45 protein-coding genes and 7 pseudogenes (1 of these 52 only partly in view) are annotated in these 57,671 nt (G+C 56.4%); 17 read left to right on the top strand and 35 right to left on the bottom strand.

Translation table 11 applies throughout. The annotated features are described in order from the left end of the window. Positions 1-108 precede the first annotated feature (108 nt). The 3 genes from ACZ1HE_RS23600 to ACZ1HE_RS23590 all read right to left on the bottom strand — a co-directional run bounded on the left by ACZ1HE_RS23600 (position 109) and on the right by ACZ1HE_RS23590 (position 4,058). Complete coding sequence (locus tag ACZ1HE_RS23600; RefSeq protein ID WP_472625183.1) at positions 109-2,508, bottom strand: calcium-binding protein; 2,400 nt, start codon at positions 2,506-2,508, stop codon at positions 109-111. Positions 2,509-2,691: 183 nt separating this feature from the next. Continuing rightward, a complete protein-coding gene (locus ACZ1HE_RS23595; protein ID WP_472625181.1) occupies positions 2,692-3,321 on the bottom strand; it encodes a hypothetical protein in 630 nt (209 codons plus the stop codon). Next, positions 3,318-4,058, bottom strand: coding sequence for a helix-turn-helix domain-containing protein (locus ACZ1HE_RS23590; protein ID WP_472625179.1), 741 nt, complete (start codon positions 4,056-4,058; stop codon positions 3,318-3,320). The genes ACZ1HE_RS23595 and ACZ1HE_RS23590 overlap by 4 nt, the downstream gene beginning before the upstream one ends. Positions 4,059-4,931: 873 nt before the next feature. On the opposite strand from ACZ1HE_RS23590, the gene ACZ1HE_RS23585 reads away from it, so the two are divergent. Further along, entirely contained in the window at positions 4,932-5,594 is a 663-nt protein-coding gene (locus ACZ1HE_RS23585) for a response regulator transcription factor (RefSeq protein ID WP_472625177.1), read from the top strand. Positions 5,595-5,731: 137 nt separating this feature from the next. Here ACZ1HE_RS23585 and ACZ1HE_RS23580 read toward each other — a convergent pair whose 3' ends face one another. The 3 genes from ACZ1HE_RS23580 to ACZ1HE_RS23570 form a co-directional block, all read right to left on the bottom strand. Continuing rightward, a complete protein-coding gene (locus ACZ1HE_RS23580; protein WP_472625175.1) occupies positions 5,732-8,353 on the bottom strand; it encodes a glycosyltransferase in 2,622 nt (873 codons plus the stop codon). A gap of 95 nt (positions 8,354-8,448) precedes the next feature. Then, complete coding sequence (locus tag ACZ1HE_RS23575; protein WP_472625173.1) at positions 8,449-9,453, bottom strand: ParB/RepB/Spo0J family partition protein; 1,005 nt, start codon at positions 9,451-9,453, stop codon at positions 8,449-8,451. 91 nt (positions 9,454-9,544) lie between these two features. Beyond that, complete coding sequence (locus tag ACZ1HE_RS23570) at positions 9,545-10,948, bottom strand: AAA family ATPase (protein ID WP_472625171.1); 1,404 nt, start codon at positions 10,946-10,948, stop codon at positions 9,545-9,547. Positions 10,949-11,328: 380 nt separating this feature from the next. Here ACZ1HE_RS23570 and ACZ1HE_RS23565 point away from each other — a divergent pair, with 380 nt between their 5' ends. The 8 genes and pseudogenes from ACZ1HE_RS23565 (at position 11,329) to rfbA (ending at position 16,894) form a co-directional block, all read left to right on the top strand. Beyond that, on the top strand, positions 11,329-12,324 hold the full coding sequence (locus ACZ1HE_RS23565; protein WP_472625169.1) for a replication initiator protein A: 996 nt from the start codon (positions 11,329-11,331) through the stop codon (positions 12,322-12,324). A 208-nt stretch (positions 12,325-12,532) separates the two neighbouring features. Next, positions 12,533-12,619 (top strand): annotated as a pseudogene (locus ACZ1HE_RS23560) (DUF2793 domain-containing protein); the annotation flags it as partial. A gap of 29 nt (positions 12,620-12,648) precedes the next feature. After that, a complete protein-coding gene (locus ACZ1HE_RS23555) occupies positions 12,649-13,194 on the top strand; it encodes a hypothetical protein (protein ID WP_472625203.1) in 546 nt (181 codons plus the stop codon). A gap of 20 nt (positions 13,195-13,214) precedes the next feature. Further along, a complete protein-coding gene (locus ACZ1HE_RS23550) occupies positions 13,215-13,481 on the top strand; it encodes a hypothetical protein (protein ID WP_472625167.1) in 267 nt (88 codons plus the stop codon). A gap of 78 nt (positions 13,482-13,559) precedes the next feature. Next, on the top strand, positions 13,560-14,129 hold the full coding sequence (gene rfbC / locus ACZ1HE_RS23545) for a dTDP-4-dehydrorhamnose 3,5-epimerase (RefSeq protein WP_472625165.1): 570 nt from the start codon (positions 13,560-13,562) through the stop codon (positions 14,127-14,129). Next, positions 14,126-15,166 (top strand): dTDP-glucose 4,6-dehydratase, encoded by a 1,041-nt coding sequence (rfbB, locus tag ACZ1HE_RS23540; protein WP_472625163.1) that lies wholly within the window; start codon positions 14,126-14,128, stop codon positions 15,164-15,166. The genes rfbC and rfbB overlap by 4 nt, the downstream gene beginning before the upstream one ends. Then, a complete protein-coding gene (gene rfbD, locus ACZ1HE_RS23535; protein WP_472625161.1) occupies positions 15,163-16,026 on the top strand; it encodes a dTDP-4-dehydrorhamnose reductase in 864 nt (287 codons plus the stop codon). The genes rfbB and rfbD overlap by 4 nt, the downstream gene beginning before the upstream one ends. Then, positions 16,023-16,894 (top strand): annotated as a pseudogene (gene rfbA, locus ACZ1HE_RS23530) (glucose-1-phosphate thymidylyltransferase RfbA). Before rfbD ends, rfbA begins: the two are co-directional and overlap by 4 nt. Before the next feature lie 6 nt (positions 16,895-16,900). Here rfbA and ACZ1HE_RS23525 read toward each other — a convergent pair. Further along, positions 16,901-17,815 (bottom strand): glycosyltransferase family 2 protein, encoded by a 915-nt coding sequence (locus ACZ1HE_RS23525; RefSeq protein WP_472625197.1) that lies wholly within the window; start codon positions 17,813-17,815, stop codon positions 16,901-16,903. Between the two features lie 158 nt (positions 17,816-17,973). Between ACZ1HE_RS23525 and ACZ1HE_RS23520 the strand changes: the two genes are divergently transcribed. Continuing rightward, on the top strand, positions 17,974-19,410 hold the full coding sequence (locus ACZ1HE_RS23520; RefSeq protein ID WP_472625159.1) for a hypothetical protein: 1,437 nt from the start codon (positions 17,974-17,976) through the stop codon (positions 19,408-19,410). 164 nt (positions 19,411-19,574) lie between these two features. Here the strand turns inward: ACZ1HE_RS23520 and ACZ1HE_RS23515 are convergent, their stop codons facing one another. From ACZ1HE_RS23515 to ACZ1HE_RS23470, 10 genes are all read right to left on the bottom strand, one after another. Continuing rightward, positions 19,575-22,355, bottom strand: coding sequence for a glycosyltransferase (locus ACZ1HE_RS23515; RefSeq protein WP_472625157.1), 2,781 nt, complete (start codon positions 22,353-22,355; stop codon positions 19,575-19,577). Continuing rightward, positions 22,348-22,515, bottom strand: a complete 168-nt coding sequence (locus ACZ1HE_RS23510) for a hypothetical protein (protein WP_472625155.1) — start codon at positions 22,513-22,515, stop codon at positions 22,348-22,350. Before ACZ1HE_RS23510 ends, ACZ1HE_RS23515 begins: the two co-directional genes overlap by 8 nt. A 68-nt stretch (positions 22,516-22,583) precedes the next feature. Next, positions 22,584-22,790: a hypothetical protein gene (locus ACZ1HE_RS23505; protein ID WP_472625153.1), complete on the bottom strand. Its 207-nt coding sequence runs from the start codon at positions 22,788-22,790 to the stop codon at positions 22,584-22,586. Positions 22,791-22,955: 165 nt separating this feature from the next. Further along, complete coding sequence (locus ACZ1HE_RS23500) at positions 22,956-24,449, bottom strand: glycosyltransferase family 2 protein (protein WP_472625151.1); 1,494 nt, start codon at positions 24,447-24,449, stop codon at positions 22,956-22,958. After that, positions 24,410-24,760 (bottom strand): hypothetical protein, encoded by a 351-nt coding sequence (locus ACZ1HE_RS23495; protein WP_472625149.1) that lies wholly within the window; start codon positions 24,758-24,760, stop codon positions 24,410-24,412. Before ACZ1HE_RS23495 ends, ACZ1HE_RS23500 begins: the two co-directional genes overlap by 40 nt. Before the next feature lie 3 nt (positions 24,761-24,763). After that, positions 24,764-26,527 (bottom strand): class I SAM-dependent methyltransferase, encoded by a 1,764-nt coding sequence (locus tag ACZ1HE_RS23490; RefSeq protein ID WP_472625147.1) that lies wholly within the window; start codon positions 26,525-26,527, stop codon positions 24,764-24,766. Between the two features lie 211 nt (positions 26,528-26,738). Continuing rightward, the gene (locus ACZ1HE_RS23485; protein WP_472625145.1) at positions 26,739-27,728 is read right to left on the bottom strand and encodes a hypothetical protein; all 990 of its coding nucleotides are present in this window, start codon (positions 27,726-27,728) and stop codon (positions 26,739-26,741) included. Further along, positions 27,716-28,843: a glycosyltransferase WbsX family protein gene (locus ACZ1HE_RS23480; protein WP_472625143.1), complete on the bottom strand. Its 1,128-nt coding sequence runs from the start codon at positions 28,841-28,843 to the stop codon at positions 27,716-27,718. The genes ACZ1HE_RS23485 and ACZ1HE_RS23480 overlap by 13 nt, the downstream gene beginning before the upstream one ends. A gap of 13 nt (positions 28,844-28,856) precedes the next feature. Next, on the bottom strand, positions 28,857-29,906 hold the full coding sequence (locus ACZ1HE_RS23475; protein WP_472625141.1) for a rhamnan synthesis F family protein: 1,050 nt from the start codon (positions 29,904-29,906) through the stop codon (positions 28,857-28,859). Positions 29,907-30,156: 250 nt separating this feature from the next. Continuing rightward, positions 30,157-30,957 (bottom strand): ABC transporter permease, encoded by an 801-nt coding sequence (locus tag ACZ1HE_RS23470; protein ID WP_472625139.1) that lies wholly within the window; start codon positions 30,955-30,957, stop codon positions 30,157-30,159. Positions 30,958-31,004: 47 nt separating this feature from the next. Here ACZ1HE_RS23470 and ACZ1HE_RS23465 point away from each other — a divergent pair, with 47 nt between their 5' ends. Together ACZ1HE_RS23465 and ACZ1HE_RS23460 are read left to right on the top strand one after the other, a co-directional pair. Continuing rightward, positions 31,005-32,402, top strand: coding sequence for a KpsE/RkpR family capsule polysaccharide export protein (locus tag ACZ1HE_RS23465; protein WP_472625137.1), 1,398 nt, complete (start codon positions 31,005-31,007; stop codon positions 32,400-32,402). Positions 32,403-32,407: 5 nt separating this feature from the next. After that, positions 32,408-33,077, top strand: a pseudogene (locus ACZ1HE_RS23460) (ABC transporter ATP-binding protein). A gap of 15 nt (positions 33,078-33,092) precedes the next feature. On the opposite strand, the gene ACZ1HE_RS23455 reads toward ACZ1HE_RS23460, so the two are convergent. The 3 genes from ACZ1HE_RS23455 to ACZ1HE_RS23445 form a co-directional block, all read right to left on the bottom strand. After that, positions 33,093-34,070 carry a glycosyltransferase family protein gene (locus ACZ1HE_RS23455; RefSeq protein ID WP_472625135.1) on the bottom strand — a complete coding sequence of 326 codons (978 nt, stop codon included), beginning with the start codon at positions 34,068-34,070 and terminating at the stop codon, positions 33,093-33,095. Between the two features lie 123 nt (positions 34,071-34,193). Next, positions 34,194-35,429, bottom strand: coding sequence for a calcium-binding protein (locus ACZ1HE_RS23450; protein ID WP_472625133.1), 1,236 nt, complete (start codon positions 35,427-35,429; stop codon positions 34,194-34,196). Then, the gene (locus ACZ1HE_RS23445; RefSeq protein ID WP_472625131.1) at positions 35,410-36,216 is read right to left on the bottom strand and encodes a hypothetical protein; all 807 of its coding nucleotides are present in this window, start codon (positions 36,214-36,216) and stop codon (positions 35,410-35,412) included. The genes ACZ1HE_RS23450 and ACZ1HE_RS23445 overlap by 20 nt, the downstream gene beginning before the upstream one ends. A 530-nt stretch (positions 36,217-36,746) precedes the next feature. On the opposite strand from ACZ1HE_RS23445, the pseudogene ACZ1HE_RS23440 reads away from it, so the two are divergent. Both ACZ1HE_RS23440 and ACZ1HE_RS23435 read left to right on the top strand, forming a co-directional pair. Next, positions 36,747-38,166 (top strand): annotated as a pseudogene (locus ACZ1HE_RS23440) (mannose-1-phosphate guanylyltransferase/mannose-6-phosphate isomerase). Between the two features lie 46 nt (positions 38,167-38,212). Continuing rightward, positions 38,213-39,387, top strand: a pseudogene (locus ACZ1HE_RS23435) (nucleotide sugar dehydrogenase). Positions 39,388-39,549: 162 nt separating this feature from the next. Here the strand turns inward: ACZ1HE_RS23435 and ACZ1HE_RS23430 are convergent. Next, entirely contained in the window at positions 39,550-39,903 is a 354-nt protein-coding gene (locus tag ACZ1HE_RS23430; protein ID WP_472625129.1) for a hypothetical protein, read from the bottom strand. A gap of 151 nt (positions 39,904-40,054) precedes the next feature. Here ACZ1HE_RS23430 and galE point away from each other — a divergent pair. Then, positions 40,055-41,039: pseudogene (galE, locus tag ACZ1HE_RS23425) on the top strand (UDP-glucose 4-epimerase GalE). Between the two features lie 29 nt (positions 41,040-41,068). Further along, positions 41,069-42,103: an NAD-dependent epimerase/dehydratase family protein gene (locus ACZ1HE_RS23420; RefSeq protein WP_472625127.1), complete on the top strand. Its 1,035-nt coding sequence runs from the start codon at positions 41,069-41,071 to the stop codon at positions 42,101-42,103. Positions 42,104-42,214: 111 nt separating this feature from the next. Here ACZ1HE_RS23420 and fcl read toward each other — a convergent pair whose 3' ends face one another. From fcl to ACZ1HE_RS23370, 10 genes and pseudogenes are all read right to left on the bottom strand, one after another. Then, a complete protein-coding gene (gene fcl, locus ACZ1HE_RS23415) occupies positions 42,215-43,189 on the bottom strand; it encodes a GDP-L-fucose synthase (RefSeq protein WP_472625125.1) in 975 nt (324 codons plus the stop codon). A 4-nt stretch (positions 43,190-43,193) separates the two neighbouring features. Then, positions 43,194-44,315 (bottom strand): GDP-mannose 4,6-dehydratase, encoded by a 1,122-nt coding sequence (gene gmd, locus ACZ1HE_RS23410; RefSeq protein WP_472625123.1) that lies wholly within the window; start codon positions 44,313-44,315, stop codon positions 43,194-43,196. A gap of 396 nt (positions 44,316-44,711) precedes the next feature. Beyond that, complete coding sequence (locus ACZ1HE_RS23405; RefSeq protein ID WP_472625121.1) at positions 44,712-44,948, bottom strand: hypothetical protein; 237 nt, start codon at positions 44,946-44,948, stop codon at positions 44,712-44,714. A gap of 127 nt (positions 44,949-45,075) precedes the next feature. Further along, a complete protein-coding gene (locus ACZ1HE_RS23400) occupies positions 45,076-45,681 on the bottom strand; it encodes a YjbF family lipoprotein (RefSeq protein WP_472625119.1) in 606 nt (201 codons plus the stop codon). A 76-nt stretch (positions 45,682-45,757) separates the two neighbouring features. Next, positions 45,758-47,359, bottom strand: coding sequence for a YjbH domain-containing protein (locus ACZ1HE_RS23395; protein ID WP_472625117.1), 1,602 nt, complete (start codon positions 47,357-47,359; stop codon positions 45,758-45,760). Beyond that, positions 47,262-47,975 (bottom strand): YjbH domain-containing protein, encoded by a 714-nt coding sequence (locus ACZ1HE_RS23390; RefSeq protein WP_472625115.1) that lies wholly within the window; start codon positions 47,973-47,975, stop codon positions 47,262-47,264. The genes ACZ1HE_RS23395 and ACZ1HE_RS23390 overlap by 98 nt, the downstream gene beginning before the upstream one ends. Before the next feature lie 103 nt (positions 47,976-48,078). After that, positions 48,079-49,971: a polysaccharide biosynthesis protein gene (locus ACZ1HE_RS23385; RefSeq protein ID WP_472625113.1), complete on the bottom strand. Its 1,893-nt coding sequence runs from the start codon at positions 49,969-49,971 to the stop codon at positions 48,079-48,081. A 234-nt stretch (positions 49,972-50,205) separates the two neighbouring features. Continuing rightward, positions 50,206-51,103: pseudogene (gene galU / locus ACZ1HE_RS23380) on the bottom strand (UTP--glucose-1-phosphate uridylyltransferase GalU). A gap of 311 nt (positions 51,104-51,414) precedes the next feature. Next, positions 51,415-51,867: a sugar transferase gene (locus ACZ1HE_RS23375; protein WP_472625111.1), complete on the bottom strand. Its 453-nt coding sequence runs from the start codon at positions 51,865-51,867 to the stop codon at positions 51,415-51,417. Continuing rightward, positions 51,864-52,748, bottom strand: coding sequence for an NAD-dependent epimerase/dehydratase family protein (locus ACZ1HE_RS23370; protein ID WP_472625109.1), 885 nt, complete (start codon positions 52,746-52,748; stop codon positions 51,864-51,866). Before ACZ1HE_RS23370 ends, ACZ1HE_RS23375 begins: the two co-directional genes overlap by 4 nt. Before the next feature lie 87 nt (positions 52,749-52,835). On the opposite strand from ACZ1HE_RS23370, the gene ACZ1HE_RS23365 reads away from it, so the two are divergent. After that, a complete protein-coding gene (locus ACZ1HE_RS23365) occupies positions 52,836-53,963 on the top strand; it encodes a polysaccharide biosynthesis/export family protein (RefSeq protein WP_472625107.1) in 1,128 nt (375 codons plus the stop codon). Between the two features lie 52 nt (positions 53,964-54,015). Here the strand turns inward: ACZ1HE_RS23365 and ACZ1HE_RS23360 are convergent, their stop codons facing one another. The 4 genes from ACZ1HE_RS23360 to ACZ1HE_RS23345 all read right to left on the bottom strand — a co-directional run. Next, positions 54,016-55,266 carry a glycosyltransferase family 4 protein gene (locus tag ACZ1HE_RS23360; protein ID WP_472625105.1) on the bottom strand — a complete coding sequence of 417 codons (1,251 nt, stop codon included), beginning with the start codon at positions 55,264-55,266 and terminating at the stop codon, positions 54,016-54,018. A gap of 162 nt (positions 55,267-55,428) precedes the next feature. Further along, positions 55,429-56,040 carry a class I SAM-dependent methyltransferase gene (locus ACZ1HE_RS23355; RefSeq protein WP_472625103.1) on the bottom strand — a complete coding sequence of 204 codons (612 nt, stop codon included), beginning with the start codon at positions 56,038-56,040 and terminating at the stop codon, positions 55,429-55,431. 52 nt (positions 56,041-56,092) lie between these two features. After that, positions 56,093-56,902 (bottom strand): efflux RND transporter periplasmic adaptor subunit, encoded by an 810-nt coding sequence (locus tag ACZ1HE_RS23350; RefSeq protein ID WP_472625101.1) that lies wholly within the window; start codon positions 56,900-56,902, stop codon positions 56,093-56,095. A gap of 2 nt (positions 56,903-56,904) precedes the next feature. Then, positions 56,905-57,671, bottom strand: partial view of a preprotein translocase subunit SecA gene (locus ACZ1HE_RS23345; protein ID WP_472625099.1) — the final stretch only. It continues 1,246 nt past the right edge of the window; the window shows 767 of its 2,013 coding nt (coding positions 1,247-2,013); the start codon falls outside the window, past its right edge; it ends in the stop codon at positions 56,905-56,907.

Raw genomic sequence — 57,671 nt, 5'->3', positions numbered from 1 at the left:
CAAGTTCTATCCTTGGCCGGGGGACCAGTTTCAAGCGTCTCAAACCAGGGCTATAAAGCAGCGGGCCCCACCCGAAAGAAGGGCCCGCTACCTTATACCGTGACGCTCTTAGACCGGCTCATCACTCAGAGGACCCCAGAGTGTGAGATGGCCATAGTCATGGTCGTCATTGTATGGGAAGCCTTCGTCCCCATCACGAGCCACCACATCAATCGGGTTGTAGTTCGGATTACCCGACGCAACCGCGTTGATGCCGACACCGCCGACGGGCAGCGCATCGTTGCCGATCGAGGTGAACTGGCTGTTGACCGATGTCAGACCCTTGATCGTGAGCAGCGAACCGTTCACTTCAATGGTGGTGTCCGTACCATCGTCGGTCACAACTGCCTGACCGTTTGGCACTTCCATATCGGTGTGCGAGCCATGCAGGGCATCAAAGGCCTCTTGCGAGGAGGTACCCAGACCGTCACCAATGTTGGTCACACGATAGAGGATGACATCCAGTTCGTCGTCAGTGTCGAAGTCATGGATGGTGTCACCTGGCGTTTCGCCATCAACGGACGAGAAGTCGGTGCCGTTCCATACCAAATCAATGATAAAGACATCCTTGCCGGTACCACCATAAAGGTCGTCGTTGCCTTCACCACCTTTCAGGTAGTCGTCGCCAGCGCCGCCCTTCAGAACGTCATCGCCTTCACCGCCATCCAGGAAGTCATCGCCGATGCCGCCATCCAGGGTGTCATCACCGATACCACCGTACAGGCAGTCATCGCCATGCTCACCGTACAGCTTGTCGGCGCCGCTGTCGCCTTCCAGAACGTCGTCGTCATCGCCACCCTTCAGGGTGTCTTTGCCGCCGCCGCCTGACAGGAAGTCTTCACCACTGTCACCGTACAGTCTGTCGTTACCGCTTTGACCATACATCCGGTCGTGATCTTCGTCCCCACGCATGAGGTCGCCTTTGTCGCCACCAAACATAAGGTCGTTGCCGGTGCCGCCTCTCATGATGTCAGAGCCGTCTCCGCCATCCATGCAGTCCCAGCCATCGTCACCGTACATCTTGTCGGAGCTGCCGTTGCCTTCCATACGGTCGTTGCCGTCACCGCCATACATGCAGTCACGTCCGGCATTACCGAACATGTCGTCATCGCCGGTGCCGCCTTTCATACGGTCATGGCCTTCGCCACCGTACATCTCGTCGTCACCTTTGTTGCCGTACAGCGTGTCGTTGCCGTCTTCACCGTAGATGGTGTCATTGCCACCGCCGCCTTTGATGCGGTCATGGCCGTTGTCGCCAGCATCGTCCTGCAGATCGCACATCGGGCAGTACAGATCGTCAATATGCTGTGTTGGCAGTTGCTGGTCTTCGGCCGAACCACTGTCTTCGCGGTAGCAGCAGTCGCCAACCCAATCAAAGACAGTATCGCCGTTTTCTGCAACTTCAGCGCTGTCACCACGGTCACCAAACAGAAGGTCACCGCTTGCTCCACCCGCAACTTTGTCGTTGCCGGATCCACCACGCATGGTGTCTTTGCCGCTGTCGCCCTGCATGTCATCGTTGCCCTGGCCACCATCCATGAGGTCAGCACCGCGGTTACCTTGCATCAGGTCGTCGTCCGTACCACCGTGAATGGTGTCGTGGCCTTCGCCGCCATCGATGGTGTCGTCACCCGAACCACCAAACAGGCAGTCATCGCCACCAGGGATTTCGCCCTTGTCGCCTTCGCCCGGATCGGCACCAACACCAGTGCTATCGCCCGGATAGACATCACCGTAGATCTCGTCGTCGCCTTCGTTGCCGACCACAAGGTCATCGCCCAGGCCACCAGCCATACGGTCATGACCCAGACCACCAGACATACGGTCGTTGCCGGTGCCGCCATACATGGTGTCGTGACCATCGTCACCAAACATGCAGTCGTCGCCGCTTTCACCGTTCATGCAGTCGTCGCCGTAGCCGCCCGACATCCAGTCGTTCGAACCATTGTGGTCAGCCGCTGCACTCTGGTCGTTGCTGTCGTCGCCGTCGCCGTCGTCACCAAACATGGTGTCGTCGCCGTAGCCACCGTACATGACATCGGAGTCTGCACCACCTTTGAGCAGGTCATCGCCCAGCTCGCCGTTGATGTAGTCGCAGCCTTCCTGGCCATCTATGCAGTCATCATCAAACAGCTCGACGGTCTGCTTGTCGTTGTCGCCACCATACAGCCAGTCGTTGCCGGTGCCGCCTTCGATGATGTCATTGCCTCCGCGGCCCTCGATGTAGTCCTGGCCTTCTTCGCCGTCCAGAATGTTCCAGTGGTGGTCACCATAGATCGCGTCGTTTCCGCCGCCACCTTCGGCGTTCATTGCATCGCCATCTTGGTCCAGATCGATCTCATCTGGCTGGGTGTCGCCGTATTCGTACGTCCCGTCGTTCCAGTTGATGTCGTTCTTATCGTCGCTGTGCGTGATATCGCAATCTGGGTCGCAAACTTCCCAAGGTGTACCTGAATCAGGATGTCCCATGATACTAAACTCCATTTTTAAGATCGGCTTCGGAACAAAGAACGGCACTGCTAGAATGCATCGCCAAAATTGAACTTCCCCCGGTAATGTTGGGTTCCCCCCAACGCTCAAAACAAAGGCACAATCTTACCTTCACGAATAATTCACCAAACTCGGGGCCTTAAAAATGCCCCCTTTTGGGGATCATTTGAACAAAATTGATGATAGGTATGTTTCCAAATCCGCAACATTCTGCTGGATTTCTTCATGGAAAACAGTGCCAACAGCCAGCCCCGCCACAAGCACAAGGGTCACCCCTAGCACCCGGCCCCACCGAGAGGGATTACGGGTTTCCTGATGTTCTGCCACAACCTGAGAAAGAGCTTCGCGCATAACGGGTTCGAACTCGATTCGAAGCGCGCCTTCCATGCGGTTGACCGCAGTTTCCAAGCCATCGATCCGCTCGCTCAACGCTGTGCGGTCCTGCTCGGCCTTGGCCGCATACATTTCGCCCACGCCCCGATTCAGTGTTTCGAACAGGGAAACGATCCGCTTGTGTAACTCGGCAAGGTCGGCACGGCGCGCCAAGGCGGGCTCTCCTTCAGTCAACAGCTGACGCAGGCGCTGCATGTCCGCTTCGGCTGTGGACGTGGGAACCTGTTCAACCTGCTCTTCGACGCGGCCCGGATCCGTTTCCTTTTCCGGCCCCGGCTGAAGAAGCGAGTGAGATCCCTTTCTCTCGGGAGCATCCGTCGGTTGCTCCTTGGGAGCCTCTGGTTGCGATCTCTGGTCCATCAAATGCGTGTACTCAGCTTTGGATGTAATCTGGTTCATGATACACGTCCCACCGAGGCTTGCCATGTGAGCATATGTGCCATCTCAGCACGGCACCCCACATTCAACTTTGCCAGAACCCGTTTCGAGTATGTACTGAAGGTCTGTTCCTTGAGACCCGCGATCTTGGCCGCCTGTCGATTGGGCAGCCCCAATTGCATCAGGCCAGCGACGCGAGCCTCGGATGGAGTCAGCCCCATCTTCAGGGCCAGCATCTCGATCTTCTTGCGGTCGGGCTGTTGCGGAATGATGGCAACAACCAGCGGCATCGTATCCCTGGACGCCTGATAGCGCGACAAAGACACAGGCACCGATACCTCTCCGTCAGAGGAGTTCAAAAACAGGATGAAGTCGGTGTCCGAAACATTTGGTTCAATCATACAAGCCTTGATCGCTTTGATGAAACCACCCGTCTGTTGCTTCGTCGCACAGCTCAAGCCTGATGCGGTTTCCTGCAGGACCGTCTTGGCCTCGAGCATGTCACGACCTGATTCATTCACATGAAGGACCTGCCCTGCCGCATTCAATACAAAAACGGCAGCATCCGATTTCTTGGACACGGTCCAAAGCAGAGCATCAACAGCCGCCTTGGATTCCGGGCTAGCCACCTCTCTGATGCAATCCTCTCGCAAAACCGGCCACATCGCACCAAGAATGCCCTTGATCAGATCGATCGACCGCTGCCTGCGCAAACGCAGAAAAATGTGATCGACAACGCCGCTTTCGAATTCACACACGAACGCCAGCCAAGACCCACCCCTGCCGTCTTCGGCCAATGGCGGCAAATCTTCCGCATCAGGATCCAGTAATTTGATAGAAGTAATATCCCCGGGCGAACGATCAATGCGGGAGACAATCGACTGCAGCCCGCAGACGTCAGAAAAAGAGATTGACGAGCCCGAAGATTTGAGCCCGAGATTTGCGCCTGTCACGTCCAGTCGAACAAATGTTGCATCTGTAAATGTTGCTGATGATCTTCGTAAAATTGGAGACTGTATAAATTCAGCAGCCGAAATGGCTGCTTTCTTTGAAATACCCATAATTTCCCCCGGTACTTGATGGAAAGAACTTACCATACCGGTGCGGGTCGAGGAAAAGGCGCATAGGAGTTACCACTCTTGGTCAGGAAACTCGGCTTTTGAGAGATCAGTCATCGTTTGAGATAACTCATAGATTGTCACTTATCCGAATCGGATTACCACCCACAATTATCTATGGTTGTTTAGATCTTGATATGAACAACCATAGGTATTCCGGAATGCCGCTGGAAACAAACTGTTTCCAATGTCGAAATATTGCAGCTTGTGGTTTCCAAGCAACGTTAACCATTTGAGCGTAATATGTCTTCCGAGAGCCGAGGCTCCTGCCATCCCCCTCATCACGTGGCAACCGCATCCGAAGTTCTGGAGAAAACAGAATCTTCTTCCACCGTGGGGCAACATACATTACGATATGATTAAGAAAATTCTTCTGCTTAGTTATATACTTGTGGGTTTCTTTGCCAAGCGGCTATTCGTAAAAAACCCATCAATAATAGTAACAAACTTATGAAATCCAAAAGACGCATGTATTTTGGGCATGTTTTGGATATAGAGACAGGGTTGCGATTGATGTCTATTTTTATTGTTAGTCACAGTCATATGATCAGAGAAATCCTGAGCGAAGCATGCCAACAGCGTGGATTGGATGCGACCGAGATTTGCGATACCTGCAACAAGCTTCAGAGTGTACAGCCCGGGGATGTGGTTATGCTACATACGGGGCGCAACGTCAGCGATGTTGCCGACCAGATCTCATATTTACGAAACATGTGGACCGACCTGCGTATCATGCTGGTGGCTCCCGAAGTTGCCGTTGACGATATCCGGCATGCCTTTCTGAATCAGGTCGAGGCGATTTTGCCGGAAAGTAATTCGACAGAGGCCCTGATCGGAACACTCGCCGTCATCAGCGAAGGCTACAAAGTGGTCCAGGACAATTCAGACGAGACGCCAGAACGTCCCAACGAAATTGCAAAATCCTCGAACTCGATACAGATGCCGCCCTATCTTTCCGGCCCCAACCCGAAGTCGGCTGTGTCGTCGCCTCCCACGTTGTCACCGCGTGAAAGCGCCGTTCTGGAAAAGCTGCGTGACGGGGGATCGAACAAAGACATTTCCAATGCTCTTGGGATCTGCGAGGCCACTGTCAAAGTCCACCTGCGCACCTGTTTTCAGAAGATCGGTGTCAAGAACAGAACTCAGGCCGCGGTCTGGGCCACCGAATATCTGTAGTCATCCTTTGTTCGGATCGTGGCTTGCACCCAGGGACCGATTGTCCCTGGAGTGTGCTTGGTTGGTTCAGCCATCTGGAAACACGACGTTTGAATTCAATTGATCTGAACAGGCATCACAACGTTTTCCGAAACGCTTTAGACAAGTCCTTTCATCCACCCTTGCAGACGGCGGCGGACCGCCTCTGGGTCGCAGTAGCGTGACACAAAATCGAAGCCTGCAGCAACCTGGCGATCGTACCGTTCTCTGTCTTCCCAAACAGCGCGCAACAACCCAGCTACCTCCTTTGGCTTGGCATAGAGAGCCGCATCACCAAACAGATCCTTGTCGCGCGTGGGCGCAACCACCACAACCCCATGAGCCATTGCTTCTATCGCCTCGTTCAGAAGCGGTTGAATTGAATCGGTGTGACCAAAAGCAATGCAGAAATCCAGTTTCTTCATGAAAAGCGCCAAATCGGGCAGATCGACAGGATCAATCTCCCAATTTTCCGGGAAATACTTGAGTTTCCGGCAAACCGCACTGGCTCCGTGCCAGAAATTCACGGAAAACCCTGGAACATCGGCACAATAGGCAGCTTCGACATCCGTTTTGATGCGGGGCCAGAAAATCATATTGTCCAAACCATGATGCCCAATCACAAGTGTCCGCCCGCTATCGTGATTGGTCTCATCCATGTTGAGACGCTGTATTTTGGTTAAAGGAAACCAGATATCCTCTGAAATACCTGGCTTGCCCTTTTTCAGCAATTTGCGAATACGAGAGCTTCCCGCATACCAGTGCGGTTCCAAACCAAACAATGTCCGGCATCTGTGGGTCGCCCTACGGACATGCCCGGTAGATGGCACCCCTCCGTTCCATCGGTCATCTGCCAACAGATCTGCCAATAGAACAACCTTGCCTGTCTTGATCTTGGGACACGCATCGATCTGATGATCCAGAACGGGAGAATGAGAGATCAGCGTCATCTTGCACTCGATCTCGTCTTCCGGGACAATAATATCGATGTTGTCCTGATAGCTGTAGTCGAGATACGCGGTCTCAATTTCGACAAGCCTGCGGTCACCACGAGGCCAATTGAAAACGCCAACTCGAAAACCAAGCTCAGTCGCCGCTTCAAGACAGGCGATATTGTTTTTCAACAATACTCCTCCCTGCCCAAGATCCGAGATCAGAACAAGGTCATAGGTAAAATTGCGAGGCCAGTTGCGAGGCGCCAACCCCTGCGGGATCGGGAAAGGAGATTTCAGGCTGCTCCGCGTATGCGACAGATCTGTCCCCGGTTCGGCCATACGCTGGTTCCGCCAGTAATCAGCCTGGCGGTTGTATTCCTTGCGAATCCCAAAGCTCAGACTGTTGAGATTGGTTCCCGCTTGCTGGGTCAGTGAATTTTCATGCACCAGAAAGAAGGACAGCGGGACATTCGATGCGACAGTGGTAATGGCATTTTCCCCCCACAGAGCTTCAATCCGCTTGATCATTTCGGAATCCGCGTTGGCGGACACACTGTCCCATTCCCCCAGAGTATTCAGATCACTGCGGCGCACCATCAGCGACGGGTAGCTGCGGTGAATATACTCTGGGCTGTCCCGTTGCGGGCGCTGAATGCAACCCATATCCGGATGCACACGCATCATGGCCGAACAGGTTCCGTGCAGCCCAGGATTGATCATAAGAGCCTGCACCTGCTTTTCGATCATCTGCGGATGTGACCAGTCATCACTGTCATGCACGGTGACAAAGTCCCCGGTCGCCAGGTGCAAAGCCCGGTTCCGCGTGGGATAGGCCCCCATGTTCTCGTCGTTCCGGTAGACCCGTATCCGGTCGTCTTCCGCCGCGAGTTCCTGTAACCGCCCCCAGCTGTTGTCAGGGCTGCGGTCTTCGATCGCGATGATTTCAAGGTTCGTCCACGTTTGTGTCAGCAGGGATCGAATGGACACATCAATAAAATCTTCGGCCCGATAAACCGGCACAAGCACACTGACCTTGGGTCCATCAACAGGCGCCCGGGGCGGATCGAAACGAATGTTCCCGAACACCAGCCCCTTGTCGGGATCGGTCAGGCTGATCGGGCTGAAACCATGTTTTTCAAAAAACTCATTCAGCACAGCCAGACGGAGCAGATGCGCCTTATCGTTGTTTCGGAACATCAGCAGATTGTTGCGGGCACAAACAAAGTTCCCATGACCGCTTGCGACTTCCCACCGGCTCAGCAACTCTTCAGCCGGCTTGAACCGACCACAGCGGATCAGGCTTTCGATCAGCATGAGAGCCGCCCGTTCGGATGTGGCCATATCGGGATCTATGGCACTTCCTTCCTCAAAATACTTGATCGTCGCTTCCCAGTTTTCCTGCCCGGCTTCCCACCGTGCCAGTTCCAAGGCTGCCTTGCTCCGGGTGCTTTCAGACTGTTCGGGGTCATTCATCATCTGCTCCAGCCCTGCCCGGCCCAGTGCTGAGAACCCTCCCCATAGTTTCTTACGCCAAGCGGATATCGGCAGGCGGTTGACGGACGACTTGGGTCGCGACAACAAAAAATGTAGTAACGGCGGAACCCCATCCTCGATATTTTTGCCATGGCGAGCAACGTAGAGTTCAGAGTTGAACTCTGGTCCTGGATCCCTTTCCAGAATGCCGCCATACCTCAGGAAATGTTCTTCGGCCGACAACCCGGAAAACGCGACATCACCATATGTCCGATTGTACCAGTCAGCGTCAAACAGTGGAGATTGAGAGAGAAGGTCGAGATGCTCAGTCATCTAAATTGCCATAAAATCCAATACACACAATGCTCTGTCAGCATAAAGCAGTGTGTGTAAATATCATCGCAAAAATAGCTGTCTGCTCGAAAATGTTACCCGACTTCTTTCAACCAGCGGCGCAGCCGCTCGAGAAAGGCAGCGTCAATTCCCTCTCCTTGCAGGACAACGGTTCCCTGACGTGTCATCTCTGCAGAGATCTGTGTTTTCTGTGCGGGCGGCTTGCCCGTTTTCTGCCTGCCCTGCCCGCTCGCAGTGATGGGCTTGCCCAACGTCTCCAACGTTTTTTCAAGCACCGCGATTTCTGCCTCTGGCGAGGTCGCAGGATCATCCTGCAGCGCCTTTACCAAACCCGGACCATAAGTCTGGTCCGCTTCAAGCGCCTTTGACAGCCGCAGACCCAGACGTTCCGGGATTGCTCCGGCATATTTCAGGACCGTGTCCAGGCGGTGGTAGATCGGCAGGAACGAGCGGATCTTGCTTCGTTTTGCACGGCTGGCCGTCCCGAACAGTGCCAGCAAAGCGGCCTTTTCGTCCGGATACACAGACTGTTCCACTGCCTTGGCTGCAATCCGGGCCCGTTCATAGTAACTAAGGCCCACCCGAATTTCGTTCTCTTCGACCATCGACAGATAAGCCGCGGCGGCCGTATCCGGTTTGCGCAACATGGCCTGCACATGAGAGAACCGCGCCTTGTCCCCGGTTTCCTCCAACAGCCTTCGCAAAGCCGTCAGTCGCCGCCACCCCGAAATCAACCCAAAGCGGTCCCCCTGCAACTGCACCACTTCTACTGGATTCTGCTGGCCACGCTCGCTGATACTTTGCATCAGGGCTCGCATTTCCTGATCATCAACTGCGACACGATCCCGAACCAGATAATCTTCTTCGATCTGCTCCAGGGGAATGGACTGGATCAGCCTGCCGCTGTCTCGTGCCAGACGCATTTCATCAGCGAGCTCTTCCAGGGCGGCAATGGTGGCGGCGTCCCCGGAGACCTGACTGATGGGAGCCCGTACGGATGACATACCCCGTTCTTGCCCGGTTGTTGCCGGATCGGGATAATCTGTTCTGGCAGGTGTCAGTCGCTTACGTTTGGCCATCGTGATCTCCTTGCGGGGCGCAGATCCGTGACCCATAAGGATCTCGAACCGCGGCAATTTCTGAGTATGTTTCGCACGCGAAACATATGCGTCACACGGGTTCCTCGGTCTGGATGTGCTGGTCCAGTTCATCTCGTCGCCAGACCCCGAGCAAGAGTTGCTTGAAGGATGCATAGGTCGCATCAAAAACTTCTCGACCACGGACATAGGTTTCGCGATTGAAATCCCGATAGTCCGCCTCGTAGATCCCGTTGACCTGCTCGCCTGCCTGCCCGATCAATGCCGTGTAATCCTGTCGATGCGAACTGAGTGAACGGCCCAGATAGGACTGCATCAACCCAGCCAATTCGGCCTGCTGAGCATTGTCATATCGGGTGATCAGGGCGCGCACGGCGTCCCATTCAAACGCAATCTCGGGCAGGCCCAGGGCGCGGGTCGCAATATTCTCGCCCTCTTCGATGGATTGGAATGTTGCATGCAACATGTCAAAAAATCGCCCGGTACTGTCGAACTCCAGAAACGAGGCCCCCAGAGGGACCAGCAGAATGTCGGCAGCGGCCAATCCATTGATGGTCAGATAGCCAAGCGCCGGCGGGGTATCCAGAAAGATGAGATCATACTCGTCAAGAATCCCGTCCTCGGCCAGCATATCCCCAAGCGCATCCCACAGCTTCCAGGATCGGCCTTGAGTTCTCCAGATTGGAATCTGGAACTCGGCCCAATAAAGATTCAACTGGGATCCGATCAGATCGATGTTGGGCCAGTGGGTCGGCTGGATGAGTGACCCCATTGTCGTCTTGAGAGCTTCGGTGAGAGATTCCTCCATGGGGATCGGAGCTTCGCCCCGATCCAGCCGGGATTTGTTCATTTGCCGCAGGTGCTGACCGTAGTGACGGGCCATGACAGGAAAGACGGTGTTCCATTCATCCTCGACGGTGCCGCCAAAAATGGATGTCATTGACCCCTGACTGTCCAGGTCGATCACCAATACCTTGTAGCCGTCAAGCGCAGCTGACATCGCCAGATGCGCGCAGGTTGATGTTTTGCCGACTCCGCCCTTGAAGTTTGCCACTGCGGTTATCTTTGCCGGAAGCCCTTTCGGTCGGTACGGCAGGTATTCTTTGGACTTCGATCCGGTCGACCCGAAGTGAGCCCTCAGACGCAGGACTTCATCCAGGGTGAACCATTTTGCGCCACCTTCGGTTTCAGATCGCCCTTGGGGAAGTTCCGGGTTCTGCTTCAGGACACGACGGAAATGGGGTGTGGCAACGGGGATCAGATACCGTGTGATTTCCCAGGTGGAAAAGAGCCGAAGCTTGCGCTGACCGTCACTTTGCAAACCCCGGCTGATGAGGTCATTGCGCCCGTCTGTGCAGGCGCTGGCCAGTGTGGAAAAGCCGGCTGTTGTCACCGGATCGGTCAGGGTTTCCAAAGCAGCATCAGGAGAGATGTTGAAGTATGGAGGTTGCTCGACAGCCATGATTTTTCCCATCATGTTCGCATTTTTTGGACATATACCATAAAAAGCATCACATGGAAGAATAAAACTAACCTATTTGATTTTTCTCTTTTTTTCTATGCCTTAAGGGGTGCCATCCTAACGGTCTGATCAACGGCTTCAAAAAAATTTCAAGTTAGATAGATGTTAATTATTAGTTACAGGGATTCCTTGGTGTACCTAAGCTATTGATTATATTTATTTATACAGGGTTTTTCGAGGTGAAGGTGACTCTGAACCCCCGATAAAGTGACTCTGAACCCTCGAAGAGATGATTCCGAACCCCCGATTGCTGCGGTGGACGAAGCCTGTGGATAAATCTAGTGTAGCGTCAATAAAACCACGAAACGATTCACCTCTCATGAATGAGGCAGAATATGAGCAGCGCAGATCTTCCCACTCGGTCCCAGACCGAGGGATTTTTCTTATGCGACATCTTTGATGCGCTTCCCAAAAACGACCTGGCTTCGATGGAGCACCCCCTGTTTTCATTGTCGACGCGGCCAGACCGATCTGTCGTCGAATATGTTCACAACAACGTAAGTGTGCGGATCACCCCGTCTGTTCGGGGCCGTGCGACGATCCACGACAAGGACATTTTGATTTACTGCATCAGTCAGATGATGGCGGCGCTGAATGCTGGTCGAGAGGTTGCCCGCACATTGCATCTCAGGGCGCATGATCTTCTGGTTGCAACCAATCGGGAAACATCGGGGGATTCCTATCGCCGCCTGCGAGATGCGTTCGAGCGGCTGGCGGGGACGCGGATCATGACCAATATCGTGACGGGCGGGATCGATACGACAACGGGGTTTGGCTTGATCGAGAATTGGGAAATCGTGCGCCGAGCCCGTGGCGGGCGGATGGCGCATGTCACGGTGACCTTGTCCGAATGGCTGTTTCGTGCGGTGACAGCGGGGGCGGTCCTGACCCTCAGTCGGGACTATTTTCAACTCCGCCGCCCGCTTGAGCGCCGGATCTATGAACTGGCCCGCAAGCATTGTGGGCGTCAGAGAGAATGGCGTATCTCGGTGGATACCTTGCTTAAAAAGTCGGGATCCAACAGCCCGCGGCGGGTGTTTCGCGCCATGTTGCGGCAGATGATTGAACGAAACCATCTGCCTGAATATGTGCTTGAGGAGTTGCCGGGCGATATCTTGCGTGTTTCACCGCGCCAGGTCGTGGTGGAGGCAGCAGACCAGATCAATTTGTCGCCAGAGGCACTCGAGGAAGCACGGGATCTCATGCCGGGTGCCGATGTCTACGCGCTAGAGGCGGACTGGAAGCGATACTGGCGGGCCAGCGGTCGACCACCATTGCGCTCGCCTGACAAGGCTTTCCTGGGGTGGGTGCGAAAAGTATCGTCCGGGTAAAACCACCGTACGCTCGATTAAGGTCAATTCCATACTGTAGCGCGTTACTGGCGCTCGAATTGACCCATATCAGCGGAGCTACCCATGACACAGATCTCGCCCTTGCTTGGCATGCCATACCTGCAACCATCTCAGGCGCAGAAACATGTCACTCACAACGAGGCGCTCCGGCAGCTGGATGCTGTAGTGCAACTGTCGGTGGCAGAGATTGCGACCACAACCCCCGGAATCCCCGTCCATTGGAGAGCGTTATCTGGTCGGAGCCAATGCGCTGAATGCCTGGGCGGGTCACGACCATGAGGTTGCGGTTTTTGCCGAAGGAGGATGGCAGTTCTTCCCCCTGCCCCCGGTTGGATTGCCTATCTGCGCAATGCACAGGAATTTGCGACTTTTGATGGAACGGCCTGGGCTGTTCTGGTGCCCCCGGGGGCGACCACGTTGGGCGTCAACACCTCGGCGGACGACCATAACAGGCTGGCAGTCGCGTCCGAGGGGATCCTGTTCACGCATGATGGTGATGACCAGCGGCTCAAGATCAACAAGGCCAGTTCATCCGATACCGCCAGTGTGTTGTTTCAGGACGGGTTTTCCGGGCGGGCCGAGATGGGGCTTGCCGGGCAGGACGCTTTTTCGATCAAGGTAAGCCCGGACGGGAGTGATTGGGTAACCGCTCTGGACATCGACCCGGCAACAGGGGCTGTTTCGGGACAGGGGGTTCAGCAGAATGCGGGTGACACCACCCCGGGGCGCTTGATGCTGGCAGAACATGGCGTGTTGCGCAGCGAAATTGTCGGGCCGGTCAGCCAGGCCGGGGGCTTCCAACAGGTGCCATTCTGGAGCGCACAACAACGGCAGACGGCCATGTGGTGAAATGGGCGGATGGGTCTATCATGATGAGCAAGACAGTGACGGTGGATATCGGGACCGGCAGCCCGCAGGACTTTGACTATCCGGACACGATTGCCACGGTTTTGGGCGGCGGTTTTGTTGGCGCAAAACCGTCAGAAGCGTCTGGAACCGGAGGGGTGAGCCGTCGTCAGGCCATGGCGGACATGGCGGTTTGGACAAACAGCGACAGTTGGAAAGTGCGCCTTCCCCAGGCGGTGTCTTCGGACACGCTGGAGGTCACTTTGACGGTTTTTGGCCTATGGGTCTAGGCGGCTGACACGCGTGGACTTTCAGGATCGGAATTGATAACCCGTCGAGGTCAATTTGGACCACCGATAGGTTATAAAATGAAGATAGAAGAAACCGCCCTGCCGGGGGTTTTGATCCTGACCCCTGCCCGTTTCGGAGATGCACGCGGTTTCTTCAGCGAAAGCTGGAATGAGCGGACGCTGGCGCAGCACGGAATTCATCAGCGGTTCGTGCAGGACAATCATTCGATGTCCATGCAAGTTGGAACCATTCGGGGGCTGCATTTCCAGTCCCCGCCTCACGCACAGGCAAAACTGGTGCGCTGCGGGCGTGGCGCATTGTTTGATGTGGCCGTCGACTTTCGCCGTGGCAGCCCAACCTGGGGGCGCTGGGTTGGTGTGGATCTCAGCTTTGAGAACGGACGTCAGTTGCTGATCCCAGCGGGCTTCTTGCATGGGTTTGTCACGCGCGCCCCAGAAACCGAGATCGTCTACAAATGCACCGACTACTATGCGCCGGAGTGCGATGGTGCGGTGCGCTTTGATGATCCAGACATCGGGATTGACTGGGGGATTGACCAGGACAGCGCCACGCTGAGTGACAAGGACGCGGCTGCACCGCGTCTGGCCGAGATTGAAACACCATTTACGTATGAGGTAGAGGTATGAAGCTTCTGGTGACCGGGGGAGCCGGGTTCATCGGATCGGCAGTGGTGCGCGAGGCTGTCGCCCGTGGGCATGAAGTCGTCAACCTGGATGCTCTGACCTATGCCGCCTGCCTTGAAAACGTAGCTTCGGTGAAGGACCACTCGAATTACAGGTTCGAGAAGGCCGATATTCGCGACCGCGAAGCTCTGGATCGGATTTTTGATGCGCACCAGCCGGACGCTGTCATGCATCTGGCCGCAGAATCCCATGTCGACCGTTCGATTGACGGTCCGGGTGACTTTATCGAGACCAACATCACCGGCACATACAACATGCTCGAAGCGGCTCGTCGCTTCTGGATCACGCAGGGACGCCCCAAGGGATTCCGGTTCCACCATGTGTCCACGGATGAAGTGTTTGGTTCGTTGGGTGAAACCGGACTTTTTACCGAAGATACGGCCTATGCGCCCAATTCGCCTTACTCGGCCTCCAAGGCTGCAAGCGATCATCTGGTGCGGGCCTGGCAAGAGACCTACGGCTTACCTGTTGTCATGAGCAATTGCTCGAACAATTACGGCCCCTATCATTTCCCCGAAAAGCTTATCCCGGTCGTTATTCTGCGCGCCCTGGCAGGGGAACCGATCCCGGTTTACGGGGACGGGTTGAATGTGCGGGACTGGCTGTATGTCGAAGATCATGCCGATGCTCTTTTGACGGTGTTGGACCGTGGCGAAATTGGCCGCTCATACAACATCGGAGGCGAGAACGAAGTCAGCAACATCGACCTTGTCAGGCGGATCTGCGCCATCCTTGATGCCAGGCAGCCCAGTGTGCGCCCCTATGCAGAGCAGATCACCTTTGTCACGGATCGCCCGGGACACGACCAGCGGTATGCGATCGACCCGGCTCGCATTCGAAACGAGCTGAGCTGGCGTCCGTCAGTGACCCTGGACGAAGGGTTGGCCAAAACCGTGGATTGGTATCTGAGCAATCGGGACTGGTGGCAAGCCTTGCAAGCGCGAGATGGGGTTGGAGAACGCCTGGGGCGTTTGCCATGAGGGTCTTGGTTTTCGGAACAAGCGGGCAGGTCGCGCGCGAGCTGCGCAGACGGTGCCCCGCAGGGGTACAGATGACCGCGCTGTCAAGGGATGAGGCAGATCTTGCCGATCCAGAAAGCTGTGCTCAGGCCGTCGCCAAGCATGCCTGTGACGCGGTGATCAATGCCGCAGCTTATACGGCCGTCGATCAGGCAGAGACCGAAGAAGAGTTGGCGACAGTTGTCAATGGAGCAGCACCTGCAGCGATGGCGCGTGCGGCCGCTGCGCAGGGTGTTCCATTCCTGCATGTGTCGACGGATTACGTCTTTGATGGTGGCGGGGAGCGGCCCTGGTCACCAAAGGATGAGACAGCGCCTGTGAATGCCTATGGGCGCAGCAAGCTGGTCGGAGAAGCCGGGGTAAGTGCCGCCGGCGGGGTGCACGCGATCTTGCGTACCTCCTGGGTGTTTTCTGCGCACGGTAGCAATTTCGTCAAAACCATGCTGCGTTTGGCGCAGACGCATGAGAGCCTGCGTGTTGTGGATGATCAGATTGGGGGGCCGACGGCCGCAGCAGATATTGCCGACGCACTCTGGGTCATGGCCAGAATGCTGTGGGATGGCAAGGGCAGGTCGGGTATCTATCACTTTTCCGGCGGTCCGGACGTCAGTTGGAAATGTTTCGCGCGCGAAACATTTGCAATGTCAGGGGCCAAAGTCGACGTGTCGGGAATTCCGTCGTCGCAATACCCGACGCCAGCAGCCCGACCACTGAATTCGAGGCTCTATTGTGATGATTTAGGGTCTGTTTTTGGTGTTTCCCGCCCGGATTGGCGGTTAAGCCTTAGGGATGTGGTTTCAGAAATTCAGGGGATAGAATGAAAAAACGTAAGGGCATCGTTCTGGCAGGCGGCTCCGGAACCCGACTATATCCCATTACGATGGGGGTCTCGAAACAGTTGTTGCCGGTCTACGACAAGCCGATGATCTATTACCCCTTGTCTGTGTTGATGCTGTCGGACATTCGCGAGATTGCACTGATCACGACACCCGAGGATCAGAGCCAATTCCAGCGTCTGTTGGGGGATGGGTCGCAATGGGGGTTGTCCTTTACCTACATCGTTCAACCGTCTCCGGATGGTCTGGCGCAGGCCTATGTCCTGGCGGAAGAGTTCTTGGACGGGTGTCCGTCGGCAATGGTTCTGGGCGACAACATTTTTTTGGGCATGGGCTGCCGGAGCAACTTCTGAAAGCCAACATGCAGGTCGAGGGTGGTACCGTTTTTGGATATCAGGTGGCGGATCCGGAACGCTATGGCGTTGTGGACTTCGATGCCCAGGGCAATGCGACCTCGATCGTTGAAAAGCCGCCCGTACCTCCGTCCAACTATGCAGTGACCGGGTTGTACTTTCTTGATGCCTCTGCGCCGGATCGTGCGCGGAACGTGGCCCCATCAGAGCGCGGAGAGCTTGAGATTACGACATTGCTGGAAAGCTACCTGACTGAGGGGAGCCTGACTGTCGAACGCATGGGGCGTGGATACGCATGGCTGGACACAGGGACACATGGCAGCATGCTGGATGCCAGCAATTTTGTCCGCACGCTGGAAAAACGGCAAGGTTTGCAGACCGGGTGCCCTGAAGAGATCGCCTTTGCCAAGGGATGGATCGATCGGTCAGAGCTCGAGGCTCTGGCGCGAAAATACGCCAAGAACGATTACGGCCGGTACCTGCTGCAGTTGCTGCAATGAGCAAGCTCAGACACGGTTCAGTATCGCACTGACCCAGAGTGCGGCATCGCCCAACAGACTCTGTCTATAGACGCCAGAGGCGCGCAAGGCCGTCAGGCGACGCAGGAGCGGGGACTGGCGGCCGCTGGCAAAGGTCGACAACGCTTGCTGGTTGTCGGGAGTGAATTGATCCGCGACGGCGGACAGGGCGGTCATGTTCATGTCATTCCACCGCCGAAAACGCCCCTTTAGCACCTGGGTAACCCGAGACATCCCTGCCTGCAGGCCGTGATGCGCCCCGATTTCGTTGCCGTCATGTTGACGATAAAGCAGCCCGGGTGTGTCATCGCGAACAATGCGGCCGCCGAGGCCGGTGATCATCTGGTAGATCCACCAGTCATGCATGGTGACAGAACGCACGTCTAAGGTGGCATTACGCAAGAACCTGGCGGCGGCGGCGTTCACCACAATGGTATTCCCCGCCACGACATTCTGAACCAGCGCATTGCGGAACGTCAGGGCACGCTGCGGGGTTCGAGACAGCTGTTGATTGCTCAGGGATGCGTCACACACCAGGGTGGGACTGCAGTACAATGCCGGGTCATCTGCTGGATGATCGGCCAGATGTGAAACGGCCCGTTCCAGTTTATGCGGAAGCCAGACGTCATCCTGGTCGCAAAACGCCAGGTAATCGGCTTGCGGATCAGAGTGCTGTAGCAGGTGCATGAAATTGGCGGCAGCACCCGCCTGAGGGCCGGATATCATTTTGATCCGATCAGGATCATGTTGCGCAGCGAAACCTTGCAAGACCTCGTAGCTTCCATCGGTTGATGCATCATCGCTGGCCAGCAGGCTCCAGTCAGAGTGGTCTTGCGTGGCGATACTGGCAAGCTGCTCGCCAAGGTAGTCGGCACCGTTGTAGACGGCCATCAGGATCTGGATATGGGGCAGGGTGCACTCCGTGTCGAATTTCAGGCTGTACTATCAAGCGTTTCCTGCCTTTGTAAACGGTTTCTGGGCGCGTCGGTGTGTATTGCTTTTGCCTATTGGGTAAACTATCAAAATCAGTGTTAGAGACGGGCCGTCCGAAAGGTGTCACGATGAAAACGATTTTTCATGTAGGTCATTCAAAGACAGGCAGTACAAGTCTCCAATCCACATTTTTTGGATCACGGGATCAATTGATCCAGAAAGGTGTCCTGTACCCAGTTGATGTTAATGGGTACTACAATAATCATAAGCTGTTGTCGGCGGATTTGATGGCGCAGCAGAAGGTTCCGCGTCATATTCTGAAAAATTTTTCTCATGATGAATTGCAGGCTGCGCGCAAGAGGCTGCAGGGTGGTATTCGGACCCAGATTGAAGCGACGCAGCCCCAATGTCTGCTATTGTCTTCAGAATCTCGCTTTGGGACTCTTCCAAGTGCAGGGCGAAAAAGGTTTCGCAAAATACTGGAGAAGTTCGGCTCTGAAGAAATCGAAATCGTTGCCTATATCCGGCAGCCATCCAAATGGTACCTGTCTGCTCTAAACCAGTGGGTTCGGCGGTCGTCCAGCGTCAGACCTCTCCAGGCCCTGAACCTTAAGAATCAGACGACGCAATTTGCTGAAGACTACGGGGTCGATCACGTGCATTTGCGACCATTCGCTCGTGAGGCATTGGTTGATGGAGATGTTACGGCAGATTTTTGTGCTCACTTCCTGACGGATTACGGCGTCACGCCTGAGAGCCTCAACATTGATCAAAACGCGAATGAGTCTATCTCCAATGAAGCGATGGATGTTGTTCGCCGTTTCAGAGAGCGTTTTTTTCCGACCAAGGATCACAAGTTTGTTTCTGACGGTGAGAAGCTTGTTCAGATACTCATGAAGCTGGAGAGTGATCTGAAGATGCCCAAACCGCAATTGCGTGCGGGTTTGGCCGATTATCTGGATTATAAGAACCGTGATCTTGTGGATCTGAGAAACCAGTACGGTCTTGTCTTGCCGGGATACGATTATGATCGGGCTGAGAAGGGCGAAATCGGGAATCTGAGTAAAAATGGTCATGCTTTGGAAGATCTTGTCGAGATAGATCGAGACGCTCAGGCCGAATTGATTTCCAGGGTGTCAAAGCATGACTGGATCCGATCACATTCCAAACGTGCAGAGTGGTTTGATGGTCTGCTTGAGCAGATCAATCCGAGTTTAGTTAAGGTCAGCGCTAATCGGGTTGCTTCCGAAGAAGGCGGAGCCTCCAATGATATTCAACCAGTGGGAGAAAATTCAATGAATGAACAGACTGAAAATGCGCGCACCCCTGAAGAGCAGGCCGAGCGGGATCTGGCTGTAGCTTTGGCGCGCGCCATTTTTCGCGAGGCAAACGGAGGCGAACTTGGTGACAAGGAAGCGCGCCAGCAAGCATGGGCTGAAAACCGCCGTGACTATCTCAAACAGGGGCGAGCTGTTCTGAAACAGTTGCGCAGGAGGGGTTTGAACTCGTCAAATCCGAGGAGGAAGCAGTCTAGAGCTTTCGGTCTTCAAGAGCAGGATCCATGATCCTGCTCCAGTAGTTTGAGCAGCCTTTTTCATTTGACTAACTGTGCCTGAGTTCCTCCTGGCCGCTTTGACTGTGTCGGGAAGAAATCGTGACTTTAGCGCAGTTCGGTGATTTGGTCCCGTGTCGCTTGATCGCGACCGGGTGCACTTGACTGCGCAGTCCCTTACTCTTGTTGCAGTAGTGCCTTTGCCCGATTGCGTGCGTTCTGGCTCATACGGGACATCATCTCAGAATCTGACACCAATTGCGCCACGGCATTGGCGGCGGCCTTTGGCGTATCGGGGGGCACCAGAAACCCACTCTGGCCGTCTTCGACAAGAATCTGTGGATGCCCGCGCGCATAGCTGACAACAGGTCTGCTGACGGCCATGGCCTCCAATACGGTTCGGCCAAAGGATTCCGCAAACCGCGACAGCGAGACAACGATATCGCTCATGGCGATGGCCGTTTGTGGCTGATCCACATAGCCTGGGGTTTCAATAAAGTCGGGCAGGGGTCGCAGAGCTTCTAGGTCGGTGCTCTCGGGGCCAATCAGCAGGCAGCGCACGAAAACTCCCATGTCATGCAGATGCGTGGCCATCTCGACAAAGTCTTCGACACCCTTCTTGGCGATGTTGCTGCTGATCATTGCCACACAGGGTGGCCTGCGTCCTGAATGGGACAGATTGAACAGGGCGGGGTCAATCTGATTGGATATGACGGTCGTACGGTCAGGAGCTGCCAGCCAGTTCTCGACTGCCGGGCTGTTGACGACAAATGTGTCAGCTTCGTCCAGAAGCCAGCCGCGAATGGTGCTGGCATCGGCTCCAAGATAAGTCCGCAAGGCGGTATCCTGCTCTGGCAGCTCATGCACATGTACAGTCAGATGAAGGCCCGCCTTCTGGGCTGCCAGGACCGGTGCATCCAGAACCAGCGTGTTGATATGCACCTCCTGGGGATGATGCATGGTCAGAAGATCTTCGAGCGCTGCAAGGGTGTCTGGATGGGGGCTGCGGCCCACTTGCCGCCACTGGTACGGGATGATCTGTACACCCACGGAACGGGTACACAGAGCCTGGAGATAGTCCTGCGACCCGATATGTGGCAGGACGACCAGCGCATGGCGTCCTTCGGCGTTAAACCTGTCCAACATATCCAGAAGACAGCGCTCGGCTCCGAACAATTGCTCGCCGGCCTGGTGGCCAAAAAATACAATGTCCGCAGGGGTTCCTGCAAATGTCCCTTCAAAATGGGGCAGGGGGCTATACCCCGCCGCGCGACCGCCTTCAGCCAGGAAATGCAGGACCGGGTTTACGTCGCTCTGATCCGGCAAATAAGACAGCCTGTACCCGGTTGTGCTGAACCGGGGGGACGGGTCACGGCCCTGTGCGGCACCGCTTTTTAGGTAATGTACGGCCGGATCCACTCCGGCATGGCGCACGTCTTCGTTGGCGGCCAGATACCACGCCGCATCAAACACAGGCGCTTGTCGGATCAGATCATCCGGGTACAGATCTGCTTCGGGATCGCCCACAGCAAGGGCATCGGGAATGGCAAACGGACGTCTGTCGGGCTTTTCTGGCAGGTATAGAGCCGAAACGGGGTCTGTCGGCCCGTCATGCTCTTGATCGTCCCGGGCCCGGGTCTGCCATCGTGTGGCGGCATTGTGGTAATCCGCGCGCAGCCCTCCGACTTCGGTTGAGTGGTGGGTTGCACTCTGTCCGGTCAGGCTGTGGGCCCCGCTTCGTCCCAGGGACAGGGGAACACCGGGCAGAACCTCGGTCAGGGCCGAGCTGCCAAAGGCCGCCATCAGGCGATAATAATATTCCGTATCGGCCCCCACGCGCACGCGGTCCCAATATCCAAGGCGGTCCAGAACCGACCGGCGGATCATCAGGGAGGAGACATTACGATGAACCAGCCCTTCGGGCTCCATGCGCCATCGCTCGAAAACAAGATCGGTCGAGCAGCGCACCCAATGTGACAGGCTGCCCATTGTATCAGGGTCTGCCATGAGCGCTTCGACCTGAAGCCGGATCTTGTCCGGATGGGCCCAGTCATCTGCATCATGAACAGTCAGGAAATCGCCCCGAGCAGCGGCCATGCCACGGTTGCGGGCAATATATGCCCCTTCGTTCCGGTCTGCGTCCAGCACGCGAATGCGAGCATCAGAGTCTGCAAATCGCTGTGCAACGGCCAGGGTGTCATCGGTTGACCCATCATCGACCACCAGGATCTCGAGGCTTTTCCAATGCTGCGCCAGCAACGAGTTCAGGGCCGTGGGGAGCGTCGGGGCGGCATTGTAAGCGGGAATGATGATGCTGACCAATGGCCCGCTTTTGTCGGACAGGAAAGAGAACAGGGCGCGCCGGGGTCGGATGCTGTCCAACGGTGCCCCTGGTTCCGGGGCCTGTCTGATGCGGCCGACCTTGGCTCGGGCCCAGATTCGATTGAGCTCACTGTATGCCTGCCCGCTGAGGTTGGCTGCCATGAGACCAAGCTCTGGTGAGTTCTCCCAGATTTGTTGGGCACGGTGCAGCAGATCCAGAGCCCGGGTGTGGTCACCGGTTGCCCAGGCGCATTGTATTGCCAACAGGGTGGCACCAATACCCGGGAGCTTGGGCAGAGGTCCGCTGGCGGGGACAATGCGTTGACACTGGATATCCGCATCATGCCAGCGCGCATGCGCGCCGTGCCAGCGTGCAAGCCACCAACAGGCCATATCCCGATCGGCGCTGGCGGGGCCTGCGGCCTGTGCCTCAAGAACAGGTTGCCCTTGTTCTTCATATCCAGACCACAGGTCGCGTTCACTGTCTTCTCCGGACAGGGCATGCGGCAGACGGCCCTCGCCCCGACCAAACTGGTCATAATGGTGCCAGGGATCTATCCCCGAGGCCGCCACGTCGGGATAGGCCGCAAGATACCATTGGGGGTCAAATTCGTGTTGATCGTCCTGTTCAGGCATAACTGGCCTGGGCAAAGAACGGCAGTAGACGCGTGAATTCTTCCGGGCTGAAACTGCGTGGTTCCAACTGAAACTCGGCCATGCGATCGATGCGTTTGGTTGGTTTAGCCAAGGCTTCGACGTCATGATATTGCGGGCGGTCAAAATAATTATCAAACAACAGGCGAACTGGCTGGGTTATCCGCAGGCACACAGTTGCAAAGCAGGCCGACCTGAACCGCCCGTTGATCAGGACGAGATCGGGATGCTGAAAAAAGGACTGGTCCCAGATCTCGACAGGATAGTGATGGAATTTCGTCCACTGCGCCGGGGCAAGAGGGCGCCCCAGGGGCCAACCGGACCGATGTCGGCCGCATGGATGATCACTGGTGATCTGGTTTTCATCTGGTCCAGATCGCTGCGCAGTTCCATCGCCCAGTCCGGGTCGGATTCCACGCATTGGATGAACTTGCCCGGTTGCTGTGCTGCAAGCAGGGTTGTCTCGCTGGGGCCGTATTCCAGAATGACCTCTGCCTGAGCGTATCGCTTGGACAGGTGGTTTCGAACTTTTTGGGAAAATTCTTGAGCGATTTGTCCCCGGATGAAATGCTGTCCTGACCCTCACTCATTGCAATCAATTTCTTTTTCGGCGTGGATGACGGTTCCGGGTACGATCAGCCGGACATCAGGGTGTTGAAGCATTTCAAAGAACTCGGCTGTAAAGCGTCCCGGGACGCGTTTGGTGTCAGGATGGTGATCGATCCCTGCACAATGACCTGCCTGTGTATGATCCCGCAACAGGCCGTGCATTTTCGAGACTGTTTCGGGGTTGGTGCAATCGCCGCGCAAGACCAAATCCAGCGCCACCGGGCCATCCGGTTTCTGAAACATCTCAACAGGGATCATATTGCGCCGCAGGGTCTGGTTTTCAGGGCTCAGAGGATCGGGTTTCTGATGGCAGTATTGTGCAATCTCCCGATAGAAGCGGCGCATACCATAGTAAATGCTGCTGACATGGGTTTGCTTGGCGCGGGTCAACGAATTGTCGTCATTCAGGGCCAGCGCCAATGGCGCCTTGGGGCAGATTTTTATCAGAGAATTACGGCCGTGAACCGCCTGCATTCGCCAGATAAGCTCGGTATCGGCCGAGATGCGAACGTTGTCCCACGGACCCAACTCGTCGAACAGGGAGCGACGGGCCATGAAGGTTGAATGGCTCCAATCGATCAGGTTTGGTGAAATCCGCCAGTCCGGAGTGACGTGCAGATCAGGGCGCACACGCACCCAATGGGCTGCAACGCCCAGTGCAGAGCCTGAAACCAGGGCCTTGATCTGGGTTTCGATCTTCTGGGGGTGGGACCAGTCATCGGCATCATGGGTCGTAACAAAATCCCCTTTTGCCACCTCCATTCCACGGTTTCGCGCCGGATATGCTCCGGTGTTTCTGGTCTGGCGAATGGGTTTGATCCGAGGGTCTTCTGCAGCCATCTTCTGCAGGATCGCAAATGTGTTGTCAGGGCTGCAGTCATCGACGGCAACAATTTCGATGTTGCGATAGCTCTGCTGACATAGAGACCGAATGGCGGCTTCGACCGTTTGTTCGGCCCTGTAGATCGGCATGATGATTGAAACAAGCCCGTGGTCAGCGGGGCAGACATGCACACTGCTGCCTTCAATGTTGCCCAGTGATAATGGTTTTGCGGGATCTCGCAACTGAAGGGTGCTCAACTCGGCACGGGTGTAGACCTTGTTGAACCAGGCCAACCTTTCAGCGTCCGTTTCACATGTGTTGGCAAAGGCAAGCGTGACATGAGGATCAGTTTCGTAGCCGGGCAGCTCCAGACAGCGTTGCAGAAGGTCCCGGGCTTTCTCCGGGGATTGCATCTGCTTCAGTATGAAGGCGTGGATCATGTAGCGGGTTTTTGTGTCGGCAAAATCCGGGGCAATCGTGTCGATCCGCTCCATGATGTCCCGCGCGGTTTCAAGTTCGCCATCAAACGCTTTTCGAACCGCAACCTCGTAGGCGATTTCAAACCGTGTCGCCTGCGTTTCAGCAGAGCTGTTCATCAACTCCATCAACTCGGGAACAACGGTTTCGGGGTTGGGCTTGACCACAAATAGTCGGTCAGACGTCTTGCTCGCGCGGTCTTCTTCGTTGTTTTTATCCGGCGGCCTTCCTTTTGGCCGAAACGCGCATAATGCAGCAGAGGATTCAATCCGGTATCAGCGACATCCGGGTAGCATTCAAGGTAGAACCGGGTGCTGAAGTTCTTGCCCGGATCCCGCCCCATGGCGGCGCCGTATTTCAGGTAATGCTCGGCAGGCTCCATGCCCAGTTCAGCAACATCAGGGTAGGTTTCCAGATACCAGTTCCGATGCACATGACCGGTTTTGCGAATGGTCGTGATCTGCTGCTGGAGATCCATTACTCACTGATCCTTGTGCAGCTTGCGGTTCTCCGATTTGCCGAACATTTCATGATGAACCAGGGCGTTGAAACCATGCTGTGCCACGTCCCGATTGGCCAGATAATATGCCATGGTCTTGAAGTTCGGCCCGGGATCCCGTCCGTCCAGGTTGCCGTGCAGAACATAGTGCTGAGCCGGGTCCATTTTGCTTTCGGCGACATCGGGATAGGTTTCGAGATACCAATTTGCGTCGAACAGCTCGCTTTGCCGGACCGCTTCGATCTGAGCCTTCGTGCTGGGCAAGCTGGCCCGAGATGGCGCATCCCGACGCGTCAAACGTGATTTCCCCACCCTTTGCATCGAAATTTCAGCGTTGCGAAGTTCGATCAGAACCATTTGCCGTTCGTTCTGGCCCTCCAGGTCCTGTTGCCACCGTTTCTTCTCCGCCTCAAAGAGGCGAGTCAGCGCAACCAGTTCGTCGGTTTGTCGTGCGACTTGCGCTTCGAATGCCGCGACCTCGGCATCCACCTCTGTTCTGTCGCGTGCGCTTTCAAGCTGCGTGCGTGCGGCATTCAACTCTGTCTTGAGATTTTCGATTTCAACATCCTGCACGTTAGCGCGGGTTTGCATTTTGGACGCCGCCGCCTTCAGGGTCTCGATGTCAGTCTCTTTCTCAGTCAACTCAGCTTTGGCCGAAGCAAGGGCTTCCTGCGCCGTTTCAGCCTCCGCTGTCTTCTCCTCTGTCGCAAGCGAACGCTTTTTGACCTCTCCTCGCAACCAGTTGATCTTGCTCTCGTGCTTCGCGTTCTGCTCGTCTCTTTGCTCGAGCAGGTTCACGAGCTTCCCCATTTCCCTATCCTGACGCTCGACCGTGTCTTGCAGGGTTTCGGTGCGATTCTGGTTTTGCTGCATCTGCTCTTGCAGCTGCGCCAGTTGCTGCTTTAGCAAATCGGAATCCGAGGCCTTCGGTGTCATCTCGGCCAGGGTTTCGAGGGTCCGCGTTCTTTCGTTTTGTGCCTCTGTCAGAAGCTGTTTGAGGGATGTGATTTCATCGAAGTGACGACTGTCCGACAATGCGATCTGCTGGCTACGGTTTTCATAAGCACTGCGGAGCTTGCTCAGCTTCTTTTGTGTGCTCTGGTTGGTTTTCTGTTCTGTTTCCAGATCTTCCTTCAACTGAGAAATCAGTTTCTTCTGCTGGATTTTCTGGCTGCGCTCGGTTTTGGCCAAATAGGCGTTGCTATGCGCCTTGCCCAATCGAAAAAACACTTTCTGAGTTTCCGAATATCCCGGGTCACCCAATTTCAGGCGGGCAAGGGATGCCAAGCGATTTGGGGCTTCCACGCCAAGGTGCAGGCCAACCCCCTTACCGTGTTCCAGGGTGAAATCGATTGCTTCCAGACCCAATTGGTTTTGGCACGATTCACGAGCCTCCATGAGTGTGGGGTCACTCATTCCATGAAGCAGGACGGTGCACCGCGGCGACAGCCTGTCCCGCCAAATGCTCAAATCAGCGGGCAACCTGGCGAGGTCGAGGTAAAGAAGATCGATGCTTTGTGCGCCGAACCGCAGTGCCGCCTGTGATCCGGGTTCGCTCAACAGGGCTGAAAAATCTTCGTAGTTGTTGACGTTGTGGTGCTTTGCGGCATAGCTCGGCTCGTTGGGGCCGATATTGAAACAACGGCTTTCCAATCCAAGCCGTTCGACGGCTTGGCACATGGCAAAATATGGCTCGGCCGCGGCTTCGGTGTCTTCAGTTAGGACCGTCAGCACACGGGGTGACACGCTTTCGACAATCCAGAACAGGAATGGGAGGCTGCCGATGGCGTCGGTGCCGGTTAGATATGCGGCCTGCCAGAACAGGCTTTTCGAGGCCAGCGGTTGAATGATGTTGATGCTCGACGGTCAGCTTGTCAGTCTGCACTTCTGTTATTTTGGATACCATTCCAGAAATCCCAATAAAAAATTTTACGCATTGAGCCCTCTTAGCGTGACGCTAGGCTGTACGGTTGTAAATGGCCTTGGTCAGCTTGAGCCAGAAGGAGCTTTTCAGGGCATTGCGATATGCGGTGTCTTGCGGCAGCGTTCCCGGGTTCAGAGCAAAATCCGGTTGTCGGGTTGCCAGACGTTCGTGGAGGGCGGCGTTCCAAGGCGCAACGTGCTTGCGCAATTGGTTCTCTTCGGACCCGACATAGATCATGGTTTTTGTATCGTCGCCCAATTCTGACTGCATATGACTGCGCACCAGTTCCAGCAAATCCGTGTTTGCGGCCTTGGGGCGTGCAATCATTGAGGCAACCCACGAGGCAAGCGGATCAGGAGAGACATTGGCCATGCCGCTGTCGTATCTGTCCTTGAGGTTGTCTGCTGTCAGGGTGCAGCCGATCAGATCCAGCATGTAGCTTCGGATACCGTCACCTGCACAGGCGGTCAGGTAGTCGACATAGTGTATCTCGTCTTCGGCAAAGCTGTTGCGCAGATGGTTGTCCAGTTCCAGATAATTCATGAACAGGCCGCTGGCATATCCGGTTTTCATGGCATTCTGAAAGAAGTGTCCCCAATAGGGTGGTGCCTGCTTTTTTGAGATTTCCAGATAGATGGATTGCAGGAACGACACCTGGTCACGCAACACGCAGATCACTTTGACTTCGTCGAACTGGTCGATGAACGGGCGGATGGCCTGCAGGTCCACACGGGTCTTGGGGTGGCCCCGGGAGAACTCCTCGCTGCTCAGGAACACGGTATGATCCCCGTCGGACAAGGTCTGGGCCAACTTCTGCCAGGCGGCCATCGACCCTTCGGGCAGGTGAAAATTTGGGGTAAGTTTGATCCAGTCGGTGACCAACCCGTGGTGGCCTTCGAAACGGCCGATGTTGGGGTATATCACCCCGTGACTGGCCAGCAGCTTGCGATTGTTGAAAAAGCTTTTCTGAATGGTTGTCGTCGCGGTTTTATGCGTGCCGATATGCAGGATCAGTCGTGCCATTGGCGACCTTCTCGTTTCTGTGTCTCGCGGCGCCAGTTCCCCAGGACATCGAGCCAAGCCGTATCATATTGTTGCGATGGTTCCAGCATGGCTTTTTCAGCCCACTCGTTCCAGGCGTTTACGAACAGTTCCTGGCCATAGGAATCGGCAATCCGATGTTGGCTGAGCCCACGCAGCCAGCGTGTAAAGCTGGCTGGATTGGCGCCATAGGCGACATGCGCCATCCGTCCGCGCCGGGCCGTGTTGTCCCACGACGGCATTACCCCGGCAATCGTGTTTCCAGCCCTGGGGCGGGCCGTGGACAGGCTGTTGTCGATGACGGCGTTGTAGTCGTAGATCAAGCCAGAAAACCCGTCGTTCACCTGTATGTCCAGCTGGTTTCCCTGAGGGCCGCCAAAAAGATAGTTGTCCTCATCCACCATGCCGTGTGGTGGCATATCAATATAAAAATCAAATAGTCCTTCGGGGATTTCCTGCGTGCCGGGAACGTGAAAATGAACAGCTCCCAACTCGACCTGCCCCAGCCCGAGCGCCATCCACTCAGCCCGCAGGGCAATAACCGTCTCTTCAGGGTTGGGCAGGTCTTCGGGGCGATAGATTACAAAGCGGGGGCGTGTGCCGTCAGGCCGCTGGTAACGTGGATCGCTCATATAGGGAAAAAGATCATGCGCCAGCTTTTCCGCAAAACCTTCGGAATAGCTCTGTTCGACCAGGGTTTCACCGCTCAGCCCGTCCCAATTGCGGCGCCAGCTTTCATTCGCCCAACACAGGTAGAACGGAAAGTCGATGTCGGGCCGTGACAACATCTGGCGCAATGGCCCTTCGAGTTGCGTCCGACCATCAAACCAATAGTAGTAACAGCAAAAGGCGTCGATCCCGGCCTTGCGCGCCAGGGCACTTTGTTCATGCATGTTCTCGGGCCGCATCAGGTCATAAAATCCCAATGCGCCGGGCAAGGCGGGTTGCGTATGGCCTGAGAACTGAGGTTTTGCTGCGGCTGTAGCCTGCCATTCGGTGTAGCCTTGCCCCCACCACCGGTCGTTGTCCGGTGTCCGGTGAAACTGGGGCAGATAGAATGCGCTGACAAAGGCCGGAGGGGTGATCCCGGGAACCATGCCCTGATCCGTTTCAGGGTCTGATGCCTAGCTCGGCAGAGGACGGGCTGGGTGGCTGCTTCAGCTCGCTGGTCTGCCGGATCCCAAGATCGCCACAGGCCGCGATATATCCCAGGGCCCGTTCAAAGGCATGGGCTGTTGTGCCGTCCACCTGCGAATACTCCAATGCAAAATCATCCTGGTTCAGCTGCATGCCGCGGATCATCGCAACCATCAGGGGGCTGAGCCAGTACATTGAACCGGCAGGGAACGACAGGGTGTCCGGGTCCATTGCAATTTCAAGTCGGGCCAGCATCTCGGCGGTCGACTTCTTGTTCGACCCCCACCAGCGCTCACCCTGATAGTGTTGCCCGTCCGCGACCCAGATCCCGGCGACAGGGTCACTCAGGAACCGCTCCAGAAGGGTGGCGGTTTCAGCGCCGGGCAGGATGCCCCGGATCAGATGCTGCCGCCATTCGTTCCCATCCTGCCGGTGAGGGGACTTCTTGGTGTGGATCTTGCACACGCCCCGATACCCCGACAGCAGGCCGGAATTAACAAGATGCACAAACGGAAAAATGTCACGCCCGTGGTTGGGCATGGCTACGACCCGGGCGTTCGGGAAATCAGCCTGGATATCATCTGCCAGCCCGCGGGTCAGATCACCTTGCTCTGTGTAGGTCACGAAAAGATCCGCATTCAACGCGGCAGCCGTGATTGTTTCCGCCATCTCGGGCCACAGATCCGGGTAATAGACATGAACGACGATCGCCAGATCGAGAGGGTCCGGGTCGGCTTCTCTGCGTCGCAAAACCGGTGGCAGCAATGGCCCGCTCAGCGCGCCCAGTGACGGATCCTGCCGGATCAGTCGGTTTTCAGCCCGTCCATAGCGGACGTAATGCAGAAAGGGGTGCTTCAGGTCTACCAGGTCTTCATTCAACAGCCGGTATGTGGTGGGTGAGAATTCCGGGTTCGGCTGAAGGTTGGCAGCCTCTCCGAACATGACGTAATGGCGCTCGGGGAACCGGAGGTACAGCGCGTTCAGGGTTGGATGGCAATTTCGATAGAACGTGCGGTCAAACAAGCCCGAGCGGCAAATTTTCCATGTCGCATAAAGCGAAACAGGGTTGGGTGAAAAAATCTGAGGACACGGCTCAACCGGCTTAGAAGGCGTCTTATCATTTGCGTGGCTGTAACCGAGAAGGTGAGTAAGTTGCTATTGGGGGCGATGTAGCAACTACACTTGGGGGTTGCAAATGGTTAGGGGTAGGCCCCGGCATGGGGCCAATCGCGCGATTTGCAACGTGGTACAGGGCTGACATCCAAGCCCGACTTCAGGTTTTTTCGTTCAGGATGTGACGGTGATATCGGCCCAACAGGATCAATCCAACAGTTGAAACAACCAAAGCGACGCCGAACACAAAGGGCAAAGAGACATAAGTCGCGTCATAAGTTGGATAAAATCCGGTTCGCATCACACCTGTCACATGGACCAGTGGATTGTACCATAAGATACTCTGAGCAAAATTTGGCATGTCTTCATAGATGAACATGACAGCCGACAGAATGAACAATGGCCGATTCACGATCATCCAGACATGTTCCCATATTGGTATGACCGACATCAGGAAACAGTTCATGACCCCCACCGCAAATCCCAGTGCGGCGGCCATGGCAATGCTGAGCATGATGGCTGTGGGTTCAAGAATTGTATGCACGTCGTAGGCGATGTGTAACCCAGTCATCACGATGTAGAAAACAAGCAATTGGGTCAGCAGGTTCAGAATGAAGCGCGCCAACAGCGCATCGACATAGGTGACACTCGGATAGGCCAGCAAAGGACGCGAAAAGCGGATGGACTGGGCGACTTTGGTTGCCAGGGCTGCATAGAGCCCAAAAGGAAGGTAGCCGGTCGCATAAAACAGCGGAAAGTTCGTACCCAGGGATGGGGATCGAAACAGTAGGCTGAAAGCAAAGGTCAAAATGGCAATGGCGCCGACAGGTTCAAGAATGGCCCACAGGTAACCACCGGGGGACCGACCATAGGTCGTCGCCATTTCCCGAAGCATCAGCGCACTGATCGTGCGCCAGGTCCCAAAGGACCTCGGACGACGCGGAACGGAGGTTGATTCCATGGTGAGCCTCAAAGCGAGTGGGATTGCTGTCTTTTCGAAGACTGGTTATGAAGCAACTCGAATTGCAGCGCAAATGGCGTCAGCCAGCGGAGTGTCTTTTGTCAGAAAAACAATCTCAGGCCAAGCCCGCCGTGGAAACGGCGGAGGACAAGTCGCAAGACCCCAAAAAGGCAAAGCCTGCTGCGAAAGATCAGGCCAAGGATCCCGCTAAAGAGGCGCCCAAGACGACCGAGGTCGCGACCAAAAAGTCTGCCCCTGCAAAACCGACCAACATACCGGTCAAGGTACCGACGAAACCCGCGCAGCCTGCGGCGGCAAGGAAGCCGGTCAAGCCTCCGGCGCAGCCCGCACACAGGCGCCGTCGGCATATGATGCTGATTCTCAGCTTCATTTTTTTAGTGATTTTGCCGGTAGGGCTGGTCTGGGCCTATCTGGTGGACCGGGCCGAGGATCAATATGCCTCTACATTGGGTTTTGTGGTCCGCAAGGAAGAATCCAGCTCCGCGGTCGAACTTTTGGGCGGAATAACACAGCTGTCGAGTTCCAGTTCCTCTGACACCGACATTCTCTACGAGTTCATCCAAAGCCAGCAACTGGTGCAGCAGGTTGATGCGCGCTTGGATATTCGGGCGATGTTCTCTCGGTACCACGAGACGGATCCGTTCTTCTCTCTTGCGCCGGACGGTACGATCGAAGATCTGGTCGATTTCTGGACCCGCATGGTGAAGATTTCTTATGACCCGGGTACGGGGATGATCGAATTGCAGGTCAAGGCTTTTGCCGCGGATGAGGCGCAGGCCATCGCGCAGGCCATCTTCGATGATAGCGCGGCCATGATCAACGAGTTGAGCGCGATCGCGCGCGAGGATACCACCCGGTACGCGCGGGAAGAGCTGGAGCTTGCGATCGAGCGCCTCAAGGTTACCCGCGAAGCGGTTGCAGAGTTCCGCAATCGCACCCGTATCGTGGATCCGCTGGCAGATGTTCAGGGGCAGATGGGATTGCTCGGAACCTTGCAACAACAATTGGCCTCAGCCCTGATCGAAGGTGATCTGCTGGCGCAGACCACGCAACCGGGAGACCCGCGGGTGGCCCAAGCGGCACGGCGCGTCGAAGTGATTCAGGCGCGCATTGCTGCAGAACGCAACAAGTTCTCGTTTAGCGAGGGCGACAAGTTCGTCAGTGTCCTGAGCGAATTCGAACGGCTGAATGTCGATCGTCAGTTTGCCGAGCAAGCCTATCTTGCAGCTCTGACGGCTTTTGACACGGCCAAGGCCGAAGCACAGCGTACCAGCCGGTATCTGGCGGCCTACATCATGCCAACCTTGCCGGAGAAAGCGGAATTCCCCCAACGTCTGACAATCGGGGCGTTGGTGGCTGCCTTTGTGTTGATGAGTTGGGCGATTGCGGTGCTGATCTATTACAGCATCAAGGACCGTCGCTGATTGCCATGATCTGGCTACGTGATCTCAGCAAGACGTACTACCTGAATGGCCGCAGCAAGATTGTGGCCGATAACATCAATACGATTTTTCCGACCGGCGTATCCGTAGGTTTGCTGGGCCGCAACGGCGCTCGGCAAGTCGAGCCTGCTGAAGATGGTCGCCGGCACCATGGACCCCGATAGTGGGGATATCCTGTCATCGGGTACGATTTCATGGCCTGTCGGATTTGCCGGGAGTTTTCACCCTGAGCTGACCGGTGCCCAGAACGTGCGCTTTGTTGCGCGAGTCTATGGCGTTGACACCAACACCCTGATCGATTTTGTCGAGGACTTTGCCGAACTGGGGCAGCATTTTCATCTGCCGTTTCGCAGTTACTCGTCCGGCATGCGCTCAAGACTGGCCTTCGGAACATCCATGGGCATCAAATTCGACACCTATCTGGTGGATGAGGTGACCAGCGTCGGGGATGCGGCGTTCCGGGCCAAGAGTGAAAAGGTGTTCAAGGAGCGCATGGCCGACAGCGGGGCGATCGTGGTGTCGCACGGCCTGCCGATGCTCAAGCGCATGTGCCAGGCGGGCGCTGTCCTTGAAAATGGCGATCTGGTTTATTTTGACGAAATCGACGATGCGATCGCCTATTACGAAGACATCATTGCCAGGGACGGCAAGAATTAAACCGGGTGGCTTTCGTCAGGATTGCGCCTTGATTGCCGCCATCAGCCGTTCCGCCCCGTCAATCTGAAGCTGGTCAAAGATCTCTCCCTGCGCCACGTTGGGGAACTCCAGCGTTCCGTTCGGGTTCAGGTGGATCGTGGGCGCAGAGGGAGTGGGTTGGTCCGACAGCAGGCGGGCGGTTTGCTGCACGCATCGCTGCACCACGCTGCAGGCATTGGGGATGTTGCGCAGATTGATCTTGGCAATCTCGGCATAGGGTGTATCGGGCGCGCAGATGCCACGCGCGACCAGCTTCTCGCGGTTGGTGCGCAGCCGCTGATCCCGATTCAGATTGTTCAGATGCAGTTGAACCAGATGTGGTGGCAGTCCAGCGGAAAAGACATCGGCGGGAAACTGAATGTTGTGGCATTGCGCGCCGCCCGGAGGGCGATAGCCCGCTGCAATGGCCAGCTTGCCCCAATGCAGAACAGGGGCCAACCGATCAAGGTTTTGGGGAAACAGATAGCGGTCGCGGTGTGTGCCGTGATTGTCGACGAGAAGGCCGGGCAGGGCGGTGATGCCCGCAGGCAGGGCTTTCAGGCGCTCCAGCAGGCGCCCGTCTGCGATCCAGTTTCTGCCTTCGACCCAGATCAGACGTTCGTCGGTGTCCAGAAGCAGGGTCCAGTCGCATGTGCTTTCGACAGCCTCGTAAAAGGGGCCAAAGACATCTCGTTTGTGCAAGGCATTGTGAAACCCGTGAAACCGGAAAACCATGCTCTGTTGCGCCAGTTTTTCCAATTCCTCGATCACGTCTGGATCGTCCGACATGTTGTCGGCAATGATGAGGTTTTCCGCCCCGACGATTGCGGCGTGATGGCTGTGCCATTCGCGTAGAAAGATCGGATCGTTGCGGGTCTTGAGGATGATCCGCAACGGGCAATGGGGCATGCGGCGCAGCGCTCTGCGGATGCGCCACCGGTTGCGCGGCCATTCGGGTATCGTCTTGCGGAACATGGATCTTTCTGCACGAGGGCGTCTCGTGTCTGGATACCACCGCCCCGAAGCACTGGCCAGAGCGTGCTGTGTTGATTGGGATTTATCCGACCCGATGAAACGCAATACGCTGTAGAACCCTCTTCAGGCCAACAGATCATAAGTCTCGCTCTGCCCGGCAATTTCCAGATACAGCGCAGGCTGCGCCCCGCCATCGATCAGCGCCCACATGATTTGTCCGGTCGGGGTGTAGACCACAAAGGCCTCTTTTACTCCGGCTTGCCCGGCGTTGGCTGTTTCAGTCAGGTTGACGCGAAAGTCGCTTGCTGTTGCGTTGGGGTTGCCAAAGAACAGAACATCGCCCTCTTCAGCGGTGTAATCCTGCACCCAATCCGAACCGTGATCATAAATTCCAAGGTGAAAGAAGCGATCAGCCCCGGTGCCGCCATTGATCCGGTCATAGCCCCAGCCACCGTTGACAAAATCATCTCCGGGCCCGCCAAAGACCAGGTCGGACAGACCCGAGCCGGTCAATACGTCATCGCCGATATTGCCCACCAGAAAGTCGGTTCCGGCCCCGCCTGACAGAGCATCATCCCCGGCCTCGCCACGCAATTCGTCGTTCCCGTCACCACCCACAAGTGTGTCGTTGCCGTTGCCTCCCAGCAAAAGGTCCGCGTTGGATCCGCCATCCAGCTTGTCGTTCCCGCGCCCGCCTTCCAGGCGGTCATTGTTGTAATGACCAAAAAGAAAATCATCGCGATCCGACCCGATCAGCGTGTCCGGCCCAGAGGTGCCGTGCAGAACAATGCCCGGCTCTGGCTCTGGCTCAGGTTCTGGTCGGGGCTCAGGCTCGGGTTCAGGTTCGGGTTTTGGGTCTGGCCCGGGTAAGAGCACTGGTTCGGGAGGGGGATTGAGAAAGTTTGGATGATTCAAGGGGTCCAGGATTGGTCTGTCGGACTGAATCAAAAGGTCTGATGTGAAATGTTCTGGCCTCAGGGTGATGCCCGGCGCTGCATCGATGTCCAGTTCGTAAGGGCCGATCGAAATCGTGGCCTGTCGCCCGCCGTTGGTGATCCGCACCTCGTCAATGCCATAAAGCGACAGGACCACGGACAGGTCGATCTGATCTTCGGACGGATCGAAATCCCCGATCGACCCCAGCACGCCATCTTCGCCTGCGGCATCGGGATCAAAGATGAAGATATCGGCGCCATCTCCGCCGATCAGGTTGGCAGGGCTGTCCCCGGCAATCAGGATGTCGTCAGCTGCACCACCCCGCAGAACGGTTTGACCGGCTGTGCTGCGCTTGGCCCCGCCATAATCGCCAAGGTTGATCGAAAACTGACTGATCCCTGTCTCACCCGAGGCGCCGAGCAAGAACGGTCAAACCCTGGTCCGTAGCCCGTCCAGTCAGGGTCGCGACGTTGTTCAGGGCGCTCAAAGATGTGTCTGCAACGGAGGCAAGGTGGAACAGCTGTCCGCCAGGCAAGAGCGAGAACAGGCTGACACCGTCGTCCGCTCCTCCGGCCAAAACAAAGACATCGTCGCCCCGGTGGATGACATTCATCGCCACGACGCCCTGAAACCGGGTGTCGCGGTCGTCAATGATGTGATCGCGTGGAGTCAGTTGCCCGCCACTGTCCAGTTCCATGACACTCAGCGACGAGCTGCCTGCTGCCGCCAGAATGACATAGGTGGCATTGCCGACCTGGGCAGCGGCCAGGGCGGTTGGGTTGCTAAAGCCCGGGCCGTTGATGGCGTCTACACTGTCACGGGCATCCGAGATATTCCCGTTTGAATACAGGCGATGACTGCTGACCGTCTGGGCCTGATCGTTGGCCGCCAGCAGGAAGCGGGTCTCTCCGACACGGGCCGTCGTCAGGGCCGTGACCGGGTCTGAAAACTGCAGCGTGTCCCTTTGGGACAAGGTACCATCTGCGCCCAACTCATGGGCTGTCACCTGTGTGGACTGGCGCTCGACTGTGTAAAGGTATTGCGCGGCACTGAAACCGGTGCTGGCAGTGAGATATCCACCAGTGGCGGGGGACAGAGGTGTCGGATCTGTTTCCAAAGCGCCTGACTGGGTGTTGATGTCGAAGAGGGTCATGGCATGGCCAAAGACCCCGCCAGTGATCAGGGCTAAGCCCGGCAGAGGTTTCCACAAGATCAAGATTGAGCAGGTTTTGCCGGTCGGTGTCATCGTCAGCAGGGCGTTCGGACACCTGTGTGATGGCCCCGCTATCGGGGATGTTCCAGGTCCCGATCCAGCCATCCCGGGTCGCCCCATAGAGCCAGTATCCGCCATCTGTTTCGATGGTCGCCAGATCGACGAAATGACCTTCGGACAGAGGCTCCGATGACCTGTCAAAGACTGCAATGAATTCGAAATCCGGCACCACATGCGCCCTCCCAGTTCCCGCGCCCAAAATGAGAGAGCAAGAGGAAGGGCCCCGGCGCGAAACTGTGGCGATTTCGGGGACTGTGATTAAGAAATTTCCGAAATTTTCGGCGGTTTTGAGGCGAAATTGTTCCAGCCGGAACAGGCGTCATGTGGGTCACACCAAGTGGCGGAATGAAGCCCTGCGCAGGGGGAACGACTTGAGACTGTCGTGAAGGGTGGTTATGCCTTGCGCGTGCGTTTCAACCGGTGATCCGCGCATAAGGGCCCGAATTTGCGAGAGGTATCATACTCAGATGATCTATCCTGTTTTGCTGTGTGGTGGCTCGGGGACACGTCTTTGGCCGGTTTCTCGAAAGTCGTATCCCAAGCAATTTGCAAAACTGATGGGGGACGAGAGCTTCTTTCAGACCTCTGCGCGCAGGTTGTCCGGTCCCGATTTTGCTGCGCCGCTTGTGGTGACGGCGGATCAGTTCCGCTTTGTCGTGACAGAGCAGCTGGCGGCAGTCGAACAGGCGCCTTTGGGCATTCTCATCGAACCCGAGGGGCGCAATACGGCGCCTGCGGTTCTGGCCGCTGCCCTGTGGCTGGCCGACAAGGATCCCGAGGCCCTGATGCTGGTGGCCCCGTCTGATCATGTCATTCCGGATGAAGCGGACTTCCGGCGGGCCGCTCTTGCTGCGGTGCCTCGTGCGCGGCAGGGAGATCTGGTGACGTTTGGAATTGCCCCGACCCGTCCGGAAACCGGTTATGGTTACCTGGAGCTGGCTCCGGGGGAAAAGCCGAGGCCGACAGCCCGCAGCCGTTGGAACGGTTTGTCGAAAAACCTGATGCTGACCGGGCGTCTGACATGGTGGCGGCGGGGAATTACCTATGGAATGCGGGCATCTTCCTGTTTACGGCGCAGGCCATACTGGAGGCGTATCGCAAACATGCCCCCCAGATGGTCCAGGCGGTGACGGCGGCCATGGCACAGGCCGGTACCGACCTTGGTTTTACCCGGATTGCACCCGCGCCATGGGCCGAGGCTGACAATATCTCGATCGACTATGCACTCATGGAAAAGGTCCACAATCTGGCGGTGATGCCTTTTGGTTCGGGGTGGTCGGATCTGGGGGCTGGGACGCGGTCTGGCTTGAGAGCGGTCCCGACGCGCAGGGCAATGTCTGTTCCGAAGGCGCGACAGCGATCGATTGCAACGACACCCTGCTTCGTTCGGAAACACCGGGGTTGGAATTGGTGGGGATCGGTCTGGAAGATATCGTGGCGATTGCCATGAATGATGCGGTTCTCGTGGCTCGTAAATCTCAGGCGCAGCGCGTCAAGGAGGCGGTCGAGGCGCTCAGGCAAAAGAACGCCTCGCAGGCGGTGCAGTTGCCGCGCGATTACCGTCCCTGGGGTTGGTACGAGAGCCTGGTGGTGGGCAACCGGTTCCAGGTCAAGCGTATCGTGGTCAACCCAGGTGGCACGCTGAGCCTGCAGAGTCACCACCATCGATCTGAGCATTGGATCGTGGTTGAAGGCACGGCGCGGGTCACGATAGATGACGAGGTCAAACTGGTGACCGAAAACGAATCCGTCTACATCCCGCTGGGGTCGGTTCACCGGATGGAAAACCCTGGCAAGATGCCGATGGTTTTGATTGAGGTGCAGACCGGCGGATACCTAGGCGAGGACGATATTATCCGCTATGCGGATGTCTATGCACGAGATTGAACAGCAATCGAATTAAGAACTTAGATACAGAAACATAGGAATAGTTATGTCTGGAAAGAACATCGTCGTTTCCGGGATCGGATATGTCGGGCTCTCCAATGCGGTTTTGTTGGCACAGCACAACAAGGTCACGGCAGTGGACATCAACGCTGAACGCGTCAAGCAGCTGAATGCAGGTCACAGCCCCATCGTCGATCATGACATTGAACGGTACCTGCGCGATCATGATCTTGACCTGACAGCGACCACCGATGCAGCGGCTGCTTATGCACAGGCCGATTTCGTGATCGTCGCCACCCCGACAAACTACGATCCCGATGCCAATTTCTTTGACACCTCGACTGTCGAAGCGGTTGCTGAGGCTGTGCTTGCCGTAAACGATCACGCCACCATCGTGATCAAATCCACGGTGCCCGTGGGGTTTACGGCCCAGCTGTCGGACAGGTTGGGTGGAGACCGGGTCATTTTCAGCCCCGAATTCCTGCGCGAAGGCAAAGCCTTGCATGACAACCTGCATCCGTCGCGGATCATCGTAGGAGAGCATTCGGCCCGGGCTCGGGAGTTTGCAGGGCTGCTGGCTCAGGGGGCATTGCGTGAAAACGTGCCAACCCTTTACACCCATGCCGCCGAATCCGAGGCCATCAAACTGTTCGCAAATACTTATCTCGCCATGCGGGTCGCGTATTTCAACGAATTGGACAGCTATGCGCTGACCCATGGGCTGGACAGCCGCCAGATCATCGAAGGGGTCGGCCTGGATCCGCGGATCGGGACACATTACAACAATCCGTCCTTTGGCTATGGCGGCTATTGCCTGCCCAAAGACAGCAAACAGCTGTTGGCCAACTACTCGGACATTCCGCAAAACATGATCCGGGCCATCGTCGAGGCCAACCGCACCCGCAAGGATTTCATCGCCGGTCAGATTCTTGAGCGGGAGCCGAAGCGTGTCGGTGTTTATCGGCTGGTGATGAAGGCCGGCTCGGACAACTTCCGCCAAAGTTCGATTCAGGGCGTGATGAAACGGATCAAGGCCGAAGGGGTCGAGGTCATCATCTACGAGCCGGAAATGCAGGACGAATCCTTTTTGGATCCCGGGTGGTGCATGATCTCGCGGCATTCAAGGAAGAATGTGACGTTATCATTGCCAACCGCAGCACCAACGATCTTGCGGATGTTCCGGAAAAGATATTCACCCGGGATTTGTTCGGGGCGGATTGAACCACAGCGGCTTTTACCGTGAAACGGATGTTTCGCCAGTTTTTTCAGAGCAGTGAAAGCGCGGTTCGTTTTTGATGTTTTGTACTCCGGTTCAGGGTTCTGAACCGGAGAGGTTTTTTGTCATGTCGCGATTTGTCTGTTGCCAATTTTAGGCAGCGGGCATTAGTGCGTCTGAGGTTTTTCTTCGGACTCTTGTGTCTGCTCCAGGACCACGGGAGGGTTGTTCTCCAGCCAGTCATTGGTGTTCTGGCGGGCGTTCACATACCAGTATGTCTGGGGCTCAACACGCATTGCAAAAAGGCGATCTGGAGCTTCGACAAGGGGCTGCAGGGCTTCGACAAGCCTGCGAGGATCGTCAATATTGAGATTGATCAGGCAACTGTTCGACAATATCTGATGGGCTCGTAACCGGGTCAGTTCTTCGCGCAGTTTCTGGTAATGCTGAATGCCGTCCTCATGCAACAGGTCGTACGTCAGATGGAAAATTGCCAAAGGATCATCTCCGTTCTTAAACATTGGGTTCTCTATAGGATGACCCTACAAGCATTGATCATTCTCCCGCAATGGTTCAGACAGCACATACTTCTTTTCGGTTTGTGAGTGTGCTCAGGAACCGAACCCGGCAGTGTCGCAGTGACCTTGCACTACTTTGTCCATGGAGAAGGGCATGACGTCTATTCTGGTTACCGGCGGCGCGGGCTACATCGGGTCTCACGCCTGTAAAATGCTCAAGGCGGCTAGGCTATGTGCCGGTGACCTATGACAACCTGATCACGGGTTGGCAGGATGCGGTGAAGTTTGGCCCTTTCGAGCAGGGGGATTTGCGCGACCGCGACCGGCTGGACGAGGTTTTTGCCAAATATAAACCCGCAGCCGTGATGCATTTCGCAGCCCTGAGCCAGGTCGGTGAGGCCATGAGCAAGCCGGGTGAATATTGGTCCAACAATGTCTGCGGCTCGCTGAACCTGATCGAGGCCAGCTTGGCTGCAGGCGTTCACAATTTCGTCTATTCCTCGACCTGTGCGACTTACGGTGATCACGACAATGTCGTTCTGGACGAGAACACGGCCCAGATGCCGCTGAACGCCTATGGTGCATCCAAGCGCGCGGTCGAGGATATGTTGCGTGATTTCGGTGCTTCACACGGGCTGCAATCGGTGGTGTTTCGCTATTTCAACGTTGCCGGTGCCGATCCCTCTGCCGAGATCGGCGAGTTTCACCGCCCCGAGACACATCTGGTGCCGCTGATGCTGGAGGCGATTGACGGCAAGCGGGACGCCTTGACCGTGTTCGGCACGGATTATGACACGCCCGATGGCACCTGCATTCGGGATTACGTCCATGTCTGCGATCTGGTCGAGGCGCATGTGCAGGGACTAAAATGGCTCGAGGCAGGCAAGGGAAGCCGGGATTTCAACCTGGGCACTGGCAGCGGGTTTTCTGTGATGGATGTCATCGAACATTCCCGCCTGGTGACCAATCGCAAGGTGCCCTATGAGATCGGCCCGCGCAGGGCAGGGGACTGCACCAAACTGGTGTCAGGCTCGAGCAGGGCACAATCCGAGTTGGGCTGGCTCCCGTCACGCTCGGACATGCAAACGATGATTTCCGATGCCTGGCGTTGGCATCGCAAGGGGCGCTACGAGAAATAGGGCCATCGCCTCTACTTTGGACGACAGATATGAAAACAGCACTTGTTACCGGATCCGCCGGATTCATCGGGTTCCACGTATGCCAGCAGTTGCTGGCCATGGGTTGGCGCGTGGTCGGTCTTGATGCGTTGAATGACTATTACGACCCTGATCTCAAGGCACGACGGCATGCGCTTTTGCAGCCGGATGAGAATTTTGTGCCAGTGATCGCCCGACAGGAAACGCCCGGCGTGCTGCGGGAGATCTTTGCAACTCACACCCCGTCCGTGGTGATCCATCTGGCGGCGCAGGCTGGTGTTCGTCATTCGATCGACGCACCGCGGGATTATGTCGAGGCCAACCTGCTGGGCGCGTTCGAACTGCTTGAAGCCGCCCGCGCGTATCCGCCTGAACATATGCTGCTGGCATCAACCAGTTCCGTGTATGGCGCAAACACGCAAATGCCTTACGCCGAGACCGACAAAACCGACACCCAGATGTCATTTTATGCGGCAACCAAGAAGGCGGGCGAAGCCATGGCGCATTCCTATGCGCATCTTTATGGCTTGCCGATCACCATGTTCCGGTTCTTTACGGTCTATGGACCATGGGGACGCCCGGACATGGCGTATTTCAAGTTCACGCGCTCCATTCTGCAGGGCGAACCCATCGACGTTTACAACCATGGCAAGATGCGCCGGGATTTCACCTACATTGATGATCTGGTCGAGGGTATCCTTGCTCTGAAAGACGCCGTCCCCGGCGATGTTGCAGTTGGTGCACATGACAGTCTCAGCCCTGTGGCCCCGTTTCGGACCGTCAATATTGGCAACAACCAACCCACGGCGCTGATGGATTTCATCGCGGCGTTGGAAGGGGCCTGTAATCGCAAGGCTGAAATGCGGATGCTTCCGATGCAGCCTGGCGATGTACATGCGACCTGGGCGGATACCCGGTTGCTGCATGATCTGACCGGAATTGAAATGGGAACACCGCTGCAACATGGAATGCGGAAATTCGTAGACTGGTATCGGGAGTACTATGACGTGGAAGACACGTGTTCCCTTGGGTCGGTTGCATCTTAAGGTATTGTTTTAAAAGTGAAAGGTATAAATTTTTGAGGGCGTATTCAGAGTCATTTCCGAGCGCCCAATAATGTGAATTATGTTAAAAAATATGTTACACTAAAGGCGACCTTACACTTGTCTCAGTGTTTCGGAACTTTGCGCAAGAAACCAATCATAGGTGCTCTGCACACCGTCTTTCAGCGGGATCGTGGCAACCCAACCGAGGCGCTCCAGGCGTGAGACATCCATCAGTTTGCGGGGCGTGCCATCGGGCTTTGACGTGTCGAATTTCAAAGCGCCGGTAAACCCGGTGACCCGTGCCACGGTTTCCGCCAGTTCACGAATAGAGACATCCACTCCTGACCCGACATTGACATGGCTGAGCATCGGCTGCGTTTCACGCTGATAGACGTCCTTGGGCAGATCCATCACAAACAGGGATGCTGCCGCCATGTCATCCACATGCAGGAACTCTCGCATCGGGGTGCCGGTCCCCCAGATCACGACATGCTCCGCCTCGCTGTGCACGGCCTCGTGGAAGCGGCGGATCATGGCGGGCAGAACATGGCTGTTCTCGGGGTGGAAGTTGTCGCCGGGCCCATACAGGTTGGTGGGCATGACGGATCGATAATCCACACCGTACTGGCGGTTGTAACTTTCACACAGCTTGATGCCGGCGATCTTGGCGATGGCATAGGGCTCGTTGGTGGGTTCCAGCACACCAGTCAGCAAGGCATCTTCGCGCATCGGTTGTTGGGCAAGTTTGGGGTAGATGCAGGAACTGCCAAGTTGCAACAGTCGCGTGACCCCGGTGGCATAGGCCTGATGAATCACGTTGGCTTCGATCATCAGGTTTTCATAGATGAACTGAGCCGGATAGCTGTTGTTGGCAAGGATGCCCCCCACCTTGGCTGCCGCCAGGATCACCTGATCGGGGCGCTCATCCTCAAAAAATTGGCGCACGGCGGCTTGATCCGTCAAATCTAGCTCCGAGGAGGTGCGGGTGATCAGTTCCAGCTCGGCGCCTGCCTGCTTGCGGGCCTGCAACTGGCGCAGGATCGCCCCGCCCACCATGCCGCGGTGACCGGCCACATAAATACGCATCGGTTCAGTCCTCCTGCGCGATCGGCGTATCCATGCCATGGGCTTGCAACAAAGCGTGGCGCCGCGCAGTCTTGAGGTCTTCGCGAACCATTTCGGCGCACATCTCCTGAACGGTGATCTCCGGCTCCCAGCCCAATGTCTCACGTGCCTTGGTTGGATCCCCCAACAGGGTTTCCACTTCAGCAGGGCGGAAATAGCGCGGGTCAATGCGCATCACCACGTCACCAACCTTCAAGGCGGGTGCGTTTTCGCCCTCAATGGCGGTGACAGTCGCAGTTTCTTCCAGCCCTTCCCCTGCAAACTCAAGGGTGATCCCCAGCTCTGCGGCGGACCAGGAAATGAATTGCCGGACCGAATATTGCTTGCCGGTGGCAATGACAAAGTCTTCGGGGTTGTCCTGCTGCAGCATCATCCACTGCATGCGCACATAGTCCTTGGCGTGACCCCAGTCACGCAGCGCATCGATGTTGCCCATGTAAAGACATGGCTCAAGGCCTTGTGCGATATTGGCCAGCCCTCGCGTGATCTTGCGCGTCACAAAGGTTTCGCCGCGTCTGGGGCTCTCGTGATTGAACAGGATACCGTTGCAGGCATACATGCCATAGCTCTCGCGGTAGTTGACCGTGATCCAGTAGGAGTAGAGCTTGGCCACTGCATAAGGAGACCGCGGATAAAATGGCGTCGTTTCCTTTTGAGGCGTTTCCTGCACCAGACCAAAAAGCTCGGACGTCGAGGCCTGATAGAATCGGGTCTTTTTCTCAAGTTTGAGAAAGCGAATGGCTTCCAGCAGGCGCAACGTTCCCATCGCATCGACATCCGCCGTGTATTCCGGGGCTTCAAAGCTGACCGCCACGTGTGACTGAGCTCCCAGATTATAGACCTCGTCCGGTTGGATCTCCTGGATGAGTCGCGTCAGATTCGATGTGTCGCTCAGGTCCCCGTAATGCAGCTTGAAATTGGCCTGCGTGGTATGCGGATCCTGATAGATGTGATCCACGCGGGCCGTATTGAACGATGACGCACGACGTTTGATGCCGTGCACCTCATAGCCTTTTTCCAGCAGAAACTCTGCCAGATAGGAGCCGTCCTGCCCTGTTACGCCTGTGATGAGTGCCGTTTTTGCCATGGAACCGATCTGCTCCTGTCCTCATGTTTTCCGAAGAAAGATATGGGCCTTGACCTACTGTAGGCGAGGGGCCGGAAACAACCCAGAACGAATTTATACCGGAAAGTGCAGTCGATTACCGGTATCGAAAACATGGCGTTCGGGCTGTGCGTTGCGGGTGTTTTTGGCTGTCTCTTGAAACCTGACAAGGCAGATTCCCGCAAAGAGGAATCCCTTTAAGATATTGATTATAAATACTTTTATATGTCGCCCGCCACAGAGAGGGCCAAGTCCCGGAGATCAGGACAACCCCTTGTAGCAAGCTTTCTTGGTGCCAAATACAAAAAAGGCCGCATCCAAAAGGATCGGCCTTTTCGCAATTCATGATGTCAGGATGCCGACGTCTTATTCGACGACTTAGCTTCCCGAACCAGTTGTTGTGGTTGTCGAGCTGTCATCATCGTCGCTGATGAGGATACCCAAGCCGATGAGGCCCACGGCGATACCGCCTACCGCAGCTGCGGTCAGACCAGTGCCTACCAGGAAGCCAGGTGTGTTACCGACGACGACCGGTGTGGCTTCAACAACCTGAGCCGAAGTGACGTTGGCCGATACCAGAAGGCCGACGGTCATAATTGCAATCATCTTTTTCATAATCGTGGACCCTTATCCAAGTGTGTTTAAACGGCAATCTACCTCAAAGAGAATTGTAATTCAACGCGTTCTGCGCATGAAATCTGTCAAAGTTTCCGATCATTCTGCTGTCTGGCTTCGAGTGTGGTTATTTTGTCAGTCGCCGCAGCTTCAGATAGCCGACATTTGGGCCAGCCCATTGTTTGGATTGCCAAATCAAGCCGTTGCTTCTGTCCACCCAGTAATCATTGACGATCTGCCCGCCGCCACCTTCGCATCGCTGCTGCAAGTGCTGTGTTGGGTGTTTGCGCTCAACAATCACGATGGTCTCTGCCCCCAGATTCTCAAGAGTGCAGGCAAATGAAACCTGCAATTCACGGTTGTCCAATGCACGTACCCATTGCACGTGTTCGCCACCTGTTGCGGGTCCGGGTTGAGTCTGATGGGTCTGAACTGAGCTTGAAATCAGGTCTCCTCCCAGCCCTCGGGTTGCGATCACGATGCCATTGCGTGTGGTTATGGTGACGTTGTCTTCGGTGCGCCAGACCATGATGCGTCCCAAAGTGGCATCATCACGTTGCATGGAGAGAAAAAGATAGGCCAACTGGTCCCGGCGTTCGACAGTGACCTCGAGGAATGATCCCTCCACTGTGTCCAGATCTGCCCGGCGCACCGGCGGGCGCTCACCGCCCTGTCTTGCTGCACGTCTTTCTACGATGCTGGTCTGGACAGATTGAATGACTTCAAGTTGCAAGGGGGTACCATCGTCCCCCCCGCGCAAGCTGCCACAAGGGTCAGGACGATCATCAGCCGGATCAGGGTGCGTATTGTCATTCCCATACCGTCACCCACTTGTCGCCGAGCGCCTGGCGATGCGCAGGGCGGACCTGCTGATAGAGCCGTCCGGGGATAGATACCTTGGCCCCGCCATCCCGCTGGATCGGGCGAACGGTTGTTCCAAGTGATCTCTTCGATGGTTTGCCCAGGAACCAGTTCAGGGGCATGCTGAAGCGGATACCCTTGTCGAACGATCCCTCACCAAATTCCTCTGCCGATGCGCTGGTCAAAGTGAAGAAGCCCCCGACAGACCAGCCATTGTTGAACACCCGGTCCATTGAAAACGTGGCTCCGTAATCTCCGGCCAGATAGCGGCCGGCATCAATCTGCCCGTGGAACCCGTTGTTGAAATCCATGTAGGCCGACAGGTGACCGGTCACGATCCGGTAGTCCTGAAACCCAAGCCGCTGATCAAAATCACGCTTGATCGCATAGTTGGTTTCAAGACCAATCGCCAAGGGGCTGCTGACCGGTTTCCACAGAACTTCTCCGGAGAGACCGCCGTATCCGTATTCGAAATACCCCGCAGTCACCCGGGCATAGAGATCGCGACCCGGACGCCAGTATTTTGCAACATAGAGTTGGTTCAGCGTGGTGTCGTACTGAGCATATTCAACCTGATCCGTACGGACGGGCGGCAAATTTGAACCTGAGCGACGCCCATCGGCCGTGTTTCCGGCAAGACGTTGGCGCAGCTTGCCGGAAATCACCCAACCTGGCGCCGGGCGGTAGGTTGCTCCGAAATCTACACCAACGTCCAGACGGAAGGGGCGTGCCGGGTCGAAATAGGCCGGAGCAAAATAGGGTGTAACCGCCCAGCTGAATGCAGGATAGAGCTCTGGCCCTGTCAGGGCGCTGTCCGAGACGGGAGGAGCGCTTGAGAATCCGGTGACCGCCAGCAGGGCCTCGGTCGCCTGGGGAGCGAACTCCAGAGCTTCAAGATCAGACCGCCGTATCGTCGTCGTCGACAGGCCCATGCCGTTTGACACGGGAACCAGATGGAAGGTTTCGACTGATGCAGGCAGAACATGCGCCATTGCCCGGGCTGCACGCCCCACGGCCTGCGCCTCGGCCATATAGGTATGATTGCGGAATCTCAATTCAGCGGTGGAAGCCGTGATATCGATGGTTTCCAGGGTCAGATTGTACTGTGCCAGTTGCTTGGACAACACGTCCCGCACGGTCAAACGGGCGCTCTGGCTTTCGGCCCAGTTGGTTTGCCATAACTCGGGACTGGTTGCCCGATCCGGGCGAGGTGCGATCGGGTACGGCGCGGGCGCATAGGGTTGCGTCACCGGATACTTGGGGTTGAGCTGGATCTGTGCACTGATCCCGAAGCTGGAGCCATAAAGGTAATAGGCCCCGATCCGGGTGCGTTCGGACGCTTGGTATTCAACGCCGAAATTCAACGACGATCGCCGCTCGAACACATTCGATGTCTGGGTCTCCAGCACATAGGCATCTGACGAATATTCGGCCTTCAGCCCCAGCCTGTCGTTAACCTGCCACTCGACCCCGCCAAAGGGGGCAAAGGGGCCGCGAAACCACTGGTCCACGGACAACTCGCCACCAACGCTGCTTGAGCCGTCGAACACGGGGCGCGTGCCAAAGGATCCGATCGAGCCATGGGTTCCCAGCTAGGCCCCACCCCAGCCCTGCAGTTACCTTCAGGCGTCCGGGTGTTTTGGACCGTCCCAGAGCCTTGGTTTCGAAGGTCTTGGTCGCGACGATATACTCGCCCGAGTAAATCCCGGTTCCTGCAAAATCCTGTAGCCCCAAGGCAATTGCCGGGCGATAGGGGCTCTCCTTGAGCAACCGGAAACGAACGTCAAAGCTGCGGTCGTAATAAGTTGAAAACCCGAATTGATTCAGATTTTCGATACCGTTGTACCGAAAACTGGCTGACATCCAGGGCGTTGCCTGAAACGTCAGGGTGAACCGGCTTTGACCTGCAAAATTCGACACCGTCGTGGTGAAATGACCATCCGGCAGGGATTCGCCCGTAGGCATGTCGATCAGGCCCGGGTTGCCATAGAAGTTCAAACTTGGCGGAGGCAAAGGGGTGAAGCTGGGTTCCGGTGACTGCTGTGCGTATACCGGGTTTGCCAATACAATGCAGGCAGCCCATGCTGCGCCGACCGCACGCATCAGCGATTTGGATGTTCGATCGAAGGGCACGAGGTTGCTCTGATTGGTTTTTGAAGTCGTCACTGACGGCGTCAACATATGAGCAAGAAGAGAGGGGATCAACGCAGCAGGCGCAGGGTCGGAAATTCTCACCACAGCTGTGGCAGAAACACGGCAAGGCACAGGTTCAGGATGACTTCCGCTTGGTATCGTCGAACTTGAACCCTTCGACCCAACGCTGGACAACCGCACAGGCGGCTTCTGTGTCCTGTGTATCAATCGACTGATGTAGGGCCTTCAGAAAGGATGCGACTTCAATTTCGGAAAGAAGCTTTTCACGTGCCTGGAAAATTTTCTGATGACGTGTACCGAACAACTGCCCGCTGACGGCCAGCTCTTCGACAATTTTCTCGCCAGGACGCAAGCCGGTGAACTTGATCTCAATATCGCCATCGGGGGTCTCGTCGTCACGCACGGTATACCCGGCGCTCTGGATTACCTGTCGGGCCAGTTGCAGGATTGGGACCAGAGGTCCCATGTCCAGGACGAAGACTTCTCCTCCATTGGCATTGGCCCCCGCCTTGAGAACCAGTTGCACGGCTTCGCTGATGGTCATGAAGTAGCGTTTGACATCAGGGTCCGTGACAGTGACAGGGCCACCGCGACTGATTTGTTCCTGAAACAGCGGGATCACCGAACCGCTGGAGCCCAGAACGTTTCCGAACCGAACCATGGAAAAGATGGTTGTATGGGATCGTGACGCGAGGTCCTGCACGACAAGTTCTGCCAACCGCTTGGATCCGCCCATCACGTTGGTCGGGCGCACCGCCTTGTCCGAGGAAATCAGAATGAACCGCTCTACTCCGGCCTGCGCAGATTCCTGTGCCAGAACCTGCGTGCCCAGAACGTTGTTGGCCAATCCCGGCAGTGGATTGGCCTCGACCAGTGGCACGTGTTTATAGGCCGCTGCATGTAGCACCACCTGAACCTCGAACTCTCGCAGGACCTGCCGCACCTGCCGGTCATCGGCAACCGATCCGAGCACCGGAACCAGTTCGATATCCGTGCCTTCGGTCAATAGTTCGAGTTCTTGCAAAACGGTGTAGAGCGCCAGCTCGCTGAGTTCGAACAGGACCAGACGCGAGGGGGCACATGTCAGAACCTGGCGGCAAAGTTCGGACCCGATCGAGCCGCCTGCCCCGGAAATGAGAATGGAACGTCCGCTATAGCTGCTCTGGCTTTCTTCCAGGGGCATGTCATGGGTCGCCCGCCCGAGGAAATTCTGGGGTGCCACGGGGGTCAGTTTCTCGACCAGAGCCTCTTCGCCAATGAGCTGAGCGAAGGACGGCAGGGTTTGAACTTCCAGTCCCAGCTTTTGCAGCCGCCTGGCAACCTGAGCCTGCTTGGGTCTGCTTTGCGAAGGCATCGCCAGAAGCACCCGGCTGATATCGCGGGATTCCACGATTTCCGCAGTGCGTGATGGCGGGAAAACCGGCAGTCCCATCAACATCATGCCCTGGAGCGATGTGTTGTCGTCGACAAAAGCAACGGGATCGATGCTTTCATGCGCCTTCAGGGCCTGGGCAAGCTGCGTGCCGGTGGTCCCGGCCCCATAGATCAGAACCCTGCGCCTTGGCCGCACGCTGCGATATACCGTGAGGACAAACTGATGCAGGATCACCCGGGCTGAAACGGACAGCAGAAAGAAACAGATACCAAAGACAACGTGGGTGCCCATAGGCAACATACCCTGAGGAATACCCAACACGCTCCCCATGTTCATCAGCAAAGCCGAAGAGCCAGCCAAAATAATCGCAAGAACGGCAGTCAAACCAATGGCATGACGTTCGTAGGCATTGAGACGCACAAAAGGCAAACCCAGCCAGAACAGCATGCCAACTGCAATTGCCATAAGATAAGGCAGCACCGGCAATATCGAGATCAGTGTCTGAAGCGGTGGCTGGGGCAGAACCTGAACGGTGAACGTAAAAAGAAAAGCCACTGGAATCAGAAGCAGGTCGATACCCAAGAAAATGTAAGCTTTCTGCCGCCGAGGCAGAGCGCCAATCAACCCAATCATCCAGTCGTTAGCCTTTTAAATTATTTTCCCCGGAGAGAGCCCCAGAGAAACTCAGAATGCCATTGAATGGTAAACGATTTTCCAGTCTTAAAAAAACATGGCCTCGCTGCAATGGCAATTGCCGTTTCCAAGAGCGATAGAACAAGCAGGAATCTGCTGCAATGCACACTCAAAGGTTGATTATTGCGCTTTTTTGGAGTTGATCAAGTCCAAAAATGTAGCTTCCTTCAAGAGCTATTCGGCAGCCTTTGAAGCCAGGGTCAGGCCATTCAAGTAATGCTGCAGGTCGTCCCGCAGGTCATCGCGCGCCAAGGCAAAGGCAACGGTTGCCTGCAAGAAGCCAGCCTTGGAACCGCAATCGAAGCGCTGACCATGAAAGCGATAGCCATAGACGGGAATATCGTTTCGAATGTCTTCCGCGATGGCATCTGTCAGCTGAATTTCACCTCCGGCGCCCTTCTTCATCTGATGAAGGTTCCGCATGATGGATGGGTTCAGGATGTAACGCCCGATGACCGCCAGATTGGACGGCGCTTCATCGGCCTTGGGCTTTTCGACCATGCCCTTGACTGACACAACCGACCCCGTGTCCCCTGTGGCATCCAAAATACCATAAGAGCTGGTTTGTGCGGCAGGCACTTCCATGGCGGCGACCATGTTGCCCCCGGTTTCTTCATAGGCCTCTATCATCTGCTGGAGGCATGGTTTTTCGGCAGCGATCACGTCGTCAGGCAAAATGACGGCAAAGGGTTCGTTCGACGCCAGAAGTCTGCGCGCGCACCAAACCGCATGCCCCAGCCCCAATGCACGGTGCTGGCGAATATAGGCAATCGCCCCGCTTTCCATGTTGGTGGATTTCAGGGTTTCGAACAGTTCGGTTTTACCCTTTTTCTTCAGTTCGTGTTCGAGAATGGGATTGTGGTCAAAGTAATCTTCCAGAGCGCCTTTGCCGCGGGAGGTAACAAAAATGAATTCCTTGATTCCGGCGGCGCGGGCTTCGTCGATGGCGTATTGCACCAGCGGACGGTCCACGAGGGTCATTATTTCCTTGGGCACAGATTTTGTTGCTTAGCAGGAATCGTGTTCCCAATCCTGCAACCGGAAAAATAGCCTTTGTTACCTTCTTACGCATTCTAGCCTCAAAATCAGATACACCGGGCTTTGCCTGCAGCCCTAGATTGTTCTAACGAACGACAACATGCGCCCCGTTTACGCGAAATCAAAAGGGTATGGAACATCTGTTGTGGGGGAATTTGACCGTGGGCGCACCAGTACCCCGGATCCAGGTCACCTGCGGAACAGTTTGCCTATTGTTTCAAATACCAATGCAAAATCATAGCAAGTGCTCTGATGGCGTTGATAGATCAGGTCCAGGCGGGCCTTGGCCGGAACGCACACGCGGGAATAGACGGCATCGGTCTCTTCCGGGGTCAGAACAGCGCTTCAAAAGGGCCGCTTCATGCTTGTGATATGTGATTGATGCCAATCCTGTGACGCCGGGGCGGCTTTTGAGAACCTGTTCATACAGGGCCGCGTGGCGTTCGACATACTCTCGCAAAGGGGGCGTGGCCCGACAAAGCTCAGATCTCCCCGCAGGATGTTCCACAGTTGCGGGAATTCATCCAGCCGCCGCGACCGCAACCAGGCTCCGGTCTGGGTGATGCGGGCTGTCTTATCCCCGCCAGAGACCCCGAGATCATCGTCAACGATCGTCATCGTGCGCAGCTTCCACAGCCGAAACGGTTGCGACGGCGTTTTCATCCGCTCGGCGACATAAAACACAGGCCGCCCTTCACGGATCAGCAGCCATATCAGCAAGCCCAGCAGAACCGGCCCCAGAACCACGATGAGCAGGGTTGCAAAAAACAGGTCGAATATGCGCTTGCGCCATGTCATTGCGCGGTGTCCTTTCGTTGCAGGTGTCGGCGCACCCTCTGCCACTGCGCGACCATTCGGGCGGGATCGGATGTTGGCTTTCCGGACGCCACCAGCCCCTGCAGCAGTCCGGTGTCCAGTTGCACTTCGCGGATGGCTGTGTCAGGTGCCGGTCTGCTTGTCCATGGCAAGTTGGCAGCATCCAGCAAATGCCCCATCTCCAACATCTCCGGAGCTGCCACATTGAGGGCCTGCGGCAGATCGGGGCACGTCATCAGATCCGCCAGCACCAACGCCAGATCTTCGATTCCAACATAAGATCTGCACGGGCTTGTGCCGTCGGCAAATACATCAAGGCTGAAGCCAGGGGCCCATCCACCCAGAATGGCATCCAGTCCGGCAATGTTCCCGATCCGCAGGGAACAGACTGGCACGCCCAGTTCAATTCCCAGGTGGGTTGCTTCACGCTCCATATCGGCCTTGCTGCGCCCGTAATCCGCCACCGGGGCCAGGGCCGTGGTTTCCACAAGGCGCCCTGCTCCGTTGCCATAGACCGCTGCCGAAGACGTCAGCAATACCCGGGCGCCGCTTTTTGCACCGGCCCGTACGGCGGCGCAGGCCAGAGCCTGGTTATCGGCCAACACTCCAGGTCGCCCGGGAATGACACCGGCCAGACACAGGATGACCGCCCGCCCCCGGGCCGCCTCGTACAAAGCCTCGGGCTCTTTCAGCGGATCGAAGACAGCCCAGGCCAGGTCCGCATCAGCCGCTGAATATAGGGAGCGATCATGTCTTCCCTGCCACAGTACCGAACCGGTCAGGCCGTGCGATTCCCAACAGATCTGGAGGATTTGTCCGATCCGGCCCGTGGCACCCAGAACCAGTATTTCAGGGAAAGGCATCAGTTTTCCTGTTCCGGTTGACGACATGCCCTTTGGCAGTATCCTGCGCACGCAAAACTCACTATCCTTTTCACTTCGGATCAACACATGCGTTTTATTCTCCCCTTTCTTGCAATGGCAAGCTTATGCCTGTTGCCTGCCGCATGTGCGCGTGGACGCCTGCCGGGAGGGGCGCCGATCAGCGAAGAGATTCTCAAGGAAAGTCAGGAAGGGAACGCGGCTTTCGCTCTCTATCCGGTCACGCGGGCATTTTTGCCGACGGTTGCGCAATGGCCGTCAACAGGAACGCAGGAAAACCTGCCATGGATCGGGGCCAGCCAAGGGGCCAAGACCCAGATCATCCAACCTGGCGACCGTCTGCTGCTCAGCGTGTGGGATAGCAGTGAAAATTCCCTGCTCACCGCGCAGGAACAGAAAGTTATTCAGCTGGAAAACGTTGTTGTTGCCGCCAACGGAAGCGTTTTCATGCCCTATGTCGGCAATATCAGCGTCATCGGGCTGACCCCGGATCTGGCGCGCGAAGAATTGCAATCGGCGCTCGAAAAGATTGTCCCTTCGGCACAGTTGCAGCTTGTCATGAGCGAAGGGCGCAACAACTCGGTTGATCTGGTCAGCGGTGTGCTGACGCCCGGGACCTATCCGATGCCGGATCGCAATTATACGGTGATGGGGTTGATCTCTGCCGGTGGTGGGATCAGTGCAAATCTGAACAATCCGCAAATCCGGCTTGTCCGCGGGGGGCAAATTTTCGGTACTTCGGTGGATGCCTTGCTCAACAATCCGCGGCTCGACACGCTTTTGCGGGGCGGTGATCGGGTTTTTGTCGAAGAAGACGAACGGCATTTCCTGTCGTTTGGCGCCACGGGCACCGAAGCGCTGCATACGTTCACCAAGGACAAAGTGTCTGCGATGGACGCCATTTCGATCATGGGCGGCCTCAAGGACAACAAGGCGGATCCCCAGGGACTTTTGATCCTGCGGCAGTATCCTGGCTCTGCCATTCAAAGCGGTGTCCGTGGCCCCCGCAAGGCGCAGGTGGTTTTTTCCATCAACCTCAATACGGCGGATGGCCTGTTTTCGGCGCGTCAGTTCCAGATCAACTCAGATGATCTGGTCATCGCCACGGAATCGCCGATCAACGACGTCCTGACGATCTCGAATATCGTTGGTAACTTCGTGGGTGTCTTCAACGCGACAAGCTCGATCGGAAACTGATCTGATCACGCAGGGGTTCGGAAGCCGTGAAGCAACGCGGCTCTGAACCGCTCTATGGGATTGCGATGTGCAGGTTTTCGGGCAGAAGACTGTTCATGCGGGCCAGGTGTTCGGGCAGGCAGCGCGTGAGGAAATCATAAGTTTCGACAGCATGATTGCGCGCAGCCGGGCCGATATGGGCATAATCCTGCGGCTTGGCCAGCACATCCACGACCTGATCCGCAAGGGCGTTGCTGTCGAAGAAATCCACCAGCAGGCCGGTCTGGCCATGGGTGATGGCTTCGCGAACAGGGGCGACATCCGAGGTGACAATCGTCGCCTGCATCGACATGGCCTCGAGCAAGGACCATGACATCACGAACGGCATGGTCAGGTAGATGTGACAACGGCTCAGCTGGATAATCTGGCAATACGTCGAATAGGGCACCCGACCGACAAAATGCACCCGGGACCAATCCACGCTGTCACCCAGTTCCTCGATCAACTGCGCACGGTACCCGTCGGGGTGGGTGCTTTCGCGCCCATAAGATACCTCGTTTCCGCCGATGACGACCACGCGCGCGTTGGGTCGTTCCGACAATATGCGGGGCAAGGCGCGCATGAAGATGTGGAACCCCCGGGCATGTTCGAGATTGCGCGCCATATAGGTAAAGACCTCGTCCTGGCGCGTCAGGGGACGCTCAAGGCTGCCCAACTTGACGGAGACCTGTGGATCAGGGCGCAGCATGTCTGTTCGAATGCCATCGTGGCATACATAGAATTTGTCGCGAAAGACCTGCGGAAAGGTTTCCGCCTGCCAATTGGTCGGGCAATGGCCCAGATCCACACCATGCAGGCTGGCATAGGGGATTGCGTTGCGGGCCTCCAGGGTGAACGGTTTGTGCGCTTGAACCGGCTCACTGGGATCAAACCCCACAATGCCGCCCTTCAATCGATAGAACAGCTCAAAAAATCCCAACACAGGGATATCCGGCCAGACCTGCTTTAGAAACAGCAGCTCGCCCCAACCGGTATGGCCCATGATCAGGTCCGGGCGAAACCCGTGTTTTTGCTCCAGAGCTTGCGCCGCCAGGGCAACACCGTAGTCAGCCCCAGTGGCTTCTTCCCAGACCTTGGATAATCCATAGGCGGTTTTCTTGGGGCGGTGATGGGGTTCGTAGATCAACCTTCGCACCCCGGGCACCTGCGGTGCGTCCCGGCGCTGTGTCAGAAACACGATGTCATGTTTGCCTGTTGCAGCCAGCCATTGCAGCAATTCACGGTATTGCCCCGGCATGTTTTGGTGAACGAACAACAATTTCATGCCGGACTATCCTCGGGTGGGTTAAATCATGTGGCGACTCACGACCTTTTTCCTTGTGAAACGGGGCCTTTCGCAATGGTCTGATGCTGAAACGTCGGAAAAACTCGGCCGGACATGCGGACGGGACACACCCGAACCCGTGCGATGCTCGATGCTCGATGCTCAGGAGCTGAGCTTCTGTGGGATGCGCTGCTTTACATCCTCAAAGTTATATCGCTTGGTCGGATCCCCTGCATAAACAGCAATCAGACGTTGATGTTTGGTGGCCCTGAACGGTTCTGTCGCAATGATGCTGTAGTTTGCCTCTCGCCCCATCCAGTCTCTTAGCATGTCGTCGGTGACCGGATCATGGATATGACCTGTGGTTTTATTGGCAGGCCAATTGTAGGGAACCGAAACGATGACCATGTCAGCCAGCTCCTGCAACCTCCGGGCAAACAGCTTGGCGTCGGGCACATGTTCCAACACTTGGAAGCACGTGCAGATATCGAATTTCTTGTCGAATGCCAGCGTGTGGATGTCGCCCTGAATGCCACGCACCGTATCGGATTGATAGGGTACGCGAATATCCACCGAGCATCTGTCGTCGATCCAGTCAAACCATTCCAAATAGGGGCAGTTTCCGGAGCCCACATCAATCAGGCTGTCGGCATCCCGCCCAACCACGCGCAGGATGTAGTCCAGGTAGCGATAGTAGATCAAATCGGATCGCGACCGCCAGTAAGCGCCCGTTGCATACCCTGAATTCCCGTTGGACTTTGGTTGCCTTCCCATTGGTAACGCTCCTGAAGGTTGGGTCCTGTTTCTTGTCGGACCTATTGCGAGTTCAGCGCATCCAAACGGATACTGCACCTGTTGCCTGCGGGAATGACCAGATCAGGGTTCGAAATTGCCCCCGGATCGCAAATGTATTCGATGCCGCGTCAAACACCTTGTCGATCACGGTGATGACCCCGGGATAGCTGTCATCCGGAGTTGATGCAGGTATGATGGTTGCGGTCGTGCCGACTTCCATCCCGGCATAAGCCGTGACGGGCAGATAGGCTTCGACATGCAGCGGATCGAGCTGTGCAATGCGCACAACCGGCGTGTCCTGATCGGCAAACTCACCCGCATAGAGCAGACGATCGATCACCACGCCATCGATCGGGCTGACAATGCTGCGCTGTTTCAATACAGCTTCGGCGCGCCTGAGTTCCATGGCCGCGATGCGCTTGCGCATTTCCGACGTCGACAGATCACGGATCGCAACTTCGGCGGTGGCTTCAGCTTCATCCAGATCCGCTTGTGGGGCGATCTTGCGCTCCACAAGGCTGCGGATGCGATCTGCCCGGCTGTGCGCCAGCTTCAGTCGCGCTCTCTGGGCTGCAATGTCGTTTTCGGATCCAAGGGCCTGCTCGCGCATCAACTCGACGGTTGTCTCTTCGATATCGGACACAAGCCGCGCCAGCAGCTGGCCCTGGGTGACCAGATCGCCCCGGGCAACGTCCACAAACTGCAACAGACCGCCCGTCGGGCTGGCCAGTTCCACAACGAGGGACGGCTCAATCACACAATCATAGGTTTCGGCACCGGCCTCACCTCCGGCCAGGCCCAGACCCAAAAGGCACACGGCGATTTTTTGGAAACGTGTCATATTCAATCCTCAACACCGGAGAAGGCCAGGAAACTCAGCAAACGCTGATCGTGGGAAAACAGCGCTCGCCGTGCCTGCGCGTTCAGACGTTCGGCACGACGTTGCCCGCGGCGAAACAAAAGCAGGCCAGAGACCCGCCCAACACCGCCGGGAAACCGTGTCAGCATCCGAAGCAGCGGCGCCTTGACGGTTCGCAGCAGGAAGTCATCCAGGCTCAGAACAGCCTCATATGAGCCGGGCTGGCCCTGACGGGCCGTGCGTCCCAGCAATTGCCTGTCAATCCGCGCGGAATCATGCCGTTCCGTCAGGATCACATGCAATCCGCCCGCTTCGACCACCGTTTCGGCCAGCGAAATATGCACGCCCCGACCGGCCATGTTGGTGGCGACGGTGACTTGCCCGGCCTGCCCGGCCTGCGCGATCAGGGCGCCCTCTTCCTCGTCGTTGAGCGCATTGAGCACACAATGCGGGATGTCCGCAGCCTCCAACGCCTGATGCACTGCCTCTGAAGCGGCCACGGTGCGCGTTCCGATCAGGACAGGTCGGTTTTCGCGCCGCATGTTGTGGACACGGTCGACCAGCAGGGACAGTTTGGCGTCTTCGGATTTCAGGATCCGGGTGCCCAGGTTCAGGCGCCGGACCGGCAGGCGCGTGGCCAGAACAAGCGTCGGCATCCTGTAGACCGCGGCAATCTCGCCCCGCAACTCGCGTCCGGTCCCGGTCATGCCCGACAATTTCAGATAGCGGCGAAAGAACCGCTGATAGGTGG

It is taken from the genome of Falsiruegeria sp. JB4-1 (assembly GCF_055693495.1).
Note: the sequence above shows the minus strand (reverse complement) of the source record. Positions and strands in the feature narration are given on the sequence as shown.

What these genes read in the sequence shown, in the direction of transcription:
- ACZ1HE_RS23370 (WP_472625109.1), bottom strand. Translation starts at nt 52,748, where the DNA reads ATGCCTTTCCCTGAAATACTGGTTCTGGGTGCCACGGGCCGGATCGGA.
- gmd (WP_472625123.1), bottom strand. Translation starts at nt 44,315, where the DNA reads ATGGCAAAAACGGCACTCATCACAGGCGTAACAGGGCAGGACGGCTCC.
- ACZ1HE_RS23375 (WP_472625111.1), bottom strand. Translation starts at nt 51,867, where the DNA reads ATGACATGGCGCAAGCGCATATTCGACCTGTTTTTTGCAACCCTGCTC.
- ACZ1HE_RS23580 (WP_472625175.1), bottom strand. Translation starts at nt 8,353, where the DNA reads ATGACTGAGCATCTCGACCTTCTCTCTCAATCTCCACTGTTTGACGCT.
- ACZ1HE_RS23555 (WP_472625203.1), top strand. Translation starts at nt 12,649, where the DNA reads ATGGCAGTTCTTCCCCCTGCCCCCGGTTGGATTGCCTATCTGCGCAAT.
- ACZ1HE_RS23485 (WP_472625145.1), bottom strand. Translation starts at nt 27,728, where the DNA reads ATGGCACGACTGATCCTGCATATCGGCACGCATAAAACCGCGACGACA.
- ACZ1HE_RS23430 (WP_472625129.1), bottom strand. Translation starts at nt 39,903, where the DNA reads ATGTTTAAGAACGGAGATGATCCTTTGGCAATTTTCCATCTGACGTAC.
- ACZ1HE_RS23480 (WP_472625143.1), bottom strand. Translation starts at nt 28,843, where the DNA reads ATGGTTCCCGGGATCACCCCTCCGGCCTTTGTCAGCGCATTCTATCTG.
- rfbB (WP_472625163.1), top strand. Translation starts at nt 14,126, where the DNA reads ATGAAGCTTCTGGTGACCGGGGGAGCCGGGTTCATCGGATCGGCAGTG.
- ACZ1HE_RS23585 (WP_472625177.1), top strand. Translation starts at nt 4,932, where the DNA reads ATGTCTATTTTTATTGTTAGTCACAGTCATATGATCAGAGAAATCCTG.
- ACZ1HE_RS23575 (WP_472625173.1), bottom strand. Translation starts at nt 9,453, where the DNA reads ATGGCCAAACGTAAGCGACTGACACCTGCCAGAACAGATTATCCCGAT.
- ACZ1HE_RS23550 (WP_472625167.1), top strand. Translation starts at nt 13,215, where the DNA reads ATGATGAGCAAGACAGTGACGGTGGATATCGGGACCGGCAGCCCGCAG.
- ACZ1HE_RS23455 (WP_472625135.1), bottom strand. Translation starts at nt 34,070, where the DNA reads ATGTTCCGCAAGACGATACCCGAATGGCCGCGCAACCGGTGGCGCATC.
- fcl (WP_472625125.1), bottom strand. Translation starts at nt 43,189, where the DNA reads ATGCGTATTTATGTGGCCGGTCACCGCGGCATGGTGGGCGGGGCGATC.
- ACZ1HE_RS23495 (WP_472625149.1), bottom strand. Translation starts at nt 24,760, where the DNA reads ATGGATCTCCAGCAGCAGATCACGACCATTCGCAAAACCGGTCATGTG.
- ACZ1HE_RS23520 (WP_472625159.1), top strand. Translation starts at nt 17,974, where the DNA reads ATGAAAACGATTTTTCATGTAGGTCATTCAAAGACAGGCAGTACAAGT.
- ACZ1HE_RS23515 (WP_472625157.1), bottom strand. Translation starts at nt 22,355, where the DNA reads ATGCCTGAACAGGACGATCAACACGAATTTGACCCCCAATGGTATCTT.
- ACZ1HE_RS23595 (WP_472625181.1), bottom strand. Translation starts at nt 3,321, where the DNA reads ATGAACCAGATTACATCCAAAGCTGAGTACACGCATTTGATGGACCAG.
- ACZ1HE_RS23570 (WP_472625171.1), bottom strand. Translation starts at nt 10,948, where the DNA reads ATGATGGGAAAAATCATGGCTGTCGAGCAACCTCCATACTTCAACATC.
- ACZ1HE_RS23360 (WP_472625105.1), bottom strand. Translation starts at nt 55,266, where the DNA reads ATGAAATTGTTGTTCGTTCACCAAAACATGCCGGGGCAATACCGTGAA.
- rfbC (WP_472625165.1), top strand. Translation starts at nt 13,560, where the DNA reads ATGAAGATAGAAGAAACCGCCCTGCCGGGGGTTTTGATCCTGACCCCT.
- ACZ1HE_RS23365 (WP_472625107.1), top strand. Translation starts at nt 52,836, where the DNA reads ATGCGTTTTATTCTCCCCTTTCTTGCAATGGCAAGCTTATGCCTGTTG.
- ACZ1HE_RS23465 (WP_472625137.1), top strand. Translation starts at nt 31,005, where the DNA reads ATGAAGCAACTCGAATTGCAGCGCAAATGGCGTCAGCCAGCGGAGTGT.
- ACZ1HE_RS23405 (WP_472625121.1), bottom strand. Translation starts at nt 44,948, where the DNA reads ATGAAAAAGATGATTGCAATTATGACCGTCGGCCTTCTGGTATCGGCC.
- ACZ1HE_RS23350 (WP_472625101.1), bottom strand. Translation starts at nt 56,902, where the DNA reads ATGACACGTTTCCAAAAAATCGCCGTGTGCCTTTTGGGTCTGGGCCTG.
- ACZ1HE_RS23420 (WP_472625127.1), top strand. Translation starts at nt 41,069, where the DNA reads ATGAAAACAGCACTTGTTACCGGATCCGCCGGATTCATCGGGTTCCAC.
- ACZ1HE_RS23600 (WP_472625183.1), bottom strand. Translation starts at nt 2,508, where the DNA reads ATGGGACATCCTGATTCAGGTACACCTTGGGAAGTTTGCGACCCAGAT.
- ACZ1HE_RS23565 (WP_472625169.1), top strand. Translation starts at nt 11,329, where the DNA reads ATGAGCAGCGCAGATCTTCCCACTCGGTCCCAGACCGAGGGATTTTTC.
- ACZ1HE_RS23470 (WP_472625139.1), bottom strand. Translation starts at nt 30,957, where the DNA reads ATGGAATCAACCTCCGTTCCGCGTCGTCCGAGGTCCTTTGGGACCTGG.
- ACZ1HE_RS23385 (WP_472625113.1), bottom strand. Translation starts at nt 49,971, where the DNA reads ATGATTGGGTTGATTGGCGCTCTGCCTCGGCGGCAGAAAGCTTACATT.
- ACZ1HE_RS23355 (WP_472625103.1), bottom strand. Translation starts at nt 56,040, where the DNA reads ATGGGAAGGCAACCAAAGTCCAACGGGAATTCAGGGTATGCAACGGGC.
- rfbD (WP_472625161.1), top strand. Translation starts at nt 15,163, where the DNA reads ATGAGGGTCTTGGTTTTCGGAACAAGCGGGCAGGTCGCGCGCGAGCTG.